This is a genomic window from Roseovarius tibetensis (genome assembly GCF_050896375.1).
GTDB classification, from domain to species: Bacteria; Pseudomonadota; Alphaproteobacteria; order Rhodobacterales; family Rhodobacteraceae; genus Roseovarius; species Roseovarius tibetensis.
Map to the genome: position 1 here is coordinate 110,976 of NZ_JBPBBB010000001.1, position 54,871 is coordinate 165,846.

The window sequence follows — 54,871 nt, forward strand, 5'->3', positions numbered from 1 at the left end:
GGCGCGCTGTCGCCCAGCATGTCCGCAGGTGCCGTCTCGCGCCGGCGCAGCGCCTGGTTCTCGCGCCGCAGGCGGCTGGTCTCCATGCCGCGCCGGATCACCACCATCAGCTGGTCGATGTTGAACGGCTTTTCGATAAAGTCGTAGGCGCCCTGCTTGATCGCCGCGACCGCGATCTCGATATTGCCGTGCCCGGAGATGATCACCACCGGCACGTCCGGGTAGTCGCGTTTGACGGTCTTGAGGATGTCGATCCCGTCCATCTGACTGTCCTTGAGCCAGATATCGAGGATCAGCAGGCCCGGTGGTTCGGCCGCGATCTCGGACATGGCCGCGTCGGAATCGCCGGCGCGCCTTGTGACATATCCCTCGTCCTCGAGGATGTCCGAGATCAGCTCGCGGATATCGCGTTCGTCATCGACGATCAGAATATCGTTCATGGGTCCCTCATACGGCCTTGTCGGTCCTTGTCTCGGCGATCTGCACGGCCAGCAACGGCAGGCGCACCACCGCGCAGGCGCCACAATGCGCGCCCTCGGCGAAGGGGGCGGCCTGCTCGAGCATCAGCGTGCCCCCATGCTCTTCTATGATCTTCTTGACGATCGGCAGGCCAAGGCCGGTGCCCTTGTCGCGCGTCGTGACATACGGTTCGAACAACCGGCCGGGATCATCGGGCAGGCCGATGCCATTATCGCTGATGCGGATCACCGCCCAGTCGCCCGCATCGGCGCTCTCGATCCGAATGGTGGGCACGTGGCCCTCGGGCGCGCCGGACTCGCGCAGGCTTTCGATCGCCTCGCCGGCGTTCTTGATCAGGTTGGTCAGGGCCTGCCCGATCATCGCCGCGTCGATCTCGGCGCGCAGCGGGGCCCCGGTCAGATCCAGCTCGAAGCGCACCTCGGGCTGGCCGCTTTCCTGCAGCACGGCCGCCTCGCGCAACACGTCCGTCAGGCTCAGCGCGGCTGTCTGCGGCTCTGGCATACGGGCGAATTTCGAGAACTCGTCGACGATGCGGCGCAGGTCGGTGGTCTGGCGCACCACGACGTCGGTCAGCTGTTCCAGGCTTTCCGCCTGCTCGGGCGCCAGCTGCCGCGAGAACTTGCGCTTGATGCGTTCGGCGCTCAGCTGGATGGGGGTCAGCGGGTTCTTGATCTCGTGTGCGATGCGGCGGGCGACATCGCCCCAGGCGGCCATGCGCTGTGCGGTGACAAGGTCGGTGACATCGTCGAAGGCCACCACGTAGCCCTCGCGCTTGCGGCCCTCGCCCGCCCGCGTGGACATGCGCACCAGCAGATGCTCGGTCCGCGCCCCGCGGCTGACCTTGATCTCTTCCTGCACGAACCCGCCGGGCGAGGCGCGCAGCCGCTCGAACAGCGGCGCGAATTCCGGTACGGCCACGCTCAGCGACAACGATTGCTGATCCTCCTGCCAGTCGAGCAACCGTTCGGCGGCGCGGTTGACGAAGGCCACGCGGCCCTTGGCATCCAGCCCGACCACCCCGGACGACACGGAGCCCAGAACAGAATCGAACAGCCGGCGTCGACGTTCGATCTGCTGGGTATTGGACAAAAGCCGCTCGCGCTGACCCTTCAACTGGCGGGTCATCTGGTTGAAATAGGTGCCAAGCTGGGCGATCTCGTCATCGCCGTCCTCTTCGGGGACCTGCGTGTCGAGATCGCCCTCGCCCACGCGCTGCGCGGCGCTGGTCAGCCGCCCTACGGGCCGCGACAGCCGCTCGGCAAACCACATGCCTAGCCAGATCGCGGCCAGGATCAGGATCACCGCGAACCCCAGGTAAAGCAGCCCGAACTCGAACAGAAGCCGGCCGCGCTCGTTCTCGCGCTGCTTGTAAAAGCGCGCCGTCTCCTGCGTCTCGTCAAGCAGGCTGAGGATCGCGCCATCCACGTTGCGGCTGACGTAAAGCAGGCGGTCGGCGAACGCGTCGAGTGGCATGAGCGCGCGAAACTCGTCATTGTCCCAATCGCGGATGACCAATACGCCCTCGCGCTGCGCCTCGCGGATCTGCGCCCGCGTGGGTTCCTCGAAATCGAACAGGTACGAGCGTTCGCCCCGTGCCCGGATCTCGCCCGAGCCGTCGATGACGAAGGCCTCGCGCAGGCCGCGCTGGATCTCTCGCTGTCCCGAGGACAGGACCTGCCGGATTGTGCCGTCATCCATGAAGACCATGGCACGCTTGTTGGCGTTGATTACCCGCGCCAGCGCGCGCGCATCGGTCACCAGGTCGCGGCGGTGTTCCTCTTCATAGGCTTGCGCGGCGGCGACGGAATTGTCGACGACCCGCCCGACCCGGTCGGAAAACCACGCCTCGAGCCCCATGTTGACCGACAGTGTGGCGAAGACCGCCACCGTCACCGTCGGCAACAGTGCCATCAGCGCGAACACGCCCGTCAGCCGCAGGTGCAGCTTTGACCCCGCCGACTGGCTGCGCCGCGCCGCGATCATCCGCGCCACCCGCTGCATCACCAGCCCGGCGACCATCAGGACGTAGACAAGATCGGCCAGCAGCACGAGGCGCAGCGCATTCGACGCGCTGCCCTGATCGAGCGGCCCCATCAGAAGATAGGTCAGAAGCGCCAGCACCGGCCCGAGCACCACGAGACCGAGCGCCGCCCATGTCTGCAGGCGCCGCAGCCTCCGCAGGCGGGAAATCCCCTCCCATGACAGGCGCCTGCCGCGTATTCTGCGTGCTCGCGTTGCCACGCCTGCCCCTTGTTGCCTCGTGGGGCATTTCGCCTGCCCCGCAAAATCACGACCTGCACCTGCCCGACAGTGTCGGACCGGCCACATCCCTGTTGCAGTTTTACATCAATTTGCGGCGGCGTGTCACGTTAATATCAAGATCGGTTATTTTCTTGCGCAGCGTATTGCGGTTGATCCCCAGCAGATCGGCGCATTTCATCTGGTTGCCCCCCGTGGCATCCAGCGCGATTTCGATCAGCGGCGTCTCGACCTCTTTCAGGATGCGCCCGTACAGACCGGGCGGCGGCAGATCCGTGCCGTGCAGGTCGAAATAGCGTTGCAGATGCCCCGCCACCGAGGCCGACAGGCTTTCGGCCCCGCGTCCCTCGCGCATCACCGGCTCGGCGCGCGGCTGATTGCCCAGAACCGTCTCGACCTCGGCGCGGGTGATTTCCGCCGCATGCGCGGTCAGCCCGATTCGGCGCACGGCGTTTTCCAGCTGGCGCACATTGCCCGGCCAGCTATAGGCGCGCATCAGCTCGACCGCCTCGTCCGACATGTGCCGCGCGGGCTGGCCCTCGCGCTCGTCGCGGGCGAGGAAATGCGCGGCCAGCAGCGCGATATCCTCGATCCGGTCGCGCAAGGCCGGCACGTCGATGACCGCCCCGCTCATCCTGTAATAGAGATCCTCGCGCAGGCTGCCGTCCTCCATCGCCTGCGCGGGGGGCACGCGGCTGGTGGCCATGAACCGCGGCACGTGATCGCCCGGTGCGTCCATCATCCGCACCACCCGGCCCTGCGCCTCCAGCGGCAGGTCGCTGACCTCGTCGAGGACAAGCGTCCCGCCCTTGACCCGCGCCAGGATCTTGGCCGGGCCGTCGAGATCGCCCAGATCACCCGCCGTCATCGTCACCAGCGGCAGCGTCCGGCGGTCCGAGAAATCGTGCAACGCCTTGGCGATCAGCGACTTGCCGGTGCCAGACTCGCCGCAGATCATCACCGGAAGGTCGCTGTGCATGACGCGCGCCACCACGCGGTAGAGCGTCTGCATCGCCGGCGTGCGCCCGATCAGCGGCAACTCTTCGGGTCGATCATCCTCGGGCGCGGGGGCCGCACCGCGCTGCGCCCGCGATTCCAGCGCCCGCGCGGTACGCTTCATCAGGTCGGGCAGATCGAAGGGCTTGGGCAGGTAATCATAGGCCTCGGCCTCGGCGGCCTTGATCGCCGTCATGATGGTGTTCTGCGCCGAGATCACGATCACCGGCAGGCCGGGGCGATCCTGCGCGATCTTGGGCAGCATTTCCAGGCCGTTGCCATCGGGCATGACCACGTCCGAGATCACCACGTCGCCCTTGCCCTCGGCGACCCATCGCATCAGCGTCGTCAGGCTGGACGTGGCATGCACCCGGCACCCCGCCCGCGTCAGCGCCTGTGTCAGGACCGTTCTGATCGTGCGGTCGTCATCGGCGACCAATACCGTTCCGTCCATAGTGTAGCCCTTCCCTGACCGTATCCTAGTCTTGCCTAACGTCCGTCGTCTCCGCGCGCTGCAACGAGATGCGGAACACCGTGCGGCCCGGCCGCGAACTGACCGAGATCCAGCCATCGTGATCCGAGACGATCTTGGCCGCCAGCGCCAGCCCGAGGCCGGTGCCATTCTCGCGGCCCGACACGAACGGGTCGAACACCTGTTCGGCGATCTCGGACGGCAGGCCCGGCCCGTCGTCGATGACCTCGATCTGCAACGGCAGCATCCTGCCCTTGCCCCCGCGGGCGTCGTTGCGGCGCACCCGCAGCGACTGTTCATAATAGCTGTGCAACCGGATCGTGCCGGGCGCGCCGTCGGTGGCCTCGGCCGCGTTCTTGATCAGGTTCAGCACCACCTGCACAAGTTGATCGACATCGCCGAGCGCCAGCGGCAGCGACGGATCGTAATCCTCGACCAGCGTCATGTGCGCGGCAAAGCCCAGCATCGCCGAACGCCGCGCGCGGTCCAGCACGTCATGCAGGTTGATCGGGCGCAGATCCGGCGCCGTGACGTTGCCGAACTGCTCGACCCGCTCCAGCAGGCCGACGATGCGGCGGCTCTCGCTGACGATCAGATCGGTCAGCTCCAGATCCTCGGATGCGACGTTCATCGACAAGAGCTGCGCGGCGCCGGTGATGCCCGCCAGCGGGTTCTTGATCTCGTGGGCCAACATCTCGGCCATGCCGATCGCCGATTTCGCGGCCGATTTCACGTTGCTGTTCTGCACCATCCGTCCCGAAAACTCGCGCGGGCTGATCAGCATGATCATGTGCCCCGGCTGATCTGCCAGTGGCGCGATCTGCAGGTTGCACTGCATCGGCGCGCGCTCTCCGGTGCCGACATCGACATCATTGACGAACAGCGGTGCCCCGGACTGGCGCGCGCGCTCGAACGCATCATCGAGCGGGGCATTGACCGCAAGCCTGTCCCAGACCGGCTGGCCCAGAAGCGTGCGTTCGGAACTCAGCATGAAGCCTTCGGCGGCGGGGTTGATCCGCGCGATGCGGTCGCCCGCGTCGATCACCAGCGCCGGCACGGGCAAGGCAGCCCAGATCGCGTCATCCGCGCTCATGCCGCGATCCTCGCGGGGTCGTCGCACATCGCCTCGGGCAACAGGCCCAGAACCTCGGACGGGGGGGCCGTCAACACCTTGCGGCGCAGCCCGGCATCGGTTCCGACCCGGTCCATGTACCAGCCCAGATGCTTGCGCGCGGCGCGCCCCCCGAGGTCGATACCGTAAAAGGCCAGCATCGCCTCGAAATGCGCCGCCACCAGATCCACAAGGGCCGTGCCGCGTGGCACCTCCGGCGCGCGCGTGCCGTATATCGCGGCGGCCACCTGCGCCAGCAGCCAGGGCCGGCCCTGCGCGCCGCGCCCGATCATCAGGCCCGCCGCACCGGATTGCGCCTGCGCCGCCCGCGCCGTCGCTGCATCGACGATATCGCCATTGGCGAGCACCGGGATGTCCACCGCCTGCACGACCTCGCGGATCGCGCGCCAATCGGCGCAGCCCTTGTAGAACTGGCAGCGGGTGCGTCCGTGAATGGTGATCATCTGCACGCCCGCCGCCTCGGCCCGCCGGGCGATCAGCGGGGCATTCAGGCAGTCGTGATCCCAGCCCAGCCGGGTCTTCAGCGTCACCGGCACGTCAACCGCGCCCACCACCGCCTCGATCAGCCGCAGGGCATGATCGGGGTCGCGCATCAGTGCCGATCCCGACGCCCCCGCCCCGCTGGCGCTGGTCACCTTCTTGGCGGGGCAGCCCATGTTGATGTCGATGATCCGCGCCCCGCGATCCGCGACCATGCGCGCGGCCTCGGCGATCCAGCGCGGCTCGCACCCGGCAAGCTGCACCACGGTGTTGCCGGCGCCCAGCCCCAGCTCGGCCTTCTCGCGCGTGCCGGGCTTGGCCTGCACCATTTCCTGGCTGGCGACCATCTCGCTCACCACAAGGCCCGCGCCGAACTTCGACACGACCGTCCGAAACGGAAGATCGGTGATTCCCGCCATCGGAGCGAGCACCACGGGCGGCGTTAACCACCTATTGGCGAGTACCTGCATGTTCATGCCTAATCGATGTGCAATGAGGTCGTTGTACCCGCCGCCTTTCAGTTAGACAACGCCGCGATGATGCCTTCACAGGCTGCACCGGCCCCCGCGCCTAACTTTTAGGCAGTTGCGAAGCCATTGCGCTCAACCGGAACGCGGCTTACTCACACGCCATGTCATGCGCCGCACTCATCGTCGCCGCAGGCCGCGGCACCCGGGCCGGGGGCGACCTGCCCAAACAGTGGCAGCCGCTGCTGGGCCGTCGCGTCATCGACTGGACGCTCGACGCCTTTCTCGCCGTGCCGGATATCACGCGACTTACGGTGGTCGTGCATCCCGACGATATCGACCGCGTGGCCCCTCATCCCCGGATCACCGTTGTGCATGGTGGTGCGACACGCGCGGCCTCGGTGCGCGCCGGGCTCGAATCGATGGCCGACAGCCCGCCCGATCACGTGCTGATCCACGACGCCGCGCGCTGCTGTACGCACCCTGCCCACATCGCACACATCCTGCACAGCTTGCGGACGGGCGACACGCCCGCCGTCGCCCCCGCCCTGGCGGTCACCGACGCGCTGTGGACCGCCGCGGGCGGCCGTGTCACCGGCACCCGCGATCGCACGGGCCTGTTTCGCGCGCAGACCCCCCAAGCATTTGATTTCATGTCCATTCTTCAGGCACACCGCGCATATGACGGGGACGCGGCGGATGATGTCACCGTCGCCATGGCCGCCGGTCTTGACGTCGCGATTGCCAAAGGGGATGAGGATAACCTGAAGATCACCCACCCTGACGACTTTGTCCGCGCATCGCAACTGCTGGAACATCAAATGGATATACGCATCGGCACCGGCTATGATGTGCACCGTTTCGGACCCGGCGACCACTGCATGCTCTGCGGCGTCGCGGTGCCGCATGACCGCGGGCTTCAGGGTCATTCGGACGCGGATGTGGGCATGCACGCGCTGACCGACGCCATTTATGGTGCTATGGCAGAAGGGGATATCGGCCGCCACTTCCCCCCGTCAGAGCCGAAATGGAAAGGGGCGGAAAGCCACATCTTCCTGCGGCATGCGATAGAGATGGCGACCGCGAAAGGATTTACAGTCAACAACATGGACATCACGCTCATATGTGAACGACCCAAGGTCGGACCCCATGCCGTGGCGATGCAGCACGCCCTGTCGGTGATCACCGGCACCGCGTCGGATCGCATCTCGGTCAAGGCCACGACATCGGAACGGCTGGGCTTTACCGGGCGGGAAGAAGGCATTGCGGCACAGGCCGCCGTGACATTGGTGAAGAGATGCGTATAAGCCACTTGATAGCAACCGTTTTTCATGTCGGCCACCTGCGTCCGGCACCGGGAACGTGGGGATCACTGGTGGCGCTGCCAGCCGCATGGGTGCTGCATGTTGCAGGTGGCCCCTTGGCCCTTGCGATCGCGATCCTGTGCGCCTTTGGGGCAGGGCTTTGGGCCACATCTTTGGAAACGAGGGGGAAAGCCGATCACGACCCCTCCGAGATCGTGATCGACGAGGTTGCGGGTCAATGGCTCGCCGTCTTTCCGGTCTCGTTCGGGGCGGCCCATGTCGGGGCGAACCTGCTCAGCCTGTGGCCCGGATTGGTGTTGGCCTTCGCCGCCTTTCGCCTGTTCGACATCTGGAAACCCGGCCTCATCCGCTGGGCCGACCGCCGCGACGACGCGCTTGGCGTGATGCTGGACGATATTCTCGCCGGTCTCGCGGCTGCGTTCTGTGTGATACTGGCGGCGGTTCTGTATCACGGGGTCCTTGTGCTGTGAGGGCCAGCGATATCCTTGACCTTGCCCGCGCGCAGGGCGTCCTGATCGCCACCGCCGAAAGCTGCACCGGCGGGATGGTGGCCGTGGCGTTGACGGATATTCCCGGCTCGTCCGCGGTGGTCGAGCGCGGCTTTGTCACCTATTCCAACCAGGCGAAAATCGAGATGCTGGGCGTATCCCGCGACACTCTGTCCGAATACGGAGCCGTGTCCGAGGAGGTCGCCCGCGAAATGGCCGACGGCGCCCTGGCGCGCAGCCCCGCAGATATTGCCGTGTCCATCACCGGCATCGCCGGCCCCGGAGGATCAGAGCACAAACCAGAAGGTCGCGTGTGTTTCGGCCTCGCCCGCGCCGGACAGGTCACGCAGACGCAAACCTGCGATTTTGGCGCACAGGGGCGTCATCGTGTGCGCGAATTGTCGCGCGATCACGCGCTGTTTTTGCTTAAATACTCGCTTGAACAGTAGGTTACAAGGCGAGGCTCAACCATTGCCATACAGCGCATCCGCGCGTTTCTCGAAGGCTTTGACCACCCGCTTCATCGCCTCGTAGAAAAAAAGCTCGGCCGCCGATTGCAGGAACCGGTTCTTGAAGGCGAAGTCCACGTCGAACCCAACCTCGCAGCCGCCCTCGACATCGCGAAACGCCCAGTTCGAGCGCATGTGATGGAACGGCCCGTCGAGATATTCGGTCTCGATCCGCTTTTCGCGCGGCCAGAGCACGACGCGGCTGCCGAACCGTTCGCGGAACACCTTGAAACTGATCACCAGATCCGCCTCCATCACCTCGGACCCGTCGGGCTGGGGCGTCACCCGCCGCACCCGCGCCGCCGCAGTCCATGGCAGGAATTGCGGGTAGTTCGCGACATCGGCCACCAATGCATACATCTGGTCGGCCGTGTAGCGCAGCTTTCGTGTCTCGGAATGTGATGGCATGAAGACCCCGAATTGCGCGTGACAGTGGCGCGCCTTGTCCTGTAACCGGGCTGAAAGTTCAAGGGGGAACCATGCCGCAGCACGCTTATGTCATTGACACCCTGATCTCGGCCAAGACCATCGCGGCACGGATCGAGGCCCTCGCGCAAGAGATCGAGACCGAGTTCGCGACCACCGAAAAGCTCGTCGTGGTCGGGCTGTTGCGCGGCTCGTTCATCTTCATCGCGGATCTGGTGCGGGAACTGTCACTGCCCGTCGAGGTCGATTTCGTCGAGGTTTCATCTTACGGAAACGCCATGCAAAGCAGCCGGGAAATACGTGTTCTCAAGGATTTGCAGGGCGACGTGGCGGGCCGTGACGTGCTGGTTGTCGAGGATATCGTGGATACCGGCCATACGCTGGCACATGTGCTGCACCTGCTGCGGGCGCGGAATCCCGCGCGGCTTCGGACAATCGCGCTGCTGGACAAGCCGTCGCGGCGCGAGGCCGATATCAGCGCCGACTGGATCGGTTTTCACTGCCCCGACATATTCGTCGTCGGCTACGGGATCGACTACGCACAACGCGACCGCAACCTGCCATATATCGGTGCGGTGCGGTTTGTCGCGCCATGAACATCACGTGGCTTTTGCGCATGGCCAGATGGGCGCGCAATCCGCCCGGCCCGGCCCGTGTGCGGCTGATGCTGATCGTGATCGGACTGGTCGCGCTGATCGCCGGGATAGAATATGTCATCGGCTGGCCCGACGCCCTGAGTCTCGAACCGCGCCGGGGTTTGAACATGCCCTGACCGCCGGCTACTGCCCGGACCGTCAGGCACATGCCGCGGCGATGAAGGCGCGGATGCGATCAGCATCCTTGCACCCCGGGGATACTTCCACACCCGACGACACATCGACCTGCCGCGCGCCGGTGCGCCGCACGGCCTCGGTCACGTTTTCGGGCGTCAGGCCCCCGGCCAGCAGCCAGGGCCGCGGCCACTCGAACCCGTCGATCAGGGACCAGTCGAAGGCCGCGGCATTGCCACCGGGCCGGTCGGCCCCCTTGGGCGGTTTCGCGTCGATCAAAAGCTGATCCGCGACCTCGCCATATGAACCGATCTGCGCCAGATCCGCAGGCTCGGCAATGCCTAGGGCCTTCATCACCGGCAGCCCGTATCGTGCCCTGATCTCGGCCACGCGCCCCGGCGTCTCGCGCCCATGCAGTTGCAGCATATCCAGCGGCACTGTCCGTGTCAGCGCGTCCAGCGCCTCATCCCCGGCATCGACGACCAGCGCCACCTTGGCAATTCCGGGCGGAACCTCGATGGCAAGCGCGCGCGCAGCCTGTGGCGTCACATGGCGCGGCGAGTTTTCGTAGAACACGAAACCAACATAGGCCGCGCCGGCCTCTGACGCGGCCAGCACGTCCGGTACGGTGGTCAGACCGCAAATCTTGACGCGGGTATCCATGGGCATGGGCTGGATCTAGCCCGCCTCGTCCAGAAGCGCCAGCACGTCGTCCTTGCCCTTGTTCCGCTCGCCCTTGAGACGTTTGACCTCGGCACGCAGACTGGCCAGTTCACGCGCCTGACGCGCGGCGGCCTTGCGCTCGGCCGCCTCGCGGATCCATTCCCAGATGAACCCGACGATCAACCCCATGAGAATGCCCGCATAGATCACGAGGAACAGCGGAAGCTCATACGTCGGGTTGAGCGCGGCGAACCCCGCCAGTTCATCGGGCAGCACCCGAAGTGTCACCTCGCCACGATTGGCGAGCGCGATCAGCACGAGCGCCAGCGCGAAGATGGCAATGGAGGCATATCTGATATATCGCATGGTTACTTTCCGTTCAGCCGGTCACGCAAAAGCTTGCCGGTCTTGAAAAAAGGCACGTATTTCTGCTCTACCGCAACGCTTTCGCCGGTGCGCGGGTTGCGCCCGATACGCGCATCCCTCTTCTTGACGGAGAACGCGCCAAAACCCCGAAGTTCCACCCGGTTGCCGTTTGCAAGCGCCTCGGTGATTTCGCTGAAGATGGTATTCACGATCCGCGCGACATCCTGCTGCACAAGATGCGGGTTCTCTTCCGCGATCTTCTGGATCAATTCCGATCGTATCATCGGGTCGCCCCTCCAATCCTGTTCCACGCTGCATGAGCCAGACCGACTATAAGCTCAATGCCATAAAACGAAACCGGAAAGCCGGACTCAAGCGGTGGAAATCCATGAAATATTTCGCGGCGTCGCCGGAACACCCGCGCACGCGGCATCGGGCGCCTGCGATGCCGCGCCGTCGACAAGCCCGATCCGCAACCACGGGCCGTGATTCGCAGACGGTGAAATCATCGCGACAGGCCGCCCCGGACGGTGGACATTGGCGTGTATCCGTCTCATTGTCAGCGCGCCAAGCGCGGGGAGACAGACACGTGACAGCGTTACCGATCATCATCGACACGGACCCCGGACAGGACGACGCCGTGGCGATCCTTCTGGCTCTCGCCTGTCCCGAGGCCCTGGAGGTTCTGGGCCTGACCTGCGTGGCCGGCAACGTGACGCTGGATCTGACCACGCGCAACGCCCGCATCATCTGCGAGCTGGCGGGACGCGCGGACGTGCCGGTCTTTGCCGGGTGTGATCGTCCGCTTGGGGGCGAGCTGGTGACGGCCGCGCATCTGCACGGCGAGACCGGGCTGGACGGCCCCTACCTGCCAGAGCCGGAAATGCCCGTGCAATCGCGCCACGCTGTGGAGTTCATCATCGACACCGTGCGGGCGCATCCGGCGGGCACGGTGACCCTTGTGGCGCTCGGCCCGCTCACCAATCTCGCGACCGCGTTCGAGACCGCCCCGGACATCGCCGCGAAACTGCGCGAGATCGTTGTGATGGGGGGCGCGCAGCATGTCGGCGGCAACGTGACACCCCATGCGGAATTCAACATGCATGTCGATGCAAAGGCGGCAGACATCGTGATGCATGCCGGCGCACCGCTGACCCTCGTCCCGCTCGACGTGACGCACAGGGCGCTGGTCACGCCGCCGCGCAACGCCGCGATGCGTGCGATCGGCACGCCCGTCGGGCGCGCCGTGGCCGATCTGACCGGGTTCATCGAGCGCTACGATCCCGAGCGCTACGGCGAGGCCGGCGCCCCCCTGCACGACCCCTGCACGATCGGGTGGCTGTTGCGCCCCGATCTGTTTCGATCCTCCAAGGTCAACCTCACGGTCGAAACCGACGACGAGGACACCCGCGGCATGACCGAGATGGACTGGCCGGGCGCGCACGGTCGCGCACCGAACGCCACGATGCTGAATGACATCGACGCAAAGGAATTCTTCGACTTTCTGATTGAAAGGCTGGCACGGCTATGACGGCACTGACGCTGGCGCGGCCCGACGATCTGGATCGACTGGCGCAGCTTGTCGCGGCGTTCCACGCAGAGATCGGTATCGCGCAGGACGAGGCGACGCGCATTGCCGCGTTGACCCCTCTTCTGGACGGAAGCCCCCATGGTGTTGCCTATCTCATCGGTCCGGCGCGCGCGCCGATCGGGTACGTGATCCTCAGCTTCGGTTGGTCGGTCAGGTCCGCCGGGCTAGACGGGGTGGTCGATGAACTTTACATACGCCGTGCCGTGCGCGGCCGGGGCATCGGGTCGGAGGTGATGAGCGCGCTGCCCAAGGCGCTGGCCGGTGCGGGGCTTCGGTCCCTGCATCTTCAAGTGCAGCGTGACGACGTGAAGGCGCGCAAGCTGTACGAGAGATTACGCTTCACACCCTGCGAGGATCACGTTCTCATGACCCGCGAGATGTAGACACGCCGGGCATCGTGATTATGTTGATGACATGGACATGAACATACCCTTCGCGAACAGTTACGGCACATTGCCGCCTCGTTTCTTTACCCGGCAAACCGCCGTGCCGGTCCGGGCGCCTCGCCTTATCAGGTTCAACACCGATCTGGCCGCAGATCTGGGGATACCGGTCTCGGATGACGCGACGCTGGCCCAGGTGTTTGCCGGCAACGATGTGCCCGAGGGGGCCGATCCCCTGGCGCAGGTTTATGCCGGGCACCAGTTCGGCGGCTTCTCGCCGCAGCTTGGCGATGGCCGTGCGCTGCTTCTGGGCGAGGTGGTGGACAGGCACGGCCATCGCCGGGATATCCAGTTGAAGGGGTCCGGACCCACGCCCTACAGCCGAATGGGGGACGGGCGCGCGTGGCTTGGCCCGGTTTTGCGCGAATATGTCGTCTCCGAGGCGATGCATGCCCTTGGCATCCCGACCACCCGCGCGCTCGCCGCCGTCGCCACCGGAGAGCCGGTCTACCGCGAGGCGGGCGGCGTTCCCGGTGCCATCCTGACGCGCGTGGCGTCGAGCCACATCCGCGTGGGCACGTTCCAGTATTTCGCGGCACGTCGTGACATGGACGGATTGCGCGCGCTGTACGACTATACCGTCGCGCGGCACCACCCCCAGGCCGAAAGCCCCGCCGACCTGCTGTCAGAGGTCATCCGCAGGCAGGCGCGGCTTGTGGCGCAATGGATGTCGGTCGGGTTCATTCACGGCGTGATGAACACCGACAATACCGCGATATCTGGCGAAACGATCGACTATGGCCCATGCGCCTTCATGGATGCCTACGATCCGCAGACGGTCTACAGTTCCATCGACGCCCATGGGCGCTACGGGTATGACAATCAGGCACGGGTGATCGTCTGGAACATGGCGCAATTTGCCACCACGCTTGTGCCGCTGATGCCCGATCAGGATGACGCGATAGAGGATTTCACCGCGCGCGTTCACGCCATGCCCGAACTGATCGAGGCCGAGCGGCAGCGCCTGTTCGCGCGCAAGATCGGCATTGCCGAGGCCGGGACAGAGGATGCAGCGCTGGTGGACGCGCTTCTGGCGCTGATGGCCGAAGGGCGCGCCGATTTCACCAACACGTTCCGCGGCTTGATCGACGGAACGGCCCGTCGGGAGTTCACCGACCCCGCGGCGTTCGACACATGGGCCGAGAGATGGTCCGACCGGCTTGCGAAAGAGGTCGATCCCGACGCGACGATGCGGGCGGCGAACCCTAATGTTGTCCCGCGCAATCATCGGGTCGAGCAGATGATCGAGGCAGCCGTGGCTGGCGATTTCGCACCGTTCGAGCGGATGATCGCGGTCCTGTCCGACCCCTTTGCGGACAACCCTGATGCCGGTGATCTGCGCCGCCCGCCCGCGCCGGCCGAGGTGGTTCGGGCGACATTCTGCGGCACGTGAGCCTGGGTCCGGCGACCGATCGGGCGACGGGCCATCCATTATACCGGGCACCGAAACAGGGGCGTCGGGCGTTAACGCCTCAGGTGCGCCGATAGCGAAACACGCCGCTGCCCGTTGCGATCAGGGTGTCATGCGCGTCGCGCACCGTCGCGTCGGCGAAAAAGGTGCTTTGGCCGCCGCCCCTGCGGTGTGCATCGGCGATCAACAGGTCGCCGCGCGCTTGTGACAGATAGTTGACCGTCAGCGACAGGGTCAGCGCCATCTGTGCCCGCTCGGGATCGCCGGTATAGCAACCGCAAAATCCCATGGCGGTGTCGAGAAGCGTGGCATGCATCCCGCCATGCGGTAGCCCCTGCCGGTTCATGAGTTCCGCGGTCAGGGGCAATTCGACCCGGGCGTAATCCTCCGACCAGATCGTCAGGCGATACCCGAGATGCGTTTGCAGGGCCGAGGGGGCCTCGATCAGGGCGGGGTCGATCTTGTCTGTCATCTGGCGTCTCTTGTTGCGTCAAGCCCTGCGGCGGCAAATTCCGGCACGTACCGTCCCAGCCTCAACCCGCGCGCGGGATCCGAGGCGTTGCCGTCAAGCGCACGTTTCCGGACACCCTGCAGGATGGCGGCCATGCGAAAATAGCTGAAGGCGAGATAAAAGTGGAAATTCTCGATGGGGCCGATGCCCCGGCGCTCGCAATACCGGGTGATGAAATCCGCATCCGACCACAGGCCGAGGTCCGCGCGATCCACCCCGGCCAGCCCGCGCCCCTCGGACGTGGCGGGCATGGACCATTGCATGATGACCGCCGCAAGGTCGGCATAGGGATGACCGACGGTCGAAAGCTCCCAGTCGAGCACCGCGACGCAGTCGTGGCCATCGGGCGCGAATAGAAGGTTGTCCAGCCGGTAGTCGCCATGAACCAGCGTGCGCTGCCCGTCATCGGGCGGCACATGCGCGTCGAGCCACGTCATCAGCGTGGTCATGTGCGGCAGATCCTCGGTCGCCGTGACCTCGTATTGCGCCGTCCATCGCTCGATCTGGCGACGGTAATAGTTGCCGGTGGGCCCGTAATCCGACAGGCCCGACGCACTCAGATCCACGTCATGGATGGCCGCAAGGACGCGGTTCATCTCGCCCATGACGGCGTGGCGCGTCTCGGGGGTCATGCCCGGCATCGCGGGCGCATCGAACCCGCGTCCCGGCACCTCGTCCATGACGTAGAAAGGCGCGCCGATCACGCTGTCATCTTCGCACAGCACATGCATGCGCGCCACCGGGACATCCGTGGACCAGAGCGCGCGCTGTACGTGAAACTCGCGATCCACGGCATGGGCGGATTTCAGCAGCACGCCAAAAGGCTTGCGGCGCAGGACATAGGTATGTGCGGGTGTCGTCAGCCGGTAGGTGGGATTGGACTGCCCGCCACTGAATTTCTCCGCCGTGACCGGTCCCTCGAAGCCCGGCAAAGCCTCTGTCAGCCACGCCGTCACGCGTGCGATGTCCAGGTCCGTGCTCAAACGCCTGCCCCGGCCAGATCCGGCACCGCAACGGCAGCCATTTCAATGTCGGTCGGCATCCGCTCGTGTGGGGTCGGTTGACCGTCCGCATAGATGGATGCCATGCCACCGGCGCCGTGGCGGGCTGCCGCATCCCGCGTGGTTATGCCGACGCTGGCGGTCTCGAAATCGTCGATGGTCACTGCGTGTCCCTGTTTGTGAAATACCATTGGTTCTTCGCCATAATGCGGCATGCAGCGACCAACGTCACCCACGATCTTGAATGCGACGCCGCACCGGCGACAGGTTCCGCCGCCGCTGCACGCATCGATACCTTCCGCCGATCGGCGGAAAAATTGCGAGGCCCTCCCGGCGATCGAGAGTGCCAATTTGCCGAAACGGACAGGGGCCCGATCCGTATCGACGCCGAACAGGTCCGGTCATAATGCCGATCACCACGGGGCTTCGGGTGCATCATCCGGCAGGGCGTGGTGATCGTCTCTGCCACCCCGTGGTTCCTACGGCGGCACACGGCCCTCGATCGCCCCCCGAGGTCTTGACCTTGCGGCGCGCGGGGCGCATCTGCATCGCATCCAGTGCTGACAGGAGCCCGGCATGACCTTCGACCGTTCGATCAAGATCGCCCCGTCCATTCTTTCAGGGGATTTCGCCAATTTCGGGGCCGAGATCCGGGCAATCGAGGCCCAAGGCTGTGACTGGGTGCATGTGGACGTGATGGACGGGCATTTCGTGCCGAACCTGACCTTCGGGCCGCCGCTTTGCGCCGCGATCCGTCCGCATATCGGCACGGTGATGGACGTGCATCTGATGATCGCCCCGGTCGATCCCTATATCGACGCGTTCGCACAGGCCGGCGCCGACATCCTGACCGCGCATATCGAGGCCGGGCCGCATATCCACCGCACATTGCAGGCCATCCGCGGGGCAGGCTGCAAGGCGGGGCTCGCGCTCAATCCCGGTACCGGGCTCGACGGGGTGGAAAACCTGCTCGACATGGTGGACCTCGTCTGCGTGATGACGGTCAACCCCGGATTTGGCGGGCAGAAATTCATCCACAGCCAGATCGACAAGGTCCGGCGCTTGCGCACGATGATCGGCGACCGGCCAATCCATATCGAGATCGACGGCGGCATCACGCCCGAGACGGCGCCCCTCATGGCCGCTGCCGGGGCGGATGTGCTGGTGGCCGGATCGGCCGTGTTCAAGGGCGGCTCGGTCGACACTCCGGCACCCTATGGCGACAACATCCGCGCCATCCGCCGCGCCGCCGAGATCGAGACCGGCACGATGGCATGAGCCGGGCCGTCATCTTCGACCTTGACGGGACACTGATCGACAGTGCGCCCGATATCCATGCGGCAGCCAACCGGGTCATGCAACGCCACGGGTTCGCGCCGTTCTCGCCGCAGGAAACCCGCGGCTTCATCGGCAATGGTGTACCGCACTTCATCCGCTGCTGTCTGACCGCGCGGGGCCATGGGCAGGATGCGGCGCTGCACGCGCGTCTGGTCGAGGCGTTCATGGCGGATTACGAGACGGCCGTGACGCTGACGCGGGCATATGCCGGCGTGCCAGAGGCGCTTTCGATGCTGACATCTGACGGTCTGGCGCTTGGGGTCTGCACCAACAAACCCGAACGCCCGACACGCGCCGTGCTGACGCATCTGGGGCTTGCCGGACACTTCCACACCGTGATCGGCGGTGACAGCCTGCCCGTGCGCAAACCCGACCCGGCCCCGTTACAGGCGACAATCCGCGCTATCGGCGCGCGCGAGGTGCTTTACATCGGCGACAGCGAAATCGATGCCGAGACGGCAGAGCGCGCAGGGCAGCGTTTTGTGCTTTATACAGAAGGTTATCGCAAGACACTCGTGAACGAGATCTCGCATGCCTGCGCCTTTACGGATTTCGCGGATTTGCCGGGGCTGGTGGCACGGCTCATGCCATGAACACGCGTATCGGATCATGTGCGTCGGTGATCTGTCTCTACGCCGAAACAACAACGGATGTCATAATCAAAAGCTATCAATATCATCATCAAAGAGAACTTCCCCTAATTTCTCGGGCGGTTTATACAATACGCGAGCGGCGAAGCCTTTGATCATGGCACGCTGCAACAGCTTACAGACACCAACTGGATTGGAGGACATTATGGACGGCAACGATATGGCCAAATGCCCGGTCATGCATGGCGGCATGACCGAAAGCGGCAAGAGCGTCACGCAATGGTGGCCAAATTCGCTCAACCTCGACATTCTGCATCAGCACGACACCAAGACCAATCCGATGGGTCTGGATTTCGACTATTCGAAAGAAGTCGAGAAACTGGACGTCGAGGCGCTCAAGAAAGACATGGTCGCGCTGATGACCGACAGCCAGGAATGGTGGCCGGCGGACTGGGGCCATTATGGCGGCCTGATGATTCGGCTCGCATGGCACGCGGCGGGCTCCTACCGGCTGGGCGACGGGCGCGGCGGCGCCGGCACCGGCAACATTCGCTTCATGCCGCTGAATTCGTGGCCCGACAATGCCAGCCTCGACAAGGCGCGCCGTCTGCTTTGGCCGCTGAAGAAGAAATACGGCAACAAGGTATCCTGGGCGGACCTGATCGTGCTCTCGGGCACGATGGCTTATGAATCGATGGGTCTGAAGACATTCGGCTTCGGCTTCGGCCGCGAGGATATCTGGGGTCCGGAAATCGACATCAACTGGGGCAGTGACAGCGTGCTGCTGGCCGATTCCGAAGAGCGTACCGAGGATGTGAGCGACCCCAACACGATGTACAATCCGCTGGCCGCATCGCATATGGGCCTGATCTACGTGAACCCCGAGGGCGTGAACGGAAACCCGGACCCGGCCCTGACGGCCGAATACGTGCGCGTCACCTTTGCGCGCATGGCGATGAACGACGAGGAAACCGCGGCGCTGACCGTCGGCGGCCACACCGTCGGCAAGTGTCACGGTCTCGATGCCGAGATAGGCCCCGAACCGGCAAGTGCACCCCTCGAAGAAGCGGGTCTCGGCTGGCACAATTCCGGGTTTAAGAACACGGCTAACACCGCGCACACCTCTGGCCTCGAAGGGGCGTGGACCTCGAACCCGACGCAATGGGACAACGGCTATCTCGAATTGCTGCTTGGATATGAATGGCAAGCGGTCAAGTCCCGCGCGGGTGCCTGGCAATGGGAGCCGGTGGACATCGCCGAAGAGCACAAGGTGCCGGACGCGACCGATCCGTCGGTCAAGCACAACCCGATCATGACCGACGCCGACATGGCGATGAAGGTCGATCCGGTCTATCGCGAGATCGTCGAGCGGTTCTACAAGAATCCCGATTACCTCGCCGACACGTTCGCGCGCGCGTGGTTCAAGCTGACGCATCGCGACATGGGCCCCAAGGCCAACTACCACGGGCCGGACGTCCCCGAAGAGGATCTGATCTGGCAGGATCCGGTGCCCGCCGGCCCGACCGACTACCATGTGCAGACCGTGAAGAACCGGATCGCCGAAAGCGGCCTGTCGCTGAGCGACATGGTCAACACCGCCTGGGACAGTGCCCGCACCTTCCGCGGATCCGACAAGCGCGGCGGCGCCAATGGCGCACGCATCCGTCTTGCCCCGCAAAAGGACTGGGAAGGCAACGAACCCGAGCGTCTGACCCGCGTGCTGGGCGTGCTCGAGGGTATCTCGGCCGAGACCGGCGCGAGCCTTGCGGACGTGATCGTTCTCGCCGGCAATCTCGGGGTCGAGCAGGCGGCCAGGAAAGCCGGCTTTGACATCGACGTGCCGTTCTCGCCGGGCCGCGGTGACGCCACCGACGAGATGACCGATGCCGACAGTTTCGACGTGCTTGAGCCGCGCTCGGACGGTTTCCGCAACTGGCACGCCGATGACAATACGGTGGCCCCCGAAGAGGCGCTTCTGGACCGCGCGCAACTCATGGGCCTGACCGGTCCCGAGATGACGGTGCTGATCGGCGGCATGCGGGTGCTCGGAACCAACCACGCTGGCACCGCGCATGGCGTGTTCACCGATCGCGTCGGTGCGTTGACACCGGACTTCTTCGTGAACCTCACGGATATGGGCTATAACTGGGCACCGACCGGAGAGAACATGTACGAACTGCGGGATCGCAAGACCGGCACGCCCAAGTGGACGGCGACAAGCGCCGATCTCGTGTTCGGCTCCAACTCGATCCTGCGGGCCTATTCCGAGGTCTACGCCCAGGACGACAATGCCGAGAAGTTCGTGCACGACTTCGTCGCCGCATGGACCAAGGTGATGGACGCCGACCGCTTCGATCTGAAGTGATGGATCGCCACACCCACGCATGACCACCTGCCGCGCGGCCCGGATACGGGCCGCGCGGTTTTCGTTCGCGGGATCGGAATTTCGCGTAACGGGCGGGTCATGGCCTGTCGCGGATCTTCACAGCTCAGGAGGAAAGCCGCGCGGGGAAAAAGTCGAAGGTCGGGAACGAACCACCGACGTCAATCAGGTCCAACCGTCCACATGCTGCCCCTCAAGACTCGAAATGAGAACAAAACAGGAATATACTCCCGATGTGCTGCCACACATGCCGAGTCGCCCTGCCCTCATGTCCTTTGCCGAACTGTCCGCCACGTCGAACTTCACCTTCCTCACCGGGGCCGCCCACCCCGAGGAGTACATGGAGCGTGCCGCAGAGCTGGGCCTGTCGGCGGTGGCGATCGCCGATGTCAATTCCGTGGCGGGCATCGTGCGTGCGCACAGCCGCGCGCGCGAAATCGCGCGGCAGGTGGCCGCACGGCAGACGCTTGAGGCGCGCGATGGCCCGATCGGCCCGCCCGCACCGTGGCCGACAGAACCGCGTTGGACCTGCACCCCGCGCCTGATTCCCGCGGCAAAACTGATGCTGCGCGAGGGGCTGGAAATCACCGCCCTGCCCGAGGACCGGCGGGGATGGGCCAGCCTTTGCCGTCTGCTGACCCTCGGGCGGCGGCGCGCGCCCAAGGGCGACTGCGACCTGCGCCTCGCGGACCTTCTGGACGGGGCCGCGGGGCTGCATCTTTTGCTGCATCCGGGGCGCGGGCGGGACTGGACGGCGCAGGCCAAACGGCTGGCCGCACGCCACGGCGACCGCATGCACCTGGTGCTGCGCCCGCATTACGACGGGCGCGATCCGGGGCGCTTCGACCGGCTGACGCGGCGCGCGGACCGGCTCGGGCTGCCGACGCTGGCCGCCGCCTGCCCGATCCTGCACCGCGCGCAGCGCCGCCGACTTGCCGATGTCCTCAGCGCGATCCGGTTGGGCGTGACGGTCGAGACCCTTGGCCGCCACGCCCTGCCCAATGCCGAACAGCGCCTGCGCTCGGGGTCCGAGATGCGCCGCCTTTTTGCAGGGCACGAGGCGGCGATCACGCGCGCCGAAACCCTCGCTGGGCGGCTGAACTTTTCGCTGGACGAGCTGCGCCATGAATATCCCAGCGAGGTTGCCGGTGACGAGACCCCGACCCACCGGCTCCGGCGGCTGGCGCTTGCCGGGCTCGACTGGCGCTATCCGGGGGGTGCGTCGCAGCGGGTGCGCGACATGCTGGCCCACGAATTGGCCCTTATCGCCAAGCTGCGCTATGAGCCCTATTTCCTGACCGTGCATGACGTTGTGGACTTTGCCCGGTCGCGCGGCATCCTGTGTCAGGGGCGCGGCTCGGCGGCCAATTCGGTGGTGTGCTATTGCCTTGGCGTGACCTCGGTCAGTCCCGAACTGGGCACCATGGTGTTCGAGCGGTTCGTGTCCGAGGCCCGCGACGAGCCGCCCGATATCGACGTCGATTTCGAACATGAACGCCGCGAAGAGGTGATCCAGTGGATCTACGACCGCTACGGCCGGCACCGCGCCGGGCTTTGCGCCACGGTGATCCATTACCGCACAAGACGCGCGATCCGAGAGGTCGGCCGCGCCATGGGATTGTCCGAGGATATCCTCGGCGCGATGACCTCGCAGATCTGGGGGCATGGCGGCGAGGGGCGGATCGACACCGCGCGTCTGCGCGAACTGGGGATTGAGGCGGGCGACCCGCGCCTTGCGCTGACGCTTGATCTGGTGGCCGAGATCACCGGCTTTCCCCGCCATCTCAGCCAGCATGTCGGCGGCTTCGTCATCACCGAAGGCCGGCTTGACGAGCTGGTGCCGATCGAAAATGCCAGCATGGCCGACCGCACCGTCATATGCTGGGACAAGGACGATATCGACGCGCTTGGCATCCTCAAGGTCGATGTGCTTGCGCTTGGCATGCTGACCTGCATCCGCAAGGCCTTCGACCTGCTGCACCAGCATCGCGGACAGCGCCACACGCTGGCCACCCTGCCGTCCGGGGACCCGAAAGTCTATGCCATGCTGGCCCGCGCCGACAGCCTTGGGGTGTTTCAGGTGGAAAGCCGCGCGCAGATGAACTTCTTGCCGCGCATGCGCCCCAAGACCTTCTACGACCTCGTGATTCAGGTGGCGATCATCCGCCCCGGCCCCATTCAGGGCGACATGGTGCATCCCTTCATCCGCCGCCGCAACGGCGAGGAAGCGGTGCATTTCCCGTCAAACGAACTGGGCCGGGTGCTGGCCAAGACCCTTGGCGTGCCGCTGTTCCAGGAACAGGCGATGCAGATCGCGATCATCGGCGCGGGATTTACCCCTGATGAGGCCGACCGCCTGCGCCGGGCACTGGCCACCTTCAAGCGCCACGGCAATGTCAGCGAGTTCCGCACCCGCTTCCTGAAGGGCATGCGCGCCAACAACTACGACATGGACTTCGCCGAGCGCTGTTTTTCGCAGATCGAGGGGTTCGGCAGCTACGGCTTTCCCGAAAGCCACGCGGCCAGCTTCGCGCATCTCGTCTATGCAAGCGCGTGGATCAAGCATCACCACCCAGGCGTCTTCGCCTGCGCGCTGCTCAACGCGCAGCCCATGGGCTTCTACGCACCCGCGCAGATCGTGCGGGACGCGCGCGCGCACGGGGTGACGGTGCGGCCGGTCTGCATCAACGCCTCGTACTGGGACAACACGCTGGAGCCGGACGCACAGGGCGGGCTCGCGCTGCGACTGGGGTTTCGCCAGATCAGGGGCCTCGCCCGGGACGAGGCCGACTGGATCGCGGCGGCGCGCGGCAACGGCTATACCGGCCCCGAAGATGTCTGGCGGCGCGCCGGGCTCGACCCGACGCTGCTGGCCCGGCTGGCCGAGGCCGATTGCTTTGCCGCCCTCGGTCTGTCGCGGCGCGACGCGCTCTGGCAGGCCAAGGCGATCCGGTCGCCCCATCCTCTGCCGCTATTCGCGCATGACATCGACGGCGAGGCAATGGACGAGCCGGCGGCGCATCTGCCCCGGATGACCCTTGGCGAAGAGATGGTCGAGGATTACGCGGCGCTGCAACTGTCGCTGCGGGCGCATCCCCTCGCCCTCTTGCGGCCGATCCTCACGCCCCCCGACGGGCAGCAGCGCGTGTGACATCAGGCCCGCCGGCGCCGGCGTCGTCCGCCTTCTGCACCGCCATCGCCGCCGGTGTTGAAGTGAGGCTGCGGAAGCGTCACGATTCGGGCCAGTTCCGGGAAAGGATCGGTCTTGTGCGGGATCGCGTTGGCGGCGACGAAATGTTCCTGGAATTTCGGCTCTATCGCGGTCTCGACCTTGGTGATCTCGCCCACCACGCGCTCGATCTCGCGCCGGGCGGCGACGTTGCACAGCGCGATGCGCGCGCCGGTGCCTGCGGCATTGCCCGCCGACGTGACCTTTTCCAGCGGCACGTCCGGAATCATCCCCAGCACCATCGCGTGCAGCGGCGAGATATGCGCGCCGAACGCGCCGGCCAGCACCACGCGGTCTACCTTGTCCACGCCGCGCTCGTCCATCAGCAGCCGCGCGCCCGCGTAAAGCGCGGATTTCGCAAGCTGGATGGCGCGGATGTCGCCCTGGGTCACGGTCACGCGCGGCCCGCCATCGTCCGTCCCGTCATGGATCACGTAGGCATGGGTGCGTCCCTCGGCCTGCATGCGGTGCGTGCCCGTCGCCTCGGCCGAGCCCAGAAGCCCGCTATCGTCCAGCAGCCCGGCGATGCGCAATTCCGCCACCGCCTCGATGATGCCCGATCCGCAGATGCCGGTGATGCCGCCCGCGCCGACCTCGCCCGCGAAGCCGTCCTCATCGGACCATTTCTCGCAGCCGATGACACGAAAGCGCGGTTCCTTGGTGTCGGGGTCGATGCGGATCGCCTCGATGGCGCCGGGCGCGGCGCGCTGCCCGGACGATATCTGCGCGCCTTCGAAGGCCGGTCCGGTGGGCGAGGAACAGGCCAGAACGCGCGTGCGGTCGCCCAGCAGGATCTCGGCATTGGTGCCCACATCGACGATCAGCGCCAGATCCTCGGACTTGCCCGGCTCTTCGGACAGGGCCACGGCGGCACAATCGGCGCCCACATGGCCCGCGATGCAGGGCAGGATATAGACCTGCGCGCGCGGATTGATCGCGGCAAGATCGAGATCCCTGGCATCCAGCGCGAGGCTGTTCGACGTGGCCAAGGCGAAGGGCGCCTGCCCCAGCTCCACCGGGTCGATCCCAAGAAGCAGGTGATGCATAACCGGGTTGCATACGAACACCGTCTCGACGATCAGATGGGCGTCGATCCCGGCCTCGCCGGCGATATCCTGCGCCAGCGTGTTGATCGCGTCGCGCACCGCCGTCGTCATTTCCGTGTCGCCGCCGGGGTTCATCATCGCGTAGCTGACCCGGCTCATCAGGTCCTCGCCGAAGCGGATCTGCGGGTTCATGATGCCGGCCGACGCCTTGACCTCTCCGGTCACGAGGTCGGTCAGATGCGCGGCGATGGTGGTGCTGCCCAGATCGATCGCCAGCCCGTAAAGCCCGTCCTCGTGCAGCCCCGGCCAGATCTCCAGCACCTGCGCGGGATCGCCCGAATGCGCGCGGTGCAGCGCGACCGTCACCCCGAACTTGCCCTTGCGCAGCACCGGCTGCAGCTTCGACAGCAGCGACAGGTCGGCGCGGATGGCATCGATGCCCCATTCGCGCCTCAGTGCGCGGGCCAGCCGTTCCAGATCGCCGGTCGGCTCGTGCATGTCAGGCGCGTCCACCTCGACGAAATACAGCTTGGTCGCGGGGTCCATGGCGATCACGCGGCTCGACGCGGCCTTGCGCACCACCTGCTTGTGCACTTGGGACTCCGCCGGCACGTCGATCACCACGTCGCCCCGGATCTGCGCCTGGCATCCCAGCCGCCGCCCGGGTTTCAGCCCGCGCTTGGCGTCATAGCGCGCCTCGACGCTGTTCCAGTCCGACAGCGCGTCCGCGTGCACGGTGACGCCGTGCTTGGAGAAGTCTCCATAGCCCGGCGTGATCTGGCATTTCGAGCAGATCCCCCGCCCGCCGCAGACCGAATCGAGATCGACCCCGAGCTGCCGCGCCGCGGTCAGAACCGGTGTACCCGCGGGAAAGCGGCCGCGCTTGCCCGAAGGTGTGAAAACGACGAGAGGATCCTGCATGTCGGCTATCCTGACTGTGACGCGCTGCGTTTGGCGAACCATACGCGCCCCCGCATCGTTCGACGGCCTGCAAGCGTCGGAAAATGTCCGTGGCGCGGCATGGTCGGTTTTTTGGCGGGGCCGGTAAGGTTGCAAGACGCCGGTCATGTGACCTTGGACCCCGCGCGGCCGGCACGCAGGCGAGATACCGCATGCCCGTCCGATGATGCCCGATTGCCCCGCAATCGAAAAACTGCCTATACTCGGGCATATTCCCGCGATCCTGTCTGTGCGGTGTAGGCGTTGTGCGACGACCCACGGAACACGGATCTTTCTTGCCACGGGGCCGCCTGATTGCGCCGGCCCAAACCTGATGGAGCCCCGCCATGGACGGCAAACTTCGCGAAAACGATATCAGCCACGTGGTCGAGGCCGATCGCGCGCATGTCTGGCATCACCTGATCCAGCACGCCGGCTGGACCGGCCCGGACGCGAAAAGCGACCCGCGCATCATCGTCGAGGGGCGCGGGATGCGCGTCTGGGACCAGAAGGGACGCGAACATATCGACGCCGTTTCCGGCGGTGTCTGGACGGTGAACGTGGGCTACGGGCGCGAACGCATCGCCAACGCGGTGCGCGACCAGCTGATCCAGCTGCCCTATTTCGCGGGCTCGGCCGGGTCGATTCCGGGCGCGATGTTTTCCGAAAAGCTGATCTCGAAAATGCCGGGGATGAGCCGGGTCTATTACACAAACTCCGGTTCCGAGGCGAACGAGAAGGCCTTCAAGATGGTGCGCCAGATCGCGCACAAGCGCCATGGTGGGAAGAAACACAAGATCCTCTACCGCGAGCGCGACTATCACGGAACGACCATCGCCTGCCTTTCGGCGGGGGGCCAGGACGAACGCAACGCGCATTACGGTCCCTTCACACCGGGTTTCGTGCGCGTGCCGCATTGCCTGGAATACCGCGCGCAATGGGATCTGACGGGCGAGGCGTATGGCGAAGCCGCCGCCAACGCCATCGAGGAGGTGATCCTCGCCGAAGGCCCTGATACCGTGGGCGCGCTGTGTCTGGAACCGGTGACCGCCGGCGGCGGTGTGATCGTCCCGCCAGAGGGCTACTGGCCCCGCGTGCAGGAGATCTGCCGCAAGTATGACATCCTGCTGCATATCGACGAGGTGGTCTGCGGTGTCGGGCGCACCGGCACATGGTTCGGCTACCAGCATTACGGGGTCGAGCCCGATTTCGTGACAATGGCCAAGGGCGTGGCATCGGGCTATGCCGCGATCGCCTGCTGCGTGACCAACGAGAGGGTATTCGACCTCTTCAAGGACGACGCGAGCGATCCGATGAACTATTTCCGCGACATCTCGACCTTCGGCGGCTGCACGGCCGGGCCGGCCGCGGCGCTGGAAAACATGGCCATCATCGAGGATGAAGATCTGCTCGAAAACACCAACGCCATGGGCGACTACATGCTCGATCAGTTGCGTGCGCTGCAGGACAAGCACGCCGTCATCGGCGATGTGCGCGGCAAGGGCCTGTTTCTGGGCGCCGAGCTGGTGGCGGATCGCACCACCAAGGATCCGGCACCGGAAAAGATGGTGCAGGCCGTGGTCGCCGACTGCATGGCCCAAGGTGTGGTGATCGGCGCGACGAATCGGTCGGTTCCGGGCTTCAACAACACGCTGTGCTATTCGCCCGCGCTGATCGCGACCCGCGACGATATCGACCAGATCGTCTCGGCAACCGACGCGGCGCTCACCCGCGTTTTCGGCTGAGACAACGCCGGGCCAGACGGTGACGACCGACCGGCCCGGCATCGCACCTAGCGCTTGTCGGTATCGTCCTCGTCATCCTCGTCGGATGTGTCCGGCAGGTTGAAGAAGCTGTCCGCATCGTAATCCTGTTGCGGCGCGTCTTCCTCGGCCTCGGCCTTTTGTGCCAGCGTGAAGGTTTCCAGCCCTTCGATCGCCGACGGCATGCGCGGTTCCGTGTCCGCGTCCAGGCTCTGTTCGGTGCTCAGCAGCTTGCGACGCTCGTTGTCGGTCAGCGCTTCGCCTTCCCGCGCCTTCTTTGCCGCCGCCTTCTGCACCGCCGTGTCCAGCTCGGACTGCTTGCACAACCCAAGCGCCACGGGGTCGATGGGCTGCATATTCGAAATATTCCAGTGCGTGCGTTCGCGAATCGACGTGATGGTCGGTTTGGTCGTGCCCACCAGCTTCGAGATCTGGCTGTCGGCCAGTTCGGGATGGAACTTCACCAGCCACAGGATCGCGTTCGGCCGGTCCTGCCGCTTTGACAGCGGCGTGTAACGCGGGCCGCGCCGCTTCTCCTCGCCCTGCGCCGCGGCATAGTGCTTGAGCCTGAGCGCGTGCAGCGGATCAGCCTGCGCGCGGTCGATTTCCTCTTGGGTCAACTGGTTGTTGGCAATGGGGTCGAACCCCTTGACACCTGCGGCCACGTCGCCATCGGCAATGCCCTGCACCTCCAGTTCGTGCAGGCCGCAGAAATCGGCAATCTGCTTGAAGCTGATCGTCGTGTTGTCCACCAGCCAGACGGCGGTGGCCTTGGTCATGATCGGCTTTGACATGTCTCAGGTCTCCTTCACCCAAATCTTCTCCGGCGCCTGAAAGGCGGTTCCGGACGGGCCGGAACGGGTTTCCATTGTAGGGGAACTTAAGATGCATATACTTACCTCGTCGAAAAAATGAAAGACCAAAGAATGCGTCATGCGCTGTTGATGGTGTTGGGTCTGTTGCCGCTGACGCTTTCGGCGTCAGAGCCGCGCGCGGGGGCGTTCGACTACTACATCCTCGCCCTGAGCTGGTCCCCCACGTGGTGCGCGCTGGACGGCGCGGCCCGCGATGCGGCGCAATGTGACGCTGCGTCGGATCACGGCTGGATCCTTCACGGTCTCTGGCCGCAATATCATCGCGGTTGGCCCGAATATTGCCGCAGCCCGCACCGCCCCCCGACGCGGGCGATGACCGATGCCATGGCCGATATCATGGGCAGCGCCGGTCTGGCGCGGTATCAATGGGACAAGCACGGCACCTGTTCGGGGCTTTCGGGTGCTGCCTACCATGCGGCGGCCCGCGCCGCCTATGCGCGCGTCACACGTCCAGAGACATTTCGCGCGCTTTCCGGGCCGACGCGGATGTCGGCGGCAACGGTCGAGCGGGCCTTTCTCGATGCCAACCCCGGGTGGTCTGCCGACATGTTGACCATCACCTGCCGCGCAGGGCGCATACAGGAGGCGCGCCTTTGCCTTACCCGTGATCTCGACCCGACGCCCTGCGGCCGCGACGTGGTCCGGGATTGCAGCCTGACCGACGCCCTGGTCGCGCCCATCCCCTGAGCGTTTGTTCTTGCCGGGAACAGATCACACCAGTCGCAGGATCAGCACGACGACAACGACCGGCACAAGCAGCGCGTGTGACACGTGATCGAACCAGTTGCTGCTGCCCAGGCGCGTCATCCACAGCGCCTGCCCGATCACCACGACGAGCGGAAGAAACAGGGTGCCGGTGATCATGCCGTAGGCGCAGACCGCCAGAACCATCAGCGCAACGGGGACCGGCGCATAGCCGGTCCGGTAGAGATCGACGGGCACCGCCCCCATGGCCGAGGCAAGCAGCATCAGATGCGCGGCCAGAAACGCGATCAGCGCCGAGGTTTCGAACATCGCGACCGGCATTCCCCAATCGCCCGCAACATCGCGCACCGCAAGCGCCGGCAGCACCACGCCGACGGGCGACAAAAGCGCCATAAGGCCCGAAACGGGCAAGGTCGCGCGGGCGCCGATCACAAACGCACCGACGATCCCCGCCACCCCAAGCGCCACGGTCGGCCCGGCCCAACCCACTGTCAGTGCATGGGCCACCCATCCCGATACGATGGCCAGCCAGAGCCACTCCAGACGCCCGGTCATTGCACCGATATCCAGGCTGCATTGAACACGTGCGCCGTGATGCCGCGCTTGCCACCGGTCGAGTAGGCCAGAACCAGGTCATCGCCGACCTGGCGCAGCATGGGATAGCGCAGCGCACCGTCCCCGGTGAACCGGTGCAAGGCGCGCCATGTCTCGCCCGAATCCCGTGACAGGGAAAGCACCAGGTCGTTCGGCGCGGCCGGATCGTCATTGGCCGCCATCAACAGCCGCCCATCCCCCAGCGACAGCGCCGCGACCGGCGCGCCGGGATTGGGCCGGTCGGTGCGCGTCGCGGTCGACCATGTGCGTCCGCCATCTTCCGTCCGGCTGAGCCAGAGCACACCGCTGTGATCGAAATCGCGCAGCAGCGCCACCGCCCGCGTCGCGTCGAGCGGCACGATCATCGGCTGTATGACCTTGGCCCCCAGGCCGCGCATGCGCCGCTGATCGCGGACGCGCCCCTGCGTGTCAAAGCGCACGAGCGCGCCATAGGTCGGCCCCATTTCGAAATAGGCAGGCAGGCCATGGCTGCCATCGGCATAGGCGATCATCGGCGATTTCACCAGGAACGACCGGTTGAGCAACGGCGACAGGTTGAGCTTGCGGGCATGATGCGGCCCCCCCTGGCCCCCCATGGTCACATCGGCGATCGCGGCCATCGCCCATCCGCCGACAGAAACCGCCGTGACATAAAGCCCCCCGGACCGACCCTGGTTCTCGATCGTGTTGCCGAGGGTGACGACGAGTTGCCGCGGCGCGAACGCGCGGGCAAGATCACGGCAGGTCACGACAGGCGCGGGATCGGTGACATCCCAGCCATCCGCCTGCCGTGTCACGTCCACACCGTGGATATCGACGCCCGGCTGGGCCTCGGCAGAGCCCGTGAACCAGACCAGTCCAAAGCCATTTTCCCGCAGCACGATGGCCGGGGCATGTGCCTGCCCGGTGTCGACCGTATGGTCGAACACCGTTTCGAAGCGCGGCTGCGCCCCGGTGGGCAAAGGCGCGATCGCGGCGAACCGCCAGTCCAGAGGCGCATCCCGACGAATCGCCACGGCGCTTATCACCACGCTCGACAGTGCGAGGCCGAGGATCGCCAGCTGCACCAATCCGGGATCAGGCAATCTTGAGCACGATCTTGCCGATGTGGCCGCTCGATTCCAACCGTTCATGCGCCGCCGAGGCGTCGACCAGCGGGAATTCCGAATCCATCACCGGCGCGACCTTGCCCGCCTCCAGCAACGGCCAGACATTGGCGCGCAGGCTTTCCGCGATGCGCGTTTTGGCGAGAACACCTTGCGGGCGCAGCGTGCTGCCCGTGATCGTCAGCCGGCGCACCATCACCTGCGCGAAGTTCAGCTCGACCTTCGGGCCCTGCAGAAACGCGATCTGGACGAGCCGCCCGTCATCTGCCAGCGCCTTCACGTTGCGCGGCAGGTAATCACCGCCCACCATGTCGAGGATCAGGTCCGCGCCACCCTCGGCGCGGATGACCTCGACGAAATCCTCTTCGCGGTAGTTTATCGCCCGCTCGGCCCCGAGACGCGTGCAGGCGTTGCATTTCTCGGCCGATCCGGCGGTCGTGAACACCCGTGCCCCGAATTCCCGGGCAAGCTGGATCGCCGTCGTCCCGATTCCGGACGAGCCGCCGTGAACCAGAAAACGCTCGCCGCCCGTGAGGCTCCCACGCATGAACACGTTGGACCAGACGGTGAAATACGTCTCGGGCAGGCAGGCGGCCTCCTTGAGACCGAGACCGGCGGGGATGGGCAGGCAATGCGTGGCGGGCGTGGCCACATATTCCGCGTACCCCCCGCCCGGCAGCAGCGCACAGACCTGATCGCCGGGCGCCCATTCGCTGACCCCTTCACCGATCGCCGCGACCTCGCCCGCGCCCTCCAGCCCGGGCAGATCGCTGGCGGTCGGCGGCGGGGTATACATGCCGGTCCGTTGCAGCGCGTCGGGGCGATTGACCCCGGCATAGGCCAGCCGGATCACGACCTCGCCCGCACGGGGTACGGGACGTTCCCGCGTTGTCGGTTTCAACACGTCTGGACCACCGGCCTCGGTGATCTCGACCGCCTGCATCGTCTCGCTCATCATCTATCCTTTGCGTCAGTTCGAGTCGCGCCACCGCCCCGGCATGCCCGTCTGTTGCCGCGCCTGCGGGGCGCGTACATGGCTCAGGACCTTCAATGGCCCGGCCAAGAGGCCGGATACAAGGCGATTGTCGCGCGCCTTGGACTTGAGTTTCTCGATTTGCATCACACCGTCGATCCGACGGTCGAGGAACGCCCAGGTGCGGGTGCTGTCTTCGCTTTCGTCGCCCAGCCAGTACAGCACGGTGGACGCGTAAACGCCCGCGAGCGTGGCGCGCTTGGTGTACCAGTTCACATCGTCCGAGGTGTCGCCAAGCGCCGTCCAGATGTGGTCGCAGGTCCGCCAGATAGCCTTGGCCCCGTCCGCGGCATGTTGCGGCAAGGCAAACAGCGTCGTGCCCCGGCGCACCAGTTCAGGATCCTCGACCACGTCCAGCCGCACGCGCACGGCATGGGCGATGCGATCACGAAAGCGCATGCCTGTCAGATCGGCCTCTTCGAGGCGGCGCAGCATCTCGCGGTCCCCCTCGGCGTGGTACGCCAGCGCCAGATCGACCGCGCCACGCGGACAGATCGCCGGGATCAGGCCGGGATCGATGTCGGCATCCATCGCCGCCATCCGCAAGGTCGTCTCGCTCCACCCATCGAAGGGCACATGCGGTTTCGCGGCCTCCAGCAAACGGGAGATCAGCACGGTCTCGGACATCGGCTTTCCTTTCTGCCGGGCGCTCTGGACAAGCCAGAGATACGTTGTTATACAAACGCTTCCTGCAATCTATTGCAACTTCAACTTGGGAAGGTGGTGACACCACATGCAGGTTAGTGTTCGTGACAACAATGTCGATCAGGCGCTTCGTGCCCTGAAGAAGAAACTGCAGCGCGAAGGCGTGTTTCGTGAAATGAAGCTCAAGCAACATTTCGAGAAACCGTCCGAGAAGAAAGCGCGCGAGAAGGCCGAGGCGATTCGCCGTGCCCGGAAACTGGCGCGGAAGAAAGCGCAGCGCGAAGGACTTCTCTGAAGTCGCTTGCCGCAGATATTCGCGACACGATGTGACGACCCCCGGGCAGATGCCTCGGGGGTTTGTCTTTTTCAGGGCCATGTCGAAGGCGCGCGCAGAGCCGCCGGTCAATCCGCGGACGCGTCGACACCGGCCAGTTGCGCCGTATGCGCATGTCGCGCCGCCGCCGCGGCGATCAGGGCACGAAAAATCCCAATCTGCCGATGCGCGTAGAATAGATGCTCGGGGTGCCATTGCACCCCCAGGGCGAACGGATCCTCGACCCGCTCGATCGCCTGGATCATTCCCCCCTGATCCCGTGCCGCAACCCGCAGCCCGTCGCCCAGCCGGTTCACCGCCTGGGTGTGCAGGGCGTTGACCTTCATCGGCTCTGCGCCGGACACGGCGGCAAGACGTGTGTCCGGTTCGGGAACGACGGTCTTGCGCGGCAGCACGGTACGGATGTGATCGCTTGCCTGATAGGTGGCATAGGCATCCTGATGCAGCGTGCCGCCAAGTGCGATGTTAAGCATCTGACTGCCGCGGCAGATGCCGAGGACGGGCTTGCACTGAACGAAAGCCGCCAGCAGCACGCCGCGTTCCAAGGCGTCGCGATCCGGGTCGAGGCGGGCCGAGGTGACGATCTCTCCGCCGTAAAGGTCCGGGGATATGTCGTCACCCCCGCCGATCACGACCCCGTCGACGCTGTCGATATCCGCCGTTCGGTCGGCCTGCCACCGCCGGGCGCATCCACCCGCGAGCCAGATGTTGAGCGCGATGAGCGGATAGATACGCCAGCCCGACCGCCGCGAGACTGTGACCCCGATCACGGGGCGGTGGCGTGTCATGCGTGGTCCAGCCCCGCAGTTCGAAGAATACGCCCCGCCCGCGCGGCCCAGCTTTGCCGCGAGAGGGTCAGAAGGCCGTGATCGTCCTCCCAGGCCTGCGCCAGCCTGTGCAACAGGGCGCTGTCGCCTGCCACGCGTTCGACCAGACGCCAGCGGCCCCATTCCTCGGCAAGGGACCAGTCGCGGTCGTCGATCCGGCAATCGGGCAGACGGAAATGGAAGGTCGGGCGCGCAGAGGTCTTGTCGGAAATCGCCGCGGCGATCCGATCAGCGTCGAAATGCGCGAAGATCGGCAGCATGTCCAATCCGCGGTTCCGGCTGGGGGTCAATTCAAGGTAGAGGCCCGTGACCTGATCGCGCGTCGCCTCGGGCCCGGCCTTGATCAGCGCCCGCACGAAATCCGTCGGATAGGGATCGGTAAAGGGCAGAAGCCTGCGCGAGTCGTCGATGGGATTGTCGGCGCGCAACCAATCCTCGATCAGCGCGTAGGCCAGAAGCGGGCAAACGATATCCGCGTCGGCCTCGCTGGCGATCTCGATGTTGAGATGCACGCCGAACCCGTAAAACCAGCCCGCCCCGCTGCCCAGTGCGCCCGCCACGCGCAGTTTCTCGCGCAGCGCGTCAAGCCGCGCCAGCCCGTCCAGGTCCAGAGGCTCCGTCACGATCTCGACCGGCACCACCTCGCGCCCCAGGTCGAGCGCCTGGTCGCGCAGCCGGCTTTGCTGCGCCTTGCGCAGGAAAATGTCGAGATAGATGTCGAGCGTTCCGATATCGCTATCCTCGACTCGCCAGATGTGGCTGTCTATCTGCTTGGCCCGTCCGTTCAGGAATTCGGCACAAATGCGGGCCGCATCTGCTTCGGGCAGTCCGCCGAACTCTATCTCGACGCCCACGAGGCGCGAAACACCGTCCGCGTTGAGGGGCTGCGGCAGGGGCGCGAAACTCGCCACCGGTCAGAGGCCCGCATCCGCGGCGATCTGCGCCCGGCTCTTGCGGACGCGCTCTGTATCGGACTTGAGCTGTCCGCAGGCGGCCATGATATCCTCCCCGCGCGGCGTGCGGATCGGGCTGGCATACCCCGCCTTGTAGAGGATGTCGGCAAAACGCTCGATCCGGTCCCAGTCGCTGCGCTGATGCGGCGCGCCGGGCCATTCGTTGAAGGGGATCAGGTTGATCTTGGCCGGGATGCCCTTGATCAGCTGGACCAGCCGCCGCGCATCGGCCTCGCTGTCATTGACGTCCTTCAGCATCACATATTCGAACGTGATCCGCTCGGAATTGGACAGGCGCGGATACTCGCGCAAGGCACCGAGCAGCGTCTCGATGTTCCACTTCTTGTTGATCGGCACCAGCCGGTCGCGCACCTCGTCAGTGGTGGCGTGAAAGGACACCGCCAGCAGACACCCGATCTCTTCGGCGGTCCGGGTGATCTCGGGCACCACGCCGCTTGTCGACAGCGTGATCCGGCGGCGCGACAGCGAAATGCCCTCGCCATCCATCGCGATCTTCATGGCATCGCGTACGTTCTCGAAATTATAAAGCGGCTCTCCCATGCCCATCAGCACGATGTTGCTCAGCAGGCGCGGATGCTCGCCCGCGCCCTCGCCGGGGCGCGGCCATTCGTCCAGATCGTCGCGCGCCAGCATGACTTGGCCGATGATCTCGCCCGCGGTTAGGTTGCGCACCAGTTTCTGCGTGCCGGTATGACAGAAGGAACAGGTCAGCGTGCAGCCCACCTGGCTGGAAATGCACAGCGTGCCCCGATCGGTCTCGGGGATATAGACCACCTCGACCTCGTGCCCGCCCGCGATCCGCACGAGGTACTTTCGCGTGCCGTCCGCGCTGACCTGACGGCTGACCATTTCGGGAATCTCGATCACGAATTTCTCGGCAAGATCAGCACGATACGCCTTGGCAAGATTGGTCATCGCGTGGAAATCGCGCACCCCCCACTGGTAGATCCACTGCCAGATCTGGTTCACGCGCATCTTCGCCTGCTTTTCCGGCGTGCCATGCGCGATCAGCACCTCGCGCATCCGGTCGCGCGTCAGGCCGACCAGGTTGATCTGCCCCTCGGGCAGCTTGCGGGGAATGGTCATCACGTCCTGCGTGATCGGGGCGGTCTGGGTCATGGCTCTTTCGCGCGTTCCTGAAGATCAGGTTTTTATATAGCGATGATCGCGGCGTTTCGAAACCTCTACCTGTCAGGCGCAAGGGCCCCGCCCATGCGCGCCACCGGGGCGTGACGAGGACAGGTCACCAGGTGATCGTTGACCATGCCCACGGCCTGCATGAAGGCATAGACGATGGTCGGCCCGCAGAACGTGAATCCGCGCCGCTTCAGATCCGTCGACAACCGCACTGAAAGCTCGGTCTGCGCCGGCACCTCGGCCAGCGTACGCCAGTGATTCTGGATGGGCGATCCGCCGACATGATCCCACAGATACCGATCGAATCCCTGCTCGGCCTCGATCCGCTGCCACGCTTTCGCGTTTCCGATGGTCGCCGCGATCTTGCCCCGATGCCGGATGATGCCCGGATCGGCCAGCAATCGGGCGATTTCGGTCTCGCCCCATGTCGCGATGACATGCGGGTCGAACCCCTCGAAGGCCGCGCGAAAATTGTCCCGCTTGCGCAGGATGGTGATCCAGCTCAGCCCGGCCTGAAACCCGTCGAGGACGAGTTTTTCCCAAAGCGCACGGCTGTCACGTTCCGGCACCCCCCATTCGGTGTCGTGATATGCCTCGTAGATCGGGTCAGCGCCGACCCATCCGCATCGTTCCATGCCCGTGGTCCCATCGCTCGGTACGTTTTGCGGATCGCGTAACTTAAACGATCCTTAAGGGAAATGCGCCACCCTGCAAACACACCACTTGCGGAGGGCCGTATGGCACGAGAACGGGAATGGGACACCGATATCGACGGGCTTGATAGCCCGGTCTCGTACGCGGTTGCCGCGCGGGATCGATCGACCGTCGAGATGGTCGATCAGGCCGTGAGGCACAAGCAGGTGATGCTCGCCTATCAGCCGGTCGTGACCGCCGGCCAGCCGGACAGACCCGCCTTCTACGAGGGGCTGATCCGCGTTCTGGACGCGACGGGCCGTGTCATCCCCGCGCGCGACTTCATCGAACAGATCGAGGTGATGGAAACCGGCCGGGTCATCGATTGTCTCGCGCTGGAAACCGGGCTGCGCATGCTGGCGGACCATCCCGACCTGCGCCTGTCCATCAACATGTCGGCACGTTCCATCGGCTATGCGCGATGGATGCGCGTGCTGGACACCGGCCTTGAAATCGATCCGACCATCGCCGAGCGGCTGATCCTCGAAATCACCGAAAGTTCCGCCATGCAGGTTCCCGAACTCGTGACCGGCTTCATGACCGGCCTGCAAAGAAAGGGCGTGGGATTCGCCCTCGACAATTTCGGTGCGGCGTTCACGTCGTTCAAGTTTCTCAAGACCTTCTATTTCGACATCCTCAAGATCGATGGCGCGTTCATCCGCGACATCGCCAGCGACATCGACAACCAGGTGCTGACCGGCGCGCTGGTGACGATCGGGCGGCAATTCGACATAGTCACGGTCGCACAAAGCGTCGAAAAGGCCGCGGACGCCGCATACCTCACCGCGCTCGGGATCGATTGCATGCAAGGCTACAGGTTCGGTGCGCCGTCCGTTCATCCGCCCTGGCTCGACACCGGTGACGCCCGGGCGCGGGCGTAGCGCCGGCCGTGGCTATCGACCGTCGGGTTTGATCTCGGCCGTTGCCCAAGGCACAGGCATGCGGTATCAAGCCACTGAGCGTCGAAGCGTCGCACGACACCTTCAGGGCGTCCAGCGGGCCTCGACAGGATACAGCTTGGTGGAGGGCAAACATGACCAATGTAGTAATCGCATCCGCGGCGCGCACTGCCGTAGGATCATTCGGCGGCGCGTTCGCCACCACACCGGCCCATGACCTGGGCGCGGCCGTTCTGGAAGAGGTCGTTTCACGCGCCGGCGTGGACAAGGCCGAAATCAGCGAAACCATCCTCGGTCAGGTTCTGACCGCGGCACAGGGGCAGAACCCGGCGCGTCAGGCGCATGTCAATGCCGGCCTGCCGATCGAGTCCGCCGCATGGGGGATCAACCAGGTCTGCGGCTCGGGGTTGCGGGCGGTCGCCCTTGGCGCGCAGCACATCCAGCTTGGCGATGCCGCCATCGTCTGTGCGGGTGGTCAGGAAAGCATGACGCTCAGCCCGCATGCGGCGCATCTGCGCGCGGGTCACAAGATGGGTGACATGAAATATATCGACACGATGATCCGCGACGGCCTCTGGGATGCGTTCAACGGCTATCACATGGGCCAGACCGCCGAAAACGTCGCCGATCAGTGGCAGATCACCCGCGACGCCCAGGACGAATTCGCCGTCGCCAGCCAGAACAAGGCCGAGGCGGCGCAGAAGGCCGGCAAGTTCGACGACGAGGTCGTCGCGTTCACCGTCAAGACGCGCAAGGGCGACATCGTGGTCGACAAGGATGAGTACATCCGCCACGGGGCAACCATCGAGGGCATGCAGAAGATGCGCCCGGCCTTCACCAAGGATGGCTCGGTCACCGCCGCGAACGCCTCGGGTCTCAACGACGGGGCTGCCGCCACCCTGCTGATGAGCGCGGACGAGGCCGAGCGCCGCGGCATCGAGCCGCTGGCACGAATCGCGTCCTACGCCACGGCGGGCCTCGATCCGTCGATCATGGGGGTCGGACCAATTAGCGCCAGCCGCAAGGCGCTGGAAAAGGCCGGATGGTCCGTCGCCGACCTCGACCTTGTCGAGGCGAACGAGGCCTTCGCCGCGCAGGCCTGCGCCGTGAACAAGGACATGGGGTGGGACCCGTCGATCGTGAACGTCAACGGCGGCGCCATCGCCATCGGGCACCCGATCGGCGCGTCGGGCTGCCGGGTTCTCAACACCCTGCTGTTCGAGATGAAGCGCCGCGGCGCGAAGAAGGGCCTCGCCACGCTCTGCATCGGCGGCGGCATGGGCGTCGCGATGTGCGTCGAGCGTCCCTGACGTCTTGACGGGGTCGTGCCGACCTTCTGCACTAGAAAGGGTGCCTTGTCCGGCACCCTTTTTCATGCCGGCACCCGGAAGGCCGTGCAAAACCGGCACACCTTTGCGCAACATTATTGCGAATTGTACTGCGACACGATAACCAACTTGATGAAACCCAGCCATATTGGAGGATATCATGGCAAGAACCGCACTCGTCACCGGTGGAACACGCGGGATCGGCGCCGCAATTTCAAAGGCGCTCAAGGAAGAGGGCTATACCGTCGCCGCGAGTTATGCCGGCAACGATGACGCCGCGTCGAAATTCACGGATGAGACAGGTATCAAGACCTACAAGTGGAATGTCGCGGACTACGACAGCTCCAAGGCCGGCATCGAAAAGGTCGAGGCGGAGCTCGGACCCATCGACATCGTCGTGGCCAATGCCGGTATCACCCGTGACGCGCCGTTCCACAAGATGACCCCCGAGCAGTGGAAAGAGGTGATCGACACCAACCTCACCGGCGTGTTCAACACCATCCATCCGATCTGGCCCGGCATGCGCGAGCGTGGCTTTGGCCGGGTTGTCGTCATCTCTTCGGTCAATGGCCAGAAGGGCCAGTTCGCGCAGACGAACTACGCCGCCACGAAAGCGGGCGATCTCGGCATCATCCGCAGTCTTGCGCAGGAAGGCGCCGGCAAGGGCATCACGGCGAACGCGGTCTGCCCAGGCTACATCGCCACGGAAATGGTCATGGCGGTTCCGGAAAAGGTGCGCGAGGCAATCATCGGGATGATCCCCACCGGTCGCCTGGGCGAGCCGGAGGAAATCGCGCGCTGCGTGCGGTTCCTCGTGTCCGACGATGCAAGCTTTATCAACGGGTCGACGATTTCCGCCAACGGCGGTCAGTTCTTCTCGTAAGTCACAGTCAAAAAGGGCCGGTCCATCGGGCCGGCCCCTCGTGCCAAAGGGCGCGTGTCAGACGTTTTCCGACAGGCGTTCAATCTCTTCCTTGATCTTCAATTTCTGCTTCTTGAGTTCCGCGATTTCCAAGGTGTTGGTGCCAGGCGCGCGTTGCGCCTCTTCCACCTTGTCAGAGAGCGCGTGATGTTTCTTCTTCAGTTCCTCGATATGCGAACTCAAGCTCATGGGCAGTCTCCTTTGCAATAGGCGTCTGTCAGACAGACTTGAGAAGTCCAGCACATTTTTACAATACTGTCACGCCGCACATGCGAAATGCACGCATGTTTTCCGCGGGGATCCGCTCACCTTTGGACGGGAAACGGAAGCGCCGCCGCATCCCTGAGCACGGATGCGGTCGCTTGCGTGTAATCCTCGCCATCCCGGCAATGCGCGGTGCCCGCATGCAGGCACCAGCCGTGATGAAGGCGCATGGGCGCCCGACCGCCCTTGCGCCCGCGCATCAGGACCAGCCGCGCCGCCCTGCCCTGCCGCGGTGACAGCGGCAGAACCTCGAGCGAGCCGAGATGCGCCGCCATTGCGGCCATCAGATCGGGCAGACGCTCGGCACGCTGGATCACGGTGACATAGCCTTTGGGAACGACGCGGCGCGCAGCCGCCGCGACCCAGTCCGACAACGGCACGGTCTCGCCAAGACCGTGTTCGCGGCCCGGATCGCGTGCGGGCGTTCCGGCGTCCCTGTCGAAAAACGGGGGATTGGCCATGACGTGGTCGAATTGCCGCTGCCGCAAGGCACGCGGAAGATCCGCGACATCGCCGGTGAACACCGTAAAGTCAATGTCGTTGGATACCGCGTTGCGTCGGGCCAGATCGGCATAGCCGGGCTGACATTCCAGCCCCGCAAGGCTTAGCCCCGGCACCCGCGCCCCGAGACACAGCGCAGCAATACCCGAGCCACAGCCGAGATCGAGAACGCACTGGCCAGACCGGGCCGGGACACTGGCCGCCAGGATGACGGGATCAATCCCCGAGCGGTAGCCGTCGAGAGGTTGCGCGACAACAACGCGCCCCCCGAGGAACGCGTCATGGCCCAGCTCATCGGCCGAGAATGGTTCACTCCTCAAGCCAGAACCCGTTATCGACAAGCGCCTCCCGCGCATCCGCGTAATCGTCATCCGTCACCATCAGGCGACGCGGGAAAATTCCGATGGACCCTTCGAGGATGCTCATATTTACGTCCATTTCAAAGCAGTCTATACCCTCGCCTTGAAGCAGCGCCTGAGCGAAGGCCATCGAGGCGGGATCGTTTGTACGCAAAAGCAGTTTCATGAAGCTGACATAAGGGCACAGCAGGCTATTTGTCGAGCCGTGTTGGTGGGAGATCGATGGGATTGGACGATGCCGTAACGAAACCGCATGACGCCTTGTCCGCGCATCTCGCGGACAAGATGGCCGCGGTCAACACGCTGATCCGGGAGCGCATGGCGTCCCGGCACGCGCCGCGCATCCCCGAGGTGACCGCGCATCTCGTCGAGGCCGGTGGCAAGCGCCTGCGCCCCCTGCTGACGCTGGCAAGTGCGGACCTGTGCGGCTATACGGGGACGCATGACGTGAACCTTGCCGCGACGGTGGAATTCATACATACCGCGACGCTTCTGCATGACGATGTGGTCGACAAGAGCGCACAGCGGCGCGGACGCCCGACGGCAAACCTGCTTTACGACAACAAGTCGAGCGTGCTGGTGGGCGATTACCTTTTTGCGCGCGCGTTCCAGTTGATGGTCGAACCCGGATCGCTGCGGGTGCTTGACATCCTGTCGAATGCGTCGGCCACGATCGCCGAGGGCGAGGTTCTGCAACTGACCGCGGCCCGCGACCTGCGCACCGACGAAAGCGTCTACTTGCAGGTGGTGCGCGGCAAGACGGCCGCGCTGTTCTCGGCGGCGACCGAGGTCGGCGGCGTCATCGCGGGGGCCAGCGAAGAGCAGATCAAGGCCTTGTTCAGATATGGTGACGCGCTCGGGATCGCATTCCAGATCGTTGACGATCTGCTGGATTACGAAGGCGATACGCGGGCGACCGGCAAGAATGTCGGTGACGATTTCCGCGAACGCAAGCTGACACTGCCCGTCATCAAGGCCGTGGCGGCCGCAACCCCCGAAGAGCACGCCTTCTGGAAGCGCACCATCGAGCGTGGTGATCAACGCGATGGCGACCTCGACCACGCACTTGGGCTGCTGCACGCGCATGGCGCCCTCGATCTGACGCGTGCGGACGCGACAGGCTGGATCGACGCGGCGCGTGATGCCCTGCAAGCCATGCCCGAGCATCCCGTACGCGACATGCTGGACAGCCTCGCGGATTACGTGGTCGCGCGTATCAACTGAGCCGACAGGGCATGACCCACCAGTCCGGACGCGCGCGTGTCAGCGTCGCGGCAGCCTCACGGGCGCTCTGCGGGTCGGGATAAAGACCGAAACAGGTCGCCCCCGACCCAGACATGCGGGCGAGACGGCAGGCCCGCGTTACCGCAAGATGCTGCAACACATCCGCGATCACGGGGGCCTCGGCCATCGCAGGGGCCTCGAGGTCGTTGCGCTGTGTGGCAAGCCAGCGCATCAGGTCTTCGGGCGTGTCGAAATCGGGCAACGGATCCGGCATCGGGGGGTTCCGATGGTGTTGCAGCCGTTTGAAGATGGCTGGTGTCGGCACACTGACACCGGGATTGACCAGAACCGCATCCAGCGTCGGCATGCCGCCAAGCGGCGTCACACGTTCGCCGATGCCCTGCATCCGCGCAGCCTTGGCCACCACGCAAACCGGCACATCAGCCCCGAGCGTCAAACTGTCGTCGGGCACGTCCCGACCCGTCATCCGCGCGAGGGCGCGCAGGCACGCGGCCGCATCGCTGGAGCCGCCGCCGATCCCGGCAGAGGCGGGCAGGTTCTTTTCCAGCGTGATCGCGGCCTCCACCCCGATCAGCGACGCCGCCCGCATCACCAGATTGCAGGGGCCCGTCGGGACACCGTCCGCCATGGGGCCGTGCACGTCCAGCCGTGATGCGCCGGAACTGACCGTCAGACGATCCCCGACATCAGCGAACATCACGATCGAGTCGAGCAGATGATAGCCGTCGTCCCGACGCCCCGTGACATGCAGCGTCAGGTTGACCTTGGCCGGGGCCGTCTCAACGGTCGCTGGATGTCGCATCCACGGCTTTCAGCGGTGCTGCGCCTTCCGCTTCGAGAACCTCGTCCAGCCCGACATCCAGCTTGCGACGCACACGGTCGGGATCGAGATCCGGTGACGGGTCGCTTTCATGCAGCGACAGCGCACGTTTCCACTGGAACCGCGCCTCGGCCTTGCGATCCACGGCCCATAGCACATCGCCCAGATGATCGTTCACAACCGGGTCTGTGGGCATCAGTTCGGCCGCGCGCTCCATGTGGACGATAGCCTCGTCATAGCGGCCCAGACGGTAAAGCGCCCAGCCGAGGCTGTCCACGATGTAGCCGCTTTCGGGCCGCTCCGCGACGGCGCGCTCGATCATGTCAAGCGCCTCGTCCAGATTGATGCCCTCTTCCACCATCGAATAGCCGAGGTAGTTGAGCACTTGCGGATGACCAGGATTGAGGTCGAGGGCCCGCCGGAAATCGGCCTCTGCCCTCTCCCAGTTGTCCTGTCGCTCATGGCTGATGGCGCGCGCATAAAAGACGAACCATTGCGGATTGTCACGCGCGTCCAGCAGGGTGATCGCGCGATCATAAGACGCGACGGCGTCGGCATATTGTTCCTGCGACCGATACAGGTCGCCCGCCGCGACATGCACGTCGGCAAGATCGGGATACGCCTGCACCAACTGGTCCACCACCTCGATCGCGGCGTCCGGTCTGCCGTCACGCCGCAGGACTTCGGCCCGGCCAAGCTCGGCGGCGTGGTAAGACGGATGATCGCGCGGCACCTTCTTGTAGGCCGCAATGGCAAGGTCGTACTGCCCCATGTTTTCCAGCAGTTCGGCGACGGTCAGTATGGCGTCCGTGTGGTCGGGCCTGATCGCCTCTGCGATGCGGGCATAGAGCAGCACAAGCTCGTCATTCGCATCCTGTCGCAGCGCCTGGGCGAGAGAAAAGAAGACTTCGGCCACGCCGTCCCGCGGGTTCCGGATAAGGTCGAAGGGCACCGTGTCGTTCGACGCGATCCGCGCACGCAGCGCGGCGACCTGCGGATCGGGATCGCTTCCGAAGGTTTCGTCGATGAGGTCGAGTGCGCGGTCTTGTTCGTCAAGCTGGCTGAGGACCTGCGCCCATGCCATCACGCCGCGTCGCGTCTGTTGCACCGGACCGTCCGCATCGCCGGAAAACACCTGATCGGCACCTTCGAAATCCCCGACAGAGGCCAGGGCGAGCGCCTTTTGAAAAAGCGCGAAACTGCGCAACCCGCGTTCTTCGGCCACGGCATCGAATCCTGCAAGGGCTTCGGTCACGTCGCCCCTGCCAAGATGGGCCCAGGCGGTGATCAGACCATCGGCCAGTTCCCCCGCACCGCGCGCGTCCTGCATCCGCTCGATCAGCGCGGTCCAGTCTTCGGTCCGGGTCTCTTCGGCGATCAGGGTGATCTGGGCAACCTGACTGCGCAGATCGTCCGACGCCATCTTGCCGGCGATGGCAGTGGCGCGGTCGATCTGTCCAAGCGCGATATACGCAACGGTCGCGTTTTCCAGCATCTCCGGATTGGACGGGTCAAGCGTCAGCACCTGTGAATAATACCTGGCGGCTGCCGCGAAGTCCCCCGTGACGCGCGCCTGTCGTGCGGCGAGATACGGCCCGGACGGGTCCTGGGCCACAGCGGGCATGGGCACCGCCTGCAAAAGCGCGGCGAGCGCGAGGGCGGACATGGTTCTGAGTGTCAAGCTGACCTGCCTTTTTTCACGCGATATCCCATCGGTCTAATACGCGAACCCCCATGACGCAATGCGGCACATCTGACGTGACCGGCCAACAGCCGCATCCGCGCCGGCTACATGTTGGGGTAGTTCGGCCCGTCGCCCCCCTGCGGAACGGTCCAGTCGATGTTCTGACTGGGGTCCTTGATATCACAGGTCTTGCAGTGAACGCAGTTCTGGAAGTTGATGACGAAACGCGCATCCTTGCCGTCCCCCTGCACCACCTCGTAGACACCGGCAGGACAATAGCGCTGCGCGGGCTCGGCATAGTCCGGCAGGTTGACCGCGATCGGCACGCTGGCATCCTTCAGACGCAGATGCACGGGCTGGTTTTCCTCGTGATTGGTCATCGCGAAGCTGACATTGGTCAGCCGGTCGAAACTCAGCTTGCCGTCGGGCTTGGGGTAGTCGATCTTGGCATGGTCTTTGGCGTGGCCGGTCGCGGCCGCGTCCGACTTGCCGTGACCGATCGTGCCGAGAACACTGAAACCGGCGGTGTTCGTCCACATGTCCAGCCCGCCAAGCGTCAGCGACGCCGCAAGCCCGTATTTCGACCACAGCGGCTTGACGTTACGGACCTTTTTCAGGTCGGCGCCGATCGCGCCCTCGCGCACCTCGGTCTCGTAGGCGGTCAGTTCGTCGTGTTCGCGGCCCTCTGACAGCGCGGCATGCGCCGCTTCGCCCGCCGCCTTGCCCGACAGCATGGCGTTGTGGTTGCCCTTGATGCGCGGCACGTTGACCATGCCCGCCGAACATCCCAGCAGCGCCATGCCGGGCGCCACCAACTTGGGCAGCGATTGCCAGCCGCCTTCGGAAATGGCCCGCGCGCCGTAGGCCACGCGCTTGCCACCTTCCAGAAGCTCGGCGACCATCGGGTGATGCTTGAAGCGCTGAAATTCCATGTAGGGATACAGATACGGGTTCTCGTAGTTCAAATGCACCACGAACCCGACATAGACCTGATTGTTTTCAAGGTGGTATATGAACGATCCGCCCCCCGCTTCCTTGCCGAGCGGCCAGCCCATCGTGTGGGTCACCGATCCCTCGCGGTGCTTGGCGGGGTCCACTTCCCAGATTTCCTTCATGCCGAGGCCGTATTTCTGCGGCTCTTTCCCGGCTGCCAGATCATATTTTCCAATGACTTCCTTGGACAGCGACCCGTGCACGCCCTCGGACAGGAAGACGTACTTGCCCAGCAATTCCATCCCCGGCTCGTAACTGGGGCCGGGCGTGCCGTCGGGGTTGCGGCCGAATTCGCCCGCGACCACGCCTCGCACCTCGCCGTTTTCGCCGTAAACCATTTCCGAGCACGACATGCCCGGAAAGATCTCGACGCCCAGCTCTTCGGCCTGTTCGGCCATCCAGCGGCAGACATTGCCCATCGACACGATATAGTTGCCGTGATTACTCATCAGCGGCGGCATCGGCCAGTTGGGCACGCGCACCTGGCCGCCCTCGCCCAGCAGGTAGAAATTGTCGTCGGTGACCGGGGTGTTCAGCGGCGCGCTCTTCTCCTTCCAGTCCGGGATCAGTGCGTCCAGCCCGCACGGATCGAGCACGGCGCCCGACAGGATATGCGCACCCACCTCGGAGCCCTTTTCGAGCACGACGACCTCGCGGTCCGCATCCAGCTGCTTGAGCCGGATCGCGGCCGACAGGCCGGCGGGCCCCGCCCCGACGATCACGACATCGTATTCCATGGCTTCGCGCGTCACATCCGTCATCAGCATTTCCCTTTCCTTGCGGCGCGTCATTGGACATAGCCGCCGCATGTCAATTGGCGAGGATCATTAGCCACGCCGCATCTTTGACGTCAAACGAAACACGACGTCAGACCGGCCCGGATACCGGGATTTTCATCCGGGTGCGCCCGAATCCGCCCGCCCATCCGATCCGCTATTGCAATCGTGTCCCACCTTCGTGCAGTCTTCGACCAACTGCAAAACAATAGCGGCGGGGCCAGCGGAGACGCGGCCCCTCTTTAACAACGGACACGCAAAATGGAAAAGATCCCGATGACCGCCGGCGGCCACGCGGCGCTTGAGAAAGAGCTCAAACAGCTCAAATCGGTCGAGCGTCCCGCCATAATTCGCGCCATCTCCGAGGCGCGAGAGCACGGCGACCTCAGCGAGAATGCGGAATATCATTCGGCCAAGGAAAAGCAGTCCTTCATCGAGGGGCGCATCAAGGAGGTCGAGGGGATCCTCAGCCTTGCCGAGGTGATCGACCCGAAGAAGCTGTCGGGAACGATCAAGTTCGGCGCGACGGTGACGCTTGTCGATGAGGATTCCGACCAGGAAAAGACCTACCAGATCGTGGGCGAGCACGAGGCCAATATCGAGAAGGGTCTGCTGAACATGAAATCGCCGATTGCCCGCGCGCTGATCGGCAAGGAAGAGGGCGACAGCGTCGAGGTGCACACCCCCGGAGGCGATCGCGCCTACGAGATCCTCAAGGTCGCATACGTTTGACGGGCCACGCGCGGCGCACGAAGGCAGGCTGAAGTGACATCACTCGAACGGCTCGGATTTGGGGCATCGGCCTTGTGGGGGGCCGGTGTCGTCGTCCTTTTCATCTGGGGGGCGCCGTCGTCCCCGCTTGGCACGGGCCCCCATATCGTCATCGGACTGGTCGGCACGGTGCTGCCCGCGGCGATGGTTTGGCTGGGGATGACCCTGCGGCGCATCCGCGACGTCATCCAAGAGGAAAGCGCCCATCTCGAAGAGATGATCGAGGCGCTTCGATCCGCGCCACGGGATGCGGCGGCCGGCGGACGGGCACTTGGGGATGGCGTGATCGAGACCCTCGACGAGATCGCCGCAAGACAACGCGGGATCGAGGCCGCTCTCGATGCTGTCCGCGCCACGCCGCAGCCCGCGGCCACGACACCGCAGCCCGCCCCGGCCCCTGCACCGCCCGAGGATCACGATCAGGTCACCCTGCCGCTCGACATTCCAGCCGAAGACGCGCAGCCGGGACTGTCGCGGGCCGACTTCATCGGGGCGTTGAATTTCCCGCAGAACATGGATGACACGGCCGGCTTTACGGCGTTGCGCCGGGCGATGCGCGACAGGTCCGCCGCGCAAATGATCCGTGCCGCACAGGACATTCTGACGCTGATGTCGCAGGATGGCGTTTACATGGACGACCTGCATCCCGAGATGGCGCACCCGGATGTCTGGCGGCGCTTTGCCCGTGGCGAGCGTGGTCACGCGATCGCGACCCTGGGCGGCGTGAGGGATCAATCGGCCCTCGACGTGACCGCGGCCCGGATGAAGCAGGACGCGATCTTTCGGGATGTGACACACCATTTCCTGCGCCTGTTCGACCGGATGTTCGCGGAATTCGCCGAAACCGCGTCGGATGCAGAGATATCAGAGATGGCGAACACCCGCACCGCGCGGGCCTTCATGCTTCTGGGTCGTGTCGCGGGCACGTTCGACTGATCGCGGTTGCGCGCGTCAAACAACCGGTCCGGCCGGACGACCCTTGCTGTGCGCACGGTGCCTTGTGCCCCGCTCCTGTCTCTCTTGCTCTGGATGAATTTCCGGGTCATGATACCGCGCTGAAAGGGTGATGTGATGCGCAAGTTTCTCGTGGTACTGGACGACAGTCGCGAATGCCTGAACGCCATGCGCTTTGCAGCCATGCGCGCGGCGAAAACCAAGGGCGGTGTCGAGATCCTCGCCATCATATCGCCGGAAGAGTTCAATCACTGGATCGGCGTCGGCGACATCATGCGCGAGGAACAGCGCGACAGGATCGAGGCCCATTTCGAGGTGTTCGCGAAATGGATGCGCGACAAGCAGGGGATCAACCCCGAACTGGTCATCCGCGAGGGCGAGCCGGTCGCGGAGATCATGGCGCAGGTCAACGACGACGACCAGATCGGTGTGCTGGTGCTCGGGGCCGGGTCCGGCAAGAAGGGCCCCGGACCGCTGGTCACCCAGCTGACCAAGAATGCCGGAACGCTGCCGATGCCCATCACCATCGTCCCCGGCGATCTCAGCAAGGAACGGCTGGAAGCGATCACCTGAGCCGGGACAGCCGGGCATGACTGCCGCCAGTTTGGAATCGTTCCAAACTCTTGACTCGCGCATCCGGCAGGCGCATATCTGTGACCAATACCGAAAGGACGCGCGCATGTTTATCCAGACCGAATCCACGCCCAACCCCGCCACGTTGAAATTTCTCCCCGGCCAAGCCGTGCTTGAAACCGGCACCGCCGATTTCCCGACCGCCGAGGGCGCGGAGGCCTCGCCGCTGGTGGCGCGCATTTTCAAGGTGCCCGGCGTGTCGGGTGTGTTTCTGGGCAACGATTTCGTGACTGTCACCAAAGCGGCCGAAACGGAATGGGATCACATCAAGCCTGCGATCCTCGGTGCCATCATGGAGCATTTCCAATCCGGCCAGCCGGTGATGACGACCGGGGGCAGCGGCGCCTCGGGCCATGCCGAGCATAGCGGCGAAGACGCGGAAATCGTCGGACAGATCAAGGATCTGCTGGATACCCGTGTCCGACCTGCCGTGGCGCAGGACGGCGGCGATATCACCTTTCACGGGTTCGAGCGTGGCGTCGTCTATCTGCACATGCAGGGCGCCTGCGCGGGCTGCCCGTCCTCGACCATCACGCTGAAAATGGGGATCGAGAACCTGCTGCGCCACTACATCCCCGAGGTGACAGAGGTGCGCCCGATTGGCATGTGAGCCGCTGACACTTGGCTTTGATACATCGGCCGCACATTGTGCGGCCGCTTTGCTTTCGGGCGACCGGATTATCGCGGTGCAGGCCGAGGACATGACCCGCGGACAGGCCGAACGACTGGTCCCGATGATACAGGAAATGCTCGCCTCGCAAGGGGTCGACTGGCGCGATCTGGCACGGATCGGCGTCGGCGTGGGTCCCGGTAATTTCACCGGCATCCGCATTTCGGTGTCGCTGGCGCGCGGACTGGCGCTGAGCCTCGGGATACCGGCGATCGGCGTGAGCACGCTTGAGGCGATCCGCGCCACCTGCCAGCAGGGCACTGCCTGCGTCCCGGCGCCGCGCGGGCAGGTCTATATCCAGCCGGATTTCGGCACACCGCGCCTTGTCCCGATGTCTGACATGGATGACGCGGCTTTGCCGCCCCCACCTGCCGAGCTTGCCCGGGCCATTGCGCGCCTCGCGGCCCACGCCCCTGACAACGGCCCGCATCCAACACCGCTTTATATACGGCCAGCGGACGCGGCACCTGCGCGCGATGCCCCGCCCCGTATCCTTGATGACGCCTGAGATGATGGCCGCCGCCCACGCTCGGGCCTTTTCCGGGCATGGGCAGGCGTGGTCGGCCGAAGACTTTCGCACGCTGTTGCAAAGCACTCACGTGTTTCACCTGGGCGGGGCCCGCGCCTTTGCCGTGGGCCGGGCAATCGCGGACGAGGCGGAACTATTGACGCTGGCGACCGATCCCGTGCATCGTCGGACGGGACTGGCACGCGCCTGTCTGCACGCCTTCGAGGTACAGGCAGCGGCACGCGGTGCCGCCTCGGCCTTTCTGGAGGTCTCTGAAGACAACGCAGCCGCCCGCGCGCTCTACGAGGGCGCACACTATACAGAGGTGGGACGGCGCAAGAATTATTATACCACCGGTAATGGAACCCACGTCGATGCGCTCGTGCTGTCCAAGAGGCTGATCTGAGGCAACCGGTCAGCCAAGCGCGGCGGTGATCCTCTGCCAATGCTCGACCGGACCGGCAAGACCAAGTCGCAGCCAGTGACGCGAATACGGAAACACCCGTGACCAGATACAATGCCGCGCGAGCTGCTCTTGTGCGGTGGCGGCATCGGGCGTGGCGTAGGTCCGGAACAACGGCGTGCCGCCCACCAGCGACCAGCCCGCCCCGAAAGCCAGTGCATCAAGCCGGGCCGCATCGCGTGTCAGACGCGCGCAGGTCTGTCTGTGCCAGTCATGATCGCCGAGCGCCTGACACGCCACCTCGATCGCCGGGCCCGACACGGGCCACGGCCCCGCCAGATCGGCCAGTCGCGCGGCGATCTCCGCCCCGCTCAGCGCAAAGCCAAGACGCAGACCGGCCAGCCCGTAGAACTTGCCGAAGGACCGCATCACGATCACGTTTTCCGGGCCGCGATGCAGCACGGGGGCCAGCGACAGGTCGGGATCAGGGTCGGCAAAGCTTTCATCGACCACCAGCAGCCCTACCCGACCGGCCAGCGCGGCCAATTCGGCGGGGCAGTGCCGTGCCCCATCGGGATTGTTGGGGTTGACCACGATCGCGCAATCGGCGCCGGCAAGCGCCTCGGGCGTGGACACCTCTTCGACGGTCCAGCCGCAGGCGCGCAAGGCCGCCGCATGCTCGTTGTAGGTCGGGGTCAGAACCCGTGCGACGCCCGGACGTGCCACGTGCGGCACCGCCTGGATCACCGCCTGCGCCCCGGCCATCGGCGTGACACTTGCGCGGGTGTCATAACACGCCGCCGCCGCCGCGCGCAGGGCGTGCATGTCGCCTTGAGTGGGCAGCGCCGAAAAGGCGCGCGCACTCAGATCAGGGACCGGATAGGGCACCGGGTTGATCCCCGTCGACAGGTCGATCCACCGCGCCATGTCGCCGCCATGGCGGCGCATCGCGGCATCTAGATTACCGCCGTGATCACGTGCTCCGGTCTGCATGCCGCCTTAGAACAGGCAAAGCGCCACAAGCGCAAGCGCCAGCAGCGCCAGCAGCGCCATCGCGCGCGCGTAAAGCGACAGCGCACGGTGCAGGTCGCGCGGCCCCGGATCCGGCGCGCCCGCGTTCAGCCACGGCTCGTCACTCAAGCGTGTGCCATAGGCGCGCGGCCCCGACAGCCGCAGCCCGAGCGCACCGGCCATCGCCGCCTCGGGCCAGCCGGCATTGGGCGACCGGTGCCGCCGCGCATCGCGCAGCATCACGCGGCAGGCCCGGACAGCGTGCCGCGGCAGTGCCAGCGCGAACAGCCCCCCCGTCAGCCGCGCGGGGATCAGGTTCACCACGTCGTCCAGCCGGGCGGCCACCTTGCCGAACGCCTCGAACCGCGCGTCACGATGGCCGATCATCGAATCCAGCGTGTTGATCGCCTTGTAGACCGCGATCCCCGGCAGGCCCGCGACGACGCCCCAGAAGATCGGCGCGCCGATGCCGTCGCTGGTATTTTCCGCAAGGCTTTCGATCCCCGCGCGGGCCACGCCAGCGGGATCGAGTGTCGCGGGATCGCGCCCGACGATCATCGCCACCGCCGCGCGCGCGCCGTCCAGGTCGCCTTGCGCCAGCGGTTGCGCGACCGCCGCCACGTGGTCGTGCATCGACCGCAGCGCGATCAACGGCCAGGCCAGCACCCCGCCGATCAGCCAGCCCGCGGGGCCTGCGGGCAACAGCATCTGCACCGCCACCGCCGGCACCAACGCCAGCGCAACGACAATCCCGGTGGTCGCAGCCCCCATACGCAGACGCGCACCGCGCGGGCCACGGTTCCACCGCGCCTCGAGCGCGGAGATGATGCGCCCCAGCCATGTTACCGGATGTCCGATCCGCGCGTGAAGGCGCGCCGGCCAGCCAAGCACGAAGTCGATCGCCAGCCCGATCAGCATCATCGCCGCAAAGCTCATGCAACGCCGCCCGTGCAAAACCGCAAAACCCGGTCGAGCCCGGCCTCGCGCAACGTGGCCTCGGCCCCGTCAGGTGCCCGTCCCGGCGCAAAGATCAGCGCCCGTGCCGACCCGGTGTGCGCGCGCGCGACCCCAAGCGCGCCAAGTTCGCGCGCCAGATCCGCCATCGGATCGCCCGGCCCGCGCAGCGCGGTGCACCGCCGCGCCGATTCGGTGGCGATCCCGGCAACCGCCGCCAGATCGCTGCACCCGACGGCCTGCACCCACATGTCCACCAGGTCGGCGATGTCGGGGAACGTCGCGTCGGTCGGATCCGTCCGTTCGGCCGCGCCCCACAGCCCGCCGACGATCTCGGCCTCGGGCGGGGGGGGCAGCGTCCGGACCACCTCCGCCCGGCGAGACGCCCACAGCAGGCTGTCGGGGACGTCATACATCAACGGGTCGCTTGCGCCCTCGAAGGCAAGACAGGCGCGCGCCAGTATCTTGGGCGTGCCGCGAAACCCAAGGGCCCTGGCCGCTGCGACAAGACAGGCGGTCGAGGCCCCGGCCCCCGCCCCAAGCGGCATATCGCAGTCAAGATCGGGAAAATCCCGCCGTTCGATCCCGAGGGCCGCCGCGAACGCATCCAGTCGGGCCGGTCCGACAAGGTCGCGCGGCCTCAACCGCGTTCCCGGTGCACGCGCACACAAAGCCGCACAGGCCAGTGTCACCAGAACGACCGGCCCATCGGGGCCGAGCCGCCCCTGGATCCACTCTCCGAAATGGCCCGGCACGATCACGGGAAGACTGGGCATGTTTCGGGCGGCCTCGTCGGTTTGAGATCGGATCGATCTGTTGCACGCAGAACGGCGAAAGTCGAGCGGTCCTGTGCGCCCGGCACCGTCCATCCTGCGGCGATGCGTTCCGGCACGAAAACCGCGTGAGCCGTCAGCCCGACGCAAAGCGGTTCGAGGCCACTAAAAGAGTTGGAATGGTGGGTGATGAAGTTACTTGACCTGCCCGACGGTACCGAAAAGGTTCGACCGACGGCTGTGGCTATCGCAAAGGGCATGCACCTTGGTGTTCATGCCGCCCTTGGTGCGACCGGTCAGGCGGCCGCGCGCCCCTTTTCACGCCCATGCTGGTCGCGGTGCGGTGGGCCTTCAGGTGGGTTGCATCGATCATGGCGGTCTTCTTTTTGCGGTGTTCGGCGGCCCGGCCGGCCATGATCTGTGCGAAGATGCCCTTGTCACTCCATCGCTTCCAACGGGTGTAGAGCGTCTTGTGCGGCCCATATTCCTTGGGTGAGTCGCGCCAGCATAACCCGTTGCGACTTAGAAAGATAATCCCACTCAAAGCCCGACGGTCGCCGACCCTCGGCTTGCCGTGGAACGTTGGAAAATCGGGCACCAAACGCGCCATCTGCGCGTCGCTCAGCCAGAAGGGATCAGACATGTCACCGCTCCGTGCTCGGTGCCGTGAATGACGCAGCCCATCTGAAATCAATGGGTCCACAGCCGACAGGATCGGCTGCACCCGGCTCATGGACGAAGCTGCCCCGGGGGCGTCGTCGCATTCGGGTAATCGGTCGAACCACCCGTAAAGGCGCATATCATGCCTCTGGCTGACCTGCCTGGTGATCGAGGACATGCGCCTTCGTGGAATGGTGCCAACGCGATGCGGTCTCACGTGCGGGCGATCACGGATTGCGCCACCTGTTCAGGGTAATCGCCCTTGCCCGTTCTGCGCAGCAACGCGCATGTTGAATGCCTGCGTGACGCAACGGTGCCACGCAAGACTGACGGATTTGACACCACCCCTTACCCGGAACGGGGTGGCTCTGTCGGTGAAACCGCGCGCCTCAGGTGGCGAGAGCCCGCGCTTCTGAAAAGGACAGCAGCCTGCGGCGGTTCTCGTCCCAAAGGTGCAGCCTCGCGCAGCGAAAGCTTTCAAGAAGCGTGATCCGCTTGGACCTTGCCAGCAGGTCGTGATCCCGGATCGCCTCGGGCAGGCGATAGAACGGGATGCGGCTGGCCAGATGGTGCACGTGGTGCACCCCGATATTGCCGGTTATCCAGCGCAGGATGGCAGGCAGCGCATAATGCGAGCTGCCATGCAGCGCCGCTTCCTGGATGTTCCAGTCGTCCTCGTGCTCCCAGCTTGTTTCCTCGAACTGGTGCTGCACGTAGAAGAACCACATGCCCGCCATCGCGGCCAATAGCATCGTTGGCAGGAATACGAACAGCAGCACGTTCCAGCCGCCCAGCCAGACGATTGTCGCCAGGATGGCGCCTATGGCGGCGTTGGTCGCCATCGCGCTCAGCCAGTAGCGCCAGCCGGCGCGCATCAGGTGAACGGGCAGCCTTTGTTGCAGGAAGAACGTGTAGAACGGCACCACCCCGAACAGGAATACCGGGTTGCGCACGAGGCGGTACAGCGCCCGGCCGAGCCAGTCCTTCTCCTGGTATTCCCGCACCGTCAGCGTCGGCAGGTCCCCGACCCCCCGCCGGTCGAGATTGCCGGTCGTGGCATGATGGATCGCGTGCGTCTTGCGCCAGACGTCGTAGGGGGTCAGCGTCAGCACGCCGATCCCGCGGCCGATCCAGTCGCACAGGCGCCGGTCGCGGAACAGCGATCCGTGCCCGCAATCGTGCTGGATCATGAACAGCCGCACAAGGAACCCCGCGTTCACCACCGCGAGGGCCAGCGCCAACACCGCACTGATCGACACCATCCACCAGGCCACCGCCCATATCGCGACGAACGGCACGAGCGTGACGGCCAGTTCAAACACGCTGCGCGCGGGGATCGGCTGGCGGTAACTCGTCAGCGTTCGGGTCCAGTCCGAGGCGCTCGGGCTGACACCCGGCCTGTCGGCTTGCTCCGTGTCGCCCCGACCGTCAGGGCCATGCGAGATGCCTTGGTCATCGGGCGATTCGGCCCGCGGGTCAGGTGTCGATATTGATCGTGTCATGGAAGCTCGTGTTTCCTTTGTTGTCGATTGTGTCAGTCTTGCGGCCTTCGAACGAAATTCCCGCCGGCAATGATCTGATTGATGGCGTTCGCCACAGCGCGGTGTGTGCGCTCTTCGGCCTCCGAGCCGGAGGCATTCTACTGCGTCGCCGCGGCATCCTCCAGAATGCCGACAATCTCGACCTATGGCAGTACCTTGTGATTGTTCATGGCGCGCATGCGTGACGCGCAGATGGACAGG

At 65.2% G+C, this 54,871-nt stretch carries 58 protein-coding genes and 1 pseudogene (1 of these 59 running past the window's edge); 25 read left to right on the forward strand and 34 right to left on the reverse strand.

The window, feature by feature from the left end:
• From ntrX to dusB, 5 genes are all read right to left on the reverse strand, one after another.
• Window positions 1–440, reverse strand: partial view of a nitrogen assimilation response regulator NtrX gene (ntrX, locus tag ACROSR_RS00550; RefSeq protein ID WP_432681802.1) — the 5' end (the start) only. It extends 973 nt beyond the left edge of the window; the window shows 440 of its 1,413 coding nt (coding positions 1–440); the start codon lies at window positions 438–440; the stop codon falls past the left edge of the window.
• Between the two features lie 7 nt (window positions 441–447).
• Window positions 448–2,721: a sensor histidine kinase NtrY-like gene (locus ACROSR_RS00555; protein ID WP_432681803.1), complete on the reverse strand. Its 2,274-nt coding sequence runs from the start codon at window positions 2,719–2,721 to the stop codon at window positions 448–450.
• 100 nt (window positions 2,722–2,821) lie between these two features.
• On the reverse strand, window positions 2,822–4,189 hold the full coding sequence (locus ACROSR_RS00560) for a response regulator (RefSeq protein ID WP_432681804.1): 1,368 nt from the start codon (window positions 4,187–4,189) through the stop codon (window positions 2,822–2,824).
• 25 nt (window positions 4,190–4,214) lie between these two features.
• Window positions 4,215–5,300, reverse strand: coding sequence for a two-component system sensor histidine kinase NtrB (locus tag ACROSR_RS00565; RefSeq protein WP_432681805.1), 1,086 nt, complete (start codon window positions 5,298–5,300; stop codon window positions 4,215–4,217).
• Window positions 5,297–6,295 (reverse strand): tRNA dihydrouridine synthase DusB, encoded by a 999-nt coding sequence (dusB, locus tag ACROSR_RS00570; RefSeq protein WP_432681806.1) that lies wholly within the window; start codon window positions 6,293–6,295, stop codon window positions 5,297–5,299. The genes ACROSR_RS00565 and dusB overlap by 4 nt, the downstream gene beginning before the upstream one ends.
• A 155-nt stretch (window positions 6,296–6,450) precedes the next feature.
• Between dusB and ACROSR_RS00575 the strand changes: the two genes are divergently transcribed.
• The 3 genes from ACROSR_RS00575 to ACROSR_RS00585 are packed head-to-tail and all read left to right on the forward strand — an operon-like array spanning window position 6,451 to window position 8,548.
• Window positions 6,451–7,593 (forward strand): bifunctional 2-C-methyl-D-erythritol 4-phosphate cytidylyltransferase/2-C-methyl-D-erythritol 2,4-cyclodiphosphate synthase, encoded by a 1,143-nt coding sequence (locus tag ACROSR_RS00575; protein WP_432681807.1) that lies wholly within the window; start codon window positions 6,451–6,453, stop codon window positions 7,591–7,593.
• Window positions 7,584–8,081 (forward strand): phosphatidylglycerophosphatase A family protein, encoded by a 498-nt coding sequence (locus ACROSR_RS00580; RefSeq protein ID WP_432681808.1) that lies wholly within the window; start codon window positions 7,584–7,586, stop codon window positions 8,079–8,081. The genes ACROSR_RS00575 and ACROSR_RS00580 overlap by 10 nt, the downstream gene beginning before the upstream one ends.
• Window positions 8,078–8,548 (forward strand): CinA family protein, encoded by a 471-nt coding sequence (locus ACROSR_RS00585; RefSeq protein WP_432681809.1) that lies wholly within the window; start codon window positions 8,078–8,080, stop codon window positions 8,546–8,548. Before ACROSR_RS00580 ends, ACROSR_RS00585 begins: the two co-directional genes overlap by 4 nt.
• Before the next feature lie 15 nt (window positions 8,549–8,563).
• Here ACROSR_RS00585 and ACROSR_RS00590 read toward each other — a convergent pair whose 3' ends face one another.
• A complete protein-coding gene (locus ACROSR_RS00590) occupies window positions 8,564–9,016 on the reverse strand; it encodes a type II toxin-antitoxin system RatA family toxin (RefSeq protein WP_432681810.1) in 453 nt (150 codons plus the stop codon).
• 71 nt (window positions 9,017–9,087) lie between these two features.
• On the opposite strand from ACROSR_RS00590, the gene hpt reads away from it, so the two are divergent.
• Together hpt and ACROSR_RS00600 are read left to right on the forward strand one after the other, a co-directional pair.
• Window positions 9,088–9,630 (forward strand): hypoxanthine phosphoribosyltransferase, encoded by a 543-nt coding sequence (gene hpt / locus ACROSR_RS00595; RefSeq protein ID WP_432681811.1) that lies wholly within the window; start codon window positions 9,088–9,090, stop codon window positions 9,628–9,630.
• A complete protein-coding gene (locus ACROSR_RS00600) occupies window positions 9,627–9,806 on the forward strand; it encodes a hypothetical protein (RefSeq protein ID WP_432681812.1) in 180 nt (59 codons plus the stop codon). The genes hpt and ACROSR_RS00600 overlap by 4 nt, the downstream gene beginning before the upstream one ends.
• 22 nt (window positions 9,807–9,828) lie before the next feature.
• Here ACROSR_RS00600 and ACROSR_RS00605 read toward each other — a convergent pair whose 3' ends face one another.
• From ACROSR_RS00605 to ihfB, 3 genes are read right to left on the reverse strand one after another with little or no spacing between them, the layout of a single operon-like run.
• Window positions 9,829–10,473 (reverse strand): phosphoribosylanthranilate isomerase, encoded by a 645-nt coding sequence (locus ACROSR_RS00605; RefSeq protein WP_432681813.1) that lies wholly within the window; start codon window positions 10,471–10,473, stop codon window positions 9,829–9,831.
• 9 nt (window positions 10,474–10,482) lie between these two features.
• On the reverse strand, window positions 10,483–10,833 hold the full coding sequence (locus ACROSR_RS00610; RefSeq protein ID WP_432681814.1) for a DUF1049 domain-containing protein: 351 nt from the start codon (window positions 10,831–10,833) through the stop codon (window positions 10,483–10,485).
• Window positions 10,834–10,835: 2 nt separating this feature from the next.
• On the reverse strand, window positions 10,836–11,117 hold the full coding sequence (gene ihfB / locus ACROSR_RS00615; protein ID WP_432681815.1) for an integration host factor subunit beta: 282 nt from the start codon (window positions 11,115–11,117) through the stop codon (window positions 10,836–10,838).
• A gap of 305 nt (window positions 11,118–11,422) precedes the next feature.
• Between ihfB and ACROSR_RS00620 the strand changes: the two genes are divergently transcribed.
• From ACROSR_RS00620 to ACROSR_RS00630, 3 genes are read left to right on the forward strand one after another with little or no spacing between them, the layout of a single operon-like run.
• Complete coding sequence (locus tag ACROSR_RS00620) at window positions 11,423–12,364, forward strand: nucleoside hydrolase (protein WP_432681816.1); 942 nt, start codon at window positions 11,423–11,425, stop codon at window positions 12,362–12,364.
• The gene (locus tag ACROSR_RS00625) at window positions 12,361–12,807 is read left to right on the forward strand and encodes a GNAT family N-acetyltransferase (protein WP_432681817.1); all 447 of its coding nucleotides are present in this window, start codon (window positions 12,361–12,363) and stop codon (window positions 12,805–12,807) included. Before ACROSR_RS00620 ends, ACROSR_RS00625 begins: the two co-directional genes overlap by 4 nt.
• 31 nt (window positions 12,808–12,838) lie before the next feature.
• Complete coding sequence (locus tag ACROSR_RS00630) at window positions 12,839–14,260, forward strand: protein adenylyltransferase SelO (protein WP_432681818.1); 1,422 nt, start codon at window positions 12,839–12,841, stop codon at window positions 14,258–14,260.
• Between the two features lie 79 nt (window positions 14,261–14,339).
• Here ACROSR_RS00630 and ACROSR_RS00635 read toward each other — a convergent pair whose 3' ends face one another.
• Genes ACROSR_RS00635 through ACROSR_RS00645 form a run of 3 tightly spaced genes read right to left on the reverse strand, consistent with a single transcriptional unit; the run spans window position 14,340 to window position 16,140 of the window.
• Window positions 14,340–14,750, reverse strand: coding sequence for a PaaI family thioesterase (locus tag ACROSR_RS00635; protein ID WP_432681819.1), 411 nt, complete (start codon window positions 14,748–14,750; stop codon window positions 14,340–14,342).
• Entirely contained in the window at window positions 14,747–15,772 is a 1,026-nt protein-coding gene (locus tag ACROSR_RS00640) for a phosphotransferase family protein (RefSeq protein ID WP_432681820.1), read from the reverse strand. The genes ACROSR_RS00635 and ACROSR_RS00640 overlap by 4 nt, the downstream gene beginning before the upstream one ends.
• The gene (locus ACROSR_RS00645) at window positions 15,769–16,140 is read right to left on the reverse strand and encodes a hypothetical protein (protein ID WP_432681821.1); all 372 of its coding nucleotides are present in this window, start codon (window positions 16,138–16,140) and stop codon (window positions 15,769–15,771) included. The genes ACROSR_RS00640 and ACROSR_RS00645 overlap by 4 nt, the downstream gene beginning before the upstream one ends.
• Before the next feature lie 226 nt (window positions 16,141–16,366).
• On the opposite strand from ACROSR_RS00645, the gene rpe reads away from it, so the two are divergent.
• On the forward strand, window positions 16,367–17,068 hold the full coding sequence (gene rpe, locus ACROSR_RS00650) for a ribulose-phosphate 3-epimerase (protein ID WP_432681822.1): 702 nt from the start codon (window positions 16,367–16,369) through the stop codon (window positions 17,066–17,068).
• Window positions 17,065–17,721: a phosphoglycolate phosphatase gene (gph, locus tag ACROSR_RS00655; protein WP_432681823.1), complete on the forward strand. Its 657-nt coding sequence runs from the start codon at window positions 17,065–17,067 to the stop codon at window positions 17,719–17,721. Before rpe ends, gph begins: the two co-directional genes overlap by 4 nt.
• 66 nt (window positions 17,722–17,787) lie before the next feature.
• On the opposite strand, the gene ACROSR_RS00660 is transcribed toward gph, so the two are convergent.
• A complete protein-coding gene (locus tag ACROSR_RS00660) occupies window positions 17,788–17,922 on the reverse strand; it encodes a hypothetical protein (protein WP_432681824.1) in 135 nt (44 codons plus the stop codon).
• Between the two features lies 1 nt (window position 17,923).
• Here ACROSR_RS00660 and katG point away from each other — a divergent pair, with 1 nt between their 5' ends.
• Together katG and ACROSR_RS00670 are read left to right on the forward strand one after the other, a co-directional pair.
• On the forward strand, window positions 17,924–20,083 hold the full coding sequence (gene katG, locus ACROSR_RS00665; protein WP_432681825.1) for a catalase/peroxidase HPI: 2,160 nt from the start codon (window positions 17,924–17,926) through the stop codon (window positions 20,081–20,083).
• A gap of 286 nt (window positions 20,084–20,369) precedes the next feature.
• Window positions 20,370–23,252 carry an error-prone DNA polymerase gene (locus tag ACROSR_RS00670; protein ID WP_432681826.1) on the forward strand — a complete coding sequence of 961 codons (2,883 nt, stop codon included), beginning with the start codon at window positions 20,370–20,372 and terminating at the stop codon, window positions 23,250–23,252.
• Between the two features lie 2 nt (window positions 23,253–23,254).
• On the opposite strand, the gene ACROSR_RS00675 is transcribed toward ACROSR_RS00670, so the two are convergent.
• Complete coding sequence (locus tag ACROSR_RS00675) at window positions 23,255–25,297, reverse strand: ASKHA domain-containing protein (RefSeq protein WP_432681827.1); 2,043 nt, start codon at window positions 25,295–25,297, stop codon at window positions 23,255–23,257.
• A 365-nt stretch (window positions 25,298–25,662) separates the two neighbouring features.
• On the opposite strand from ACROSR_RS00675, the gene ACROSR_RS00680 reads away from it, so the two are divergent.
• The gene (locus ACROSR_RS00680; protein ID WP_432681828.1) at window positions 25,663–27,060 is read left to right on the forward strand and encodes an aminotransferase family protein; all 1,398 of its coding nucleotides are present in this window, start codon (window positions 25,663–25,665) and stop codon (window positions 27,058–27,060) included.
• Between the two features lie 47 nt (window positions 27,061–27,107).
• Here ACROSR_RS00680 and ACROSR_RS00685 read toward each other — a convergent pair whose 3' ends face one another.
• Window positions 27,108–27,872 carry a DUF1013 domain-containing protein gene (locus tag ACROSR_RS00685; protein ID WP_432681829.1) on the reverse strand — a complete coding sequence of 255 codons (765 nt, stop codon included), beginning with the start codon at window positions 27,870–27,872 and terminating at the stop codon, window positions 27,108–27,110.
• Window positions 27,873–27,989: 117 nt separating this feature from the next.
• Between ACROSR_RS00685 and ACROSR_RS00690 the strand changes: the two genes are divergently transcribed.
• Entirely contained in the window at window positions 27,990–28,640 is a 651-nt protein-coding gene (locus tag ACROSR_RS00690) for a ribonuclease T2 family protein (RefSeq protein ID WP_432681830.1), read from the forward strand.
• A 24-nt stretch (window positions 28,641–28,664) separates the two neighbouring features.
• Here the strand turns inward: ACROSR_RS00690 and ACROSR_RS00695 are convergent, their stop codons facing one another.
• From ACROSR_RS00695 to ACROSR_RS00710, 4 genes are read right to left on the reverse strand one after another with little or no spacing between them, the layout of a single operon-like run.
• On the reverse strand, window positions 28,665–29,213 hold the full coding sequence (locus ACROSR_RS00695) for a hypothetical protein (RefSeq protein WP_432681831.1): 549 nt from the start codon (window positions 29,211–29,213) through the stop codon (window positions 28,665–28,667).
• Window positions 29,210–30,337 (reverse strand): exo-alpha-sialidase, encoded by a 1,128-nt coding sequence (locus ACROSR_RS00700; protein WP_432681832.1) that lies wholly within the window; start codon window positions 30,335–30,337, stop codon window positions 29,210–29,212. Before ACROSR_RS00700 ends, ACROSR_RS00695 begins: the two co-directional genes overlap by 4 nt.
• Window positions 30,330–31,313, reverse strand: a complete 984-nt coding sequence (locus ACROSR_RS00705; protein WP_432681833.1) for an NAD(P)H-quinone oxidoreductase — start codon at window positions 31,311–31,313, stop codon at window positions 30,330–30,332. Before ACROSR_RS00705 ends, ACROSR_RS00700 begins: the two co-directional genes overlap by 8 nt.
• A gap of 15 nt (window positions 31,314–31,328) precedes the next feature.
• Complete coding sequence (locus tag ACROSR_RS00710; RefSeq protein ID WP_432681834.1) at window positions 31,329–32,018, reverse strand: COQ9 family protein; 690 nt, start codon at window positions 32,016–32,018, stop codon at window positions 31,329–31,331.
• A gap of 106 nt (window positions 32,019–32,124) precedes the next feature.
• On the opposite strand from ACROSR_RS00710, the gene rpsU reads away from it, so the two are divergent.
• Window positions 32,125–32,331 carry a 30S ribosomal protein S21 gene (rpsU, locus tag ACROSR_RS00715; RefSeq protein WP_005614280.1) on the forward strand — a complete coding sequence of 69 codons (207 nt, stop codon included), beginning with the start codon at window positions 32,125–32,127 and terminating at the stop codon, window positions 32,329–32,331.
• A gap of 107 nt (window positions 32,332–32,438) precedes the next feature.
• Here the strand turns inward: rpsU and ACROSR_RS00720 are convergent, their stop codons facing one another.
• The 4 genes from ACROSR_RS00720 to ACROSR_RS00735 all read right to left on the reverse strand — a co-directional run bounded on the left by ACROSR_RS00720 (window position 32,439) and on the right by ACROSR_RS00735 (window position 35,943).
• A complete protein-coding gene (locus ACROSR_RS00720; RefSeq protein ID WP_432681835.1) occupies window positions 32,439–33,158 on the reverse strand; it encodes a gamma-glutamyl-gamma-aminobutyrate hydrolase family protein in 720 nt (239 codons plus the stop codon).
• Window positions 33,155–34,108 carry an amidoligase family protein gene (locus ACROSR_RS00725; protein WP_432681836.1) on the reverse strand — a complete coding sequence of 318 codons (954 nt, stop codon included), beginning with the start codon at window positions 34,106–34,108 and terminating at the stop codon, window positions 33,155–33,157. The genes ACROSR_RS00720 and ACROSR_RS00725 overlap by 4 nt, the downstream gene beginning before the upstream one ends.
• A gap of 3 nt (window positions 34,109–34,111) precedes the next feature.
• Window positions 34,112–35,290, reverse strand: coding sequence for a dual-specificity RNA methyltransferase RlmN (gene rlmN, locus ACROSR_RS00730; RefSeq protein WP_432681837.1), 1,179 nt, complete (start codon window positions 35,288–35,290; stop codon window positions 34,112–34,114).
• A 65-nt stretch (window positions 35,291–35,355) separates the two neighbouring features.
• Window positions 35,356–35,943, reverse strand: coding sequence for a DNA-3-methyladenine glycosylase I (locus tag ACROSR_RS00735; RefSeq protein ID WP_432681838.1), 588 nt, complete (start codon window positions 35,941–35,943; stop codon window positions 35,356–35,358).
• A gap of 102 nt (window positions 35,944–36,045) precedes the next feature.
• Here ACROSR_RS00735 and ACROSR_RS00740 point away from each other — a divergent pair, with 102 nt between their 5' ends.
• The 3 genes from ACROSR_RS00740 (at window position 36,046) to phbB (ending at window position 39,111) form a co-directional block, all read left to right on the forward strand.
• On the forward strand, window positions 36,046–36,882 hold the full coding sequence (locus ACROSR_RS00740; RefSeq protein ID WP_432681839.1) for an EAL domain-containing protein: 837 nt from the start codon (window positions 36,046–36,048) through the stop codon (window positions 36,880–36,882).
• A gap of 152 nt (window positions 36,883–37,034) precedes the next feature.
• A complete protein-coding gene (locus ACROSR_RS00745; RefSeq protein ID WP_432681840.1) occupies window positions 37,035–38,210 on the forward strand; it encodes an acetyl-CoA C-acetyltransferase in 1,176 nt (391 codons plus the stop codon).
• Between the two features lie 178 nt (window positions 38,211–38,388).
• Window positions 38,389–39,111 carry an acetoacetyl-CoA reductase gene (phbB, locus tag ACROSR_RS00750; protein ID WP_432681841.1) on the forward strand — a complete coding sequence of 241 codons (723 nt, stop codon included), beginning with the start codon at window positions 38,389–38,391 and terminating at the stop codon, window positions 39,109–39,111.
• Between the two features lie 57 nt (window positions 39,112–39,168).
• On the opposite strand, the gene ACROSR_RS00755 is transcribed toward phbB, so the two are convergent.
• From ACROSR_RS00755 to ACROSR_RS00765, 3 genes are all read right to left on the reverse strand, one after another.
• On the reverse strand, window positions 39,169–39,339 hold the full coding sequence (locus ACROSR_RS00755) for a YdcH family protein (protein ID WP_432681842.1): 171 nt from the start codon (window positions 39,337–39,339) through the stop codon (window positions 39,169–39,171).
• 116 nt (window positions 39,340–39,455) lie between these two features.
• A complete protein-coding gene (locus ACROSR_RS00760; RefSeq protein WP_432681843.1) occupies window positions 39,456–40,235 on the reverse strand; it encodes a tRNA1(Val) (adenine(37)-N6)-methyltransferase in 780 nt (259 codons plus the stop codon).
• Window positions 40,225–40,440, reverse strand: a complete 216-nt coding sequence (locus ACROSR_RS00765; RefSeq protein WP_432681844.1) for a putative signal transducing protein — start codon at window positions 40,438–40,440, stop codon at window positions 40,225–40,227. Before ACROSR_RS00765 ends, ACROSR_RS00760 begins: the two co-directional genes overlap by 11 nt.
• A 56-nt stretch (window positions 40,441–40,496) precedes the next feature.
• On the opposite strand from ACROSR_RS00765, the gene ACROSR_RS00770 reads away from it, so the two are divergent.
• Window positions 40,497–41,498, forward strand: coding sequence for a polyprenyl synthetase family protein (locus ACROSR_RS00770; protein WP_432681845.1), 1,002 nt, complete (start codon window positions 40,497–40,499; stop codon window positions 41,496–41,498).
• Here ACROSR_RS00770 and ACROSR_RS00775 read toward each other — a convergent pair.
• The 3 genes from ACROSR_RS00775 to ACROSR_RS00785 form a co-directional block, all read right to left on the reverse strand.
• Window positions 41,491–42,321 carry a 4-(cytidine 5'-diphospho)-2-C-methyl-D-erythritol kinase gene (locus tag ACROSR_RS00775; protein WP_432681846.1) on the reverse strand — a complete coding sequence of 277 codons (831 nt, stop codon included), beginning with the start codon at window positions 42,319–42,321 and terminating at the stop codon, window positions 41,491–41,493. The genes ACROSR_RS00770 and ACROSR_RS00775 overlap by 8 nt on opposite strands.
• A complete protein-coding gene (locus ACROSR_RS00780) occupies window positions 42,299–44,005 on the reverse strand; it encodes a tetratricopeptide repeat protein (protein ID WP_432681847.1) in 1,707 nt (568 codons plus the stop codon). Before ACROSR_RS00780 ends, ACROSR_RS00775 begins: the two co-directional genes overlap by 23 nt.
• A gap of 122 nt (window positions 44,006–44,127) precedes the next feature.
• Window positions 44,128–45,777, reverse strand: a complete 1,650-nt coding sequence (locus ACROSR_RS00785; protein ID WP_432682056.1) for an electron transfer flavoprotein-ubiquinone oxidoreductase — start codon at window positions 45,775–45,777, stop codon at window positions 44,128–44,130.
• Window positions 45,778–46,053: 276 nt separating this feature from the next.
• On the opposite strand from ACROSR_RS00785, the gene greA reads away from it, so the two are divergent.
• The 6 genes from greA to ACROSR_RS00815 all read left to right on the forward strand — a co-directional run bounded on the left by greA (window position 46,054) and on the right by ACROSR_RS00815 (window position 49,734).
• Window positions 46,054–46,524, forward strand: coding sequence for a transcription elongation factor GreA (gene greA, locus ACROSR_RS00790; protein ID WP_432681848.1), 471 nt, complete (start codon window positions 46,054–46,056; stop codon window positions 46,522–46,524).
• Window positions 46,525–46,557: 33 nt separating this feature from the next.
• A complete protein-coding gene (locus ACROSR_RS00795) occupies window positions 46,558–47,499 on the forward strand; it encodes a hypothetical protein (RefSeq protein WP_432681849.1) in 942 nt (313 codons plus the stop codon).
• 135 nt (window positions 47,500–47,634) lie between these two features.
• Window positions 47,635–48,090 carry a universal stress protein gene (locus ACROSR_RS00800; RefSeq protein WP_432681850.1) on the forward strand — a complete coding sequence of 152 codons (456 nt, stop codon included), beginning with the start codon at window positions 47,635–47,637 and terminating at the stop codon, window positions 48,088–48,090.
• Between the two features lie 106 nt (window positions 48,091–48,196).
• Window positions 48,197–48,760, forward strand: coding sequence for a NifU family protein (locus ACROSR_RS00805; protein WP_432681851.1), 564 nt, complete (start codon window positions 48,197–48,199; stop codon window positions 48,758–48,760).
• Window positions 48,750–49,328 (forward strand): tRNA (adenosine(37)-N6)-threonylcarbamoyltransferase complex dimerization subunit type 1 TsaB, encoded by a 579-nt coding sequence (gene tsaB, locus ACROSR_RS00810; RefSeq protein ID WP_432681852.1) that lies wholly within the window; start codon window positions 48,750–48,752, stop codon window positions 49,326–49,328. Before ACROSR_RS00805 ends, tsaB begins: the two co-directional genes overlap by 11 nt.
• Window positions 49,318–49,734 (forward strand): GNAT family N-acetyltransferase, encoded by a 417-nt coding sequence (locus ACROSR_RS00815; RefSeq protein ID WP_432681853.1) that lies wholly within the window; start codon window positions 49,318–49,320, stop codon window positions 49,732–49,734. The genes tsaB and ACROSR_RS00815 overlap by 11 nt, the downstream gene beginning before the upstream one ends.
• A gap of 9 nt (window positions 49,735–49,743) precedes the next feature.
• Here ACROSR_RS00815 and cobD read toward each other — a convergent pair whose 3' ends face one another.
• The 5 genes and pseudogenes from cobD to ACROSR_RS00840 all read right to left on the reverse strand — a co-directional run bounded on the left by cobD (window position 49,744) and on the right by ACROSR_RS00840 (window position 54,631).
• On the reverse strand, window positions 49,744–50,724 hold the full coding sequence (gene cobD / locus ACROSR_RS00820) for a threonine-phosphate decarboxylase CobD (RefSeq protein ID WP_432681854.1): 981 nt from the start codon (window positions 50,722–50,724) through the stop codon (window positions 49,744–49,746).
• A 6-nt stretch (window positions 50,725–50,730) separates the two neighbouring features.
• On the reverse strand, window positions 50,731–51,678 hold the full coding sequence (gene cbiB / locus ACROSR_RS00825) for an adenosylcobinamide-phosphate synthase CbiB (protein ID WP_432681855.1): 948 nt from the start codon (window positions 51,676–51,678) through the stop codon (window positions 50,731–50,733).
• Window positions 51,675–52,472, reverse strand: a complete 798-nt coding sequence (locus ACROSR_RS00830; RefSeq protein WP_432681856.1) for a propanediol utilization protein — start codon at window positions 52,470–52,472, stop codon at window positions 51,675–51,677. Before ACROSR_RS00830 ends, cbiB begins: the two co-directional genes overlap by 4 nt.
• A gap of 198 nt (window positions 52,473–52,670) precedes the next feature.
• Window positions 52,671–53,112: pseudogene (locus tag ACROSR_RS00835) on the reverse strand (IS5 family transposase); the annotation flags it as partial.
• A 406-nt stretch (window positions 53,113–53,518) separates the two neighbouring features.
• Window positions 53,519–54,631 carry a fatty acid desaturase gene (locus ACROSR_RS00840; protein ID WP_432681857.1) on the reverse strand — a complete coding sequence of 371 codons (1,113 nt, stop codon included), beginning with the start codon at window positions 54,629–54,631 and terminating at the stop codon, window positions 53,519–53,521.
• Window positions 54,632–54,871: the final 240 nt, after the last annotated feature.

Excerpts from the sequence above, each read along its gene's own strand:
- ACROSR_RS00735 (WP_432681838.1), bottom strand. The coding sequence starts at position 35,943 with ATGGAACGATGCGGATGGGTCGGCGCTGACCCGATCTACGAGGCATAT.
- ACROSR_RS00685 (WP_432681829.1), bottom strand. The coding sequence starts at position 27,872 with ATGTCAAAGCCGATCATGACCAAGGCCACCGCCGTCTGGCTGGTGGAC.
- katG (WP_432681825.1), top strand. The coding sequence starts at position 17,924 with ATGGACGGCAACGATATGGCCAAATGCCCGGTCATGCATGGCGGCATG.
- rpe (WP_432681822.1), top strand. The coding sequence starts at position 16,367 with ATGACCTTCGACCGTTCGATCAAGATCGCCCCGTCCATTCTTTCAGGG.
- rpsU (WP_005614280.1), top strand. The coding sequence starts at position 32,125 with ATGCAGGTTAGTGTTCGTGACAACAATGTCGATCAGGCGCTTCGTGCC.
- ACROSR_RS00590 (WP_432681810.1), bottom strand. The coding sequence starts at position 9,016 with ATGCCATCACATTCCGAGACACGAAAGCTGCGCTACACGGCCGACCAG.
- cobD (WP_432681854.1), bottom strand. The coding sequence starts at position 50,724 with ATGCAGACCGGAGCACGTGATCACGGCGGTAATCTAGATGCCGCGATG.
- cbiB (WP_432681855.1), bottom strand. The coding sequence starts at position 51,678 with ATGAGCTTTGCGGCGATGATGCTGATCGGGCTGGCGATCGACTTCGTG.
- ACROSR_RS00625 (WP_432681817.1), top strand. The coding sequence starts at position 12,361 with ATGACGGCACTGACGCTGGCGCGGCCCGACGATCTGGATCGACTGGCG.
- ACROSR_RS00565 (WP_432681805.1), bottom strand. The coding sequence starts at position 5,300 with ATGAGCGCGGATGACGCGATCTGGGCTGCCTTGCCCGTGCCGGCGCTG.
- ACROSR_RS00690 (WP_432681830.1), top strand. The coding sequence starts at position 27,990 with ATGAAAGACCAAAGAATGCGTCATGCGCTGTTGATGGTGTTGGGTCTG.
- ACROSR_RS00800 (WP_432681850.1), top strand. The coding sequence starts at position 47,635 with ATGCGCAAGTTTCTCGTGGTACTGGACGACAGTCGCGAATGCCTGAAC.
- ACROSR_RS00815 (WP_432681853.1), top strand. The coding sequence starts at position 49,318 with ATGACGCCTGAGATGATGGCCGCCGCCCACGCTCGGGCCTTTTCCGGG.
- ACROSR_RS00710 (WP_432681834.1), bottom strand. The coding sequence starts at position 32,018 with ATGTCCGAGACCGTGCTGATCTCCCGTTTGCTGGAGGCCGCGAAACCG.
- ACROSR_RS00745 (WP_432681840.1), top strand. The coding sequence starts at position 37,035 with ATGACCAATGTAGTAATCGCATCCGCGGCGCGCACTGCCGTAGGATCA.
- ACROSR_RS00580 (WP_432681808.1), top strand. The coding sequence starts at position 7,584 with ATGCGTATAAGCCACTTGATAGCAACCGTTTTTCATGTCGGCCACCTG.
- ACROSR_RS00720 (WP_432681835.1), bottom strand. The coding sequence starts at position 33,158 with ATGACACGCCACCGCCCCGTGATCGGGGTCACAGTCTCGCGGCGGTCG.
- ACROSR_RS00575 (WP_432681807.1), top strand. The coding sequence starts at position 6,451 with ATGTCATGCGCCGCACTCATCGTCGCCGCAGGCCGCGGCACCCGGGCC.
- ACROSR_RS00765 (WP_432681844.1), bottom strand. The coding sequence starts at position 40,440 with ATGAAACTGCTTTTGCGTACAAACGATCCCGCCTCGATGGCCTTCGCT.
- ACROSR_RS00560 (WP_432681804.1), bottom strand. The coding sequence starts at position 4,189 with ATGGACGGAACGGTATTGGTCGCCGATGACGACCGCACGATCAGAACG.
- ACROSR_RS00695 (WP_432681831.1), bottom strand. The coding sequence starts at position 29,213 with ATGACCGGGCGTCTGGAGTGGCTCTGGCTGGCCATCGTATCGGGATGG.
- phbB (WP_432681841.1), top strand. The coding sequence starts at position 38,389 with ATGGCAAGAACCGCACTCGTCACCGGTGGAACACGCGGGATCGGCGCC.
- ACROSR_RS00680 (WP_432681828.1), top strand. The coding sequence starts at position 25,663 with ATGGACGGCAAACTTCGCGAAAACGATATCAGCCACGTGGTCGAGGCC.
- hpt (WP_432681811.1), top strand. The coding sequence starts at position 9,088 with ATGCCGCAGCACGCTTATGTCATTGACACCCTGATCTCGGCCAAGACC.
- ACROSR_RS00635 (WP_432681819.1), bottom strand. The coding sequence starts at position 14,750 with ATGACAGACAAGATCGACCCCGCCCTGATCGAGGCCCCCTCGGCCCTG.
- ACROSR_RS00605 (WP_432681813.1), bottom strand. The coding sequence starts at position 10,473 with ATGCCCATGGATACCCGCGTCAAGATTTGCGGTCTGACCACCGTACCG.
- ACROSR_RS00610 (WP_432681814.1), bottom strand. The coding sequence starts at position 10,833 with ATGCGATATATCAGATATGCCTCCATTGCCATCTTCGCGCTGGCGCTC.
- ACROSR_RS00770 (WP_432681845.1), top strand. The coding sequence starts at position 40,497 with ATGGGATTGGACGATGCCGTAACGAAACCGCATGACGCCTTGTCCGCG.
- ACROSR_RS00830 (WP_432681856.1), bottom strand. The coding sequence starts at position 52,472 with ATGCCCAGTCTTCCCGTGATCGTGCCGGGCCATTTCGGAGAGTGGATC.
- ACROSR_RS00785 (WP_432682056.1), bottom strand. The coding sequence starts at position 45,777 with ATGACGGATGTGACGCGCGAAGCCATGGAATACGATGTCGTGATCGTC.
- ACROSR_RS00740 (WP_432681839.1), top strand. The coding sequence starts at position 36,046 with ATGGCACGAGAACGGGAATGGGACACCGATATCGACGGGCTTGATAGC.
- ACROSR_RS00660 (WP_432681824.1), bottom strand. The coding sequence starts at position 17,922 with ATGTCCTCCAATCCAGTTGGTGTCTGTAAGCTGTTGCAGCGTGCCATG.
- ACROSR_RS00600 (WP_432681812.1), top strand. The coding sequence starts at position 9,627 with ATGAACATCACGTGGCTTTTGCGCATGGCCAGATGGGCGCGCAATCCG.
- ACROSR_RS00670 (WP_432681826.1), top strand. The coding sequence starts at position 20,370 with ATGTCCTTTGCCGAACTGTCCGCCACGTCGAACTTCACCTTCCTCACC.
- ACROSR_RS00755 (WP_432681842.1), bottom strand. The coding sequence starts at position 39,339 with ATGAGCTTGAGTTCGCATATCGAGGAACTGAAGAAGAAACATCACGCG.
- ACROSR_RS00775 (WP_432681846.1), bottom strand. The coding sequence starts at position 42,321 with ATGCGACATCCAGCGACCGTTGAGACGGCCCCGGCCAAGGTCAACCTG.
- ihfB (WP_432681815.1), bottom strand. The coding sequence starts at position 11,117 with ATGATACGATCGGAATTGATCCAGAAGATCGCGGAAGAGAACCCGCAT.
- ACROSR_RS00705 (WP_432681833.1), bottom strand. The coding sequence starts at position 31,313 with ATGAGCGAGACGATGCAGGCGGTCGAGATCACCGAGGCCGGTGGTCCA.
- ACROSR_RS00805 (WP_432681851.1), top strand. The coding sequence starts at position 48,197 with ATGTTTATCCAGACCGAATCCACGCCCAACCCCGCCACGTTGAAATTT.
- gph (WP_432681823.1), top strand. The coding sequence starts at position 17,065 with ATGAGCCGGGCCGTCATCTTCGACCTTGACGGGACACTGATCGACAGT.
- rlmN (WP_432681837.1), bottom strand. The coding sequence starts at position 35,290 with ATGACCCAGACCGCCCCGATCACGCAGGACGTGATGACCATTCCCCGC.
- greA (WP_432681848.1), top strand. The coding sequence starts at position 46,054 with ATGGAAAAGATCCCGATGACCGCCGGCGGCCACGCGGCGCTTGAGAAA.
- dusB (WP_432681806.1), bottom strand. The coding sequence starts at position 6,295 with ATGAACATGCAGGTACTCGCCAATAGGTGGTTAACGCCGCCCGTGGTG.
- ACROSR_RS00840 (WP_432681857.1), bottom strand. The coding sequence starts at position 54,631 with ATGACACGATCAATATCGACACCTGACCCGCGGGCCGAATCGCCCGAT.
- ACROSR_RS00630 (WP_432681818.1), top strand. The coding sequence starts at position 12,839 with ATGGACATGAACATACCCTTCGCGAACAGTTACGGCACATTGCCGCCT.
- ACROSR_RS00675 (WP_432681827.1), bottom strand. The coding sequence starts at position 25,297 with ATGCAGGATCCTCTCGTCGTTTTCACACCTTCGGGCAAGCGCGGCCGC.
- ACROSR_RS00780 (WP_432681847.1), bottom strand. The coding sequence starts at position 44,005 with ATGTCCGCCCTCGCGCTCGCCGCGCTTTTGCAGGCGGTGCCCATGCCC.